The sequence below is a fragment of the Nocardioides sp. NPDC006273 genome (assembly GCF_040613495.1).
GTDB lineage: Bacteria > Actinomycetota > Actinomycetes > Propionibacteriales > Nocardioidaceae > Nocardioides.
The window spans coordinates 1-56,319 of the sequence record NZ_JBEXSD010000038.1; the positions used below are offsets into that span (position 1 = coordinate 1).

Below are 56,319 nucleotides of genomic sequence, written 5' to 3' on the forward strand. Positions count from 1 at the left end.
CCTCGACACCCTGCTCACCCGGGACCCCGCCTACTGGCGCACTGCGGAGAAGAAAGACCGGTTGAAGCGTCTGGAGATCATCCAGGCCAAACAAGCCGCGTTGAAGCTCCGGGTCCTCGCTGTCTCCGGTGACATCGCTGAAGAGACCGGCGCCAAAGACGTCTCGGGATGGATGTGGACCGAACTGTTGGTCGACAAGAAGGTCGGTCGCGCCGAGGTGAAGCTCGCCGCCGGGCTCGCGAGGTACGAGCTCGTCGCCGCCGGGCTGGCTGAGGGTGTGGTGTCCCAGGACAAGGCGAGGGTGATCGTCAAGGCGCTTGAGGCGGTCGAGGCCGACCCTGAGGCCAGCACCGAGAACCTGATCTTGGCGGAGAAGTTGTTGGTCGAGTACGCCACTCAGATGAGCGCGGCCAAGCTCGAGATCATTGGGAAGCGGATCCTGTTCGAGGTCGATCCCGACCGTTTTGAGGCCGCCGAGGCCAAAGCGTTGCAGCGGGAGGAAGAACGCGCCCAACGCCGCACGTTCTTCACCTCCCGTGCCAACGGTGACGGGACCGTGGACATTCACGCCCGGGTCTCGAACGCGGTCGGGATGAGGCTTCGGACCATCTTGGACTCGTTGGCGCAGCCGAGGAAGCTCTCAGCGGAGGACCGGGGCCGTAAGGCCCCCTATGACCGGCTGCTGGGCCAGGCCTTCGCCCGGATCGTTGAGACCTACGACGTGGACCAGCTGCCCCGGCACGGTGGGCACGCCACCACGGTGTTCATCACCATGAACGTCGAGGACCTCCGCAACGACCTCGGTACTGCGGCGTTGGGGTTCGACGGAGAGCAGATCACCGCTGCTGAGGCCCGCCGGATGGCCTGCAACGCCGACCTCATCCCCGTCGTACTGGGCGCAGGCTCGGAGATCCTCGACTTCGGCCGCAGCATCCGCCTAGCCCACCCGGTCCAACACCGTGCACTCCGGTTGCGGGACAAGTGCTGCCAAGCCGAAGACTGCGACGCGCCAGCCGCGTGGACCGAGGCCCATCACCTGAAACCCTGGTCAGCAGGCGGGCTTACGAATCTGGCGAACATGGTCTTGTTGTGCCCCAGCGACCATCGCCGGATCCACGACCCGAACTACGACTATGAACGCCTCCCGGACGGACGGACCCGGTTCACCCGCCGCGTCTGACCGCGCTGCGGCCTGCCCGGCGTACCGGTCCGATCTTGTGAAGGGTTTCACGAGGTCGGACCCTCTGCCATAGCCGACGACCTGGTGGCCTCCGGCAAGGCACAGGCACTCTCCCTCGTGAACGATTCACAAGGTGTCATCGTCTAGTGCAGCGGCTCCCGCAGACCCTCCCCCTGGCAGGACCGGCCAACCCCGGTCCCCAATCCCGCACCCAACCCAAAATCCGCTGCGCCATACCCCGCCGCCGACCCGATAGCCAGCCAAATTTCTCTCCGGGATGCGGCGTGAACACCATCCACTACGGGTCGGCGGCCCCAGCCCATGCGCCACAGCACCCCGCACGTTTTCAGTCCGTCCAGACCCCGAGATCAAGGAAGTCCTAGATCCCCAACTGGTCCTTCCAGGACCCAAGCACCGGCGTCCACTCGAAGACCCGGCGCTCCTTGATCAGCCCGGCCGCAAGGAACGGGTCATCGTCCACGGCCGTCTCGACAGTCGCGATCACGCCCTCGAAGAGGAGCAGGCCGGAGCCGTCGGAGGTGGGGCCGGAGAGCACCAGGTCGGGCCGGCCGGCGAGGAACTCCCGGTGGGCGTCGAGGTGCTCGGCGCGTACGTCCGGGAGGTCGTTGTAGGTGTACAGCACCGCGATCAGGGCCATCAGAGGTCAGCTCCGTCCGCGAGACGTACGTAGCCGCGTTCGGCCGGGATCAGGTTGGCGGCCTGGGTGTCGAAGACGCCGGAGCCGAACTCGGAGTAGACCCGGTCGTGGATCGCGACCGTGCGGGAGGCGCCGACCTCGCGGGCGAAGTCGATCAGCTCGGCGGAGCGGGCCCAGGGGGCGGAGACGGGCAGGAAGAGTACGTCGACGGCCTCACCTGGGCCGTCGAGTGCGTCGCCCGGGTGGAAGATCTTCGTGTCCCCGGCCTGGATCAGGTAGCCCGAGTTGTCGAAGTGCGGCAGGTCGGCGTGGATCACCGCGTGCTTCTCGTTGACCGCAGTGACCGGCAGGCCGACGTCGAACGACTCACCCGGCTTCACCACGGTGGTCCGCTCGTGGACCGCGGGAGCGCTCTTCAGGATCTGCGCCGAGACTGCGCCGATGGTGTAGACCGGTGCGTCGCTGCCCTCCAGGAGATCCGGGTTGTAGTGGTCTGGGTGCTCGTGGGTTATCAGCACCGCCGTCGCGCCGTCCAGCGCCTCGGGCTGGGAGAACACACCGGGGTCGACGACCACCACCGCCCCGTCGTGCTCGATCCGGACACAGGCATGGCCGAACTTCGTGATCCTCATGTCGCCGAATCTATCGCGGGCGGCCCACCCGCCGGGCGCCCTCTCCGGACGGGGCTGCTCAGGAGAGCGCGTCGCGGATGGGGACGAACTTGGCTTGGGTCTCGGCCAGCTCGGTCTCCGGGTCCGAGCTCGCCACGATGCCGCAGCCGGCGAAGAGGCGGGCGGTGCGGTCGTCGATCATCTCGGCCGAACGCAGCGCGATGCCCCACTCGCCGTCTCCGGACGCGTCCATCCAGCCGACGGGCCCGGCGTAGCGGGCGCGTTCCATCGACTCGATCTCGGCGATGAGCGCGACGGCTTCCTTGCGCGGGGTGCCGCCGACCGCGGCCGAGGGGTGCAGCGCGGCGGCCAGATCGAGCGAGCTCACCCCGTCGCTGGCGACGCCGGTGATGTCGGTGGCCAGGTGCATCACGTTCGGAAGCTTGAGCACGAAGGGCGCCTCGGGCACGTTCATCGAGGAGCAGTGCGGTTCCAGTGCGTCGGCGACCGACCTGGCGGCGTACTCGTGCTCCTCGAGGTTCTTCGACGACGCTGCCAGCGACGCGGCGAGAGCGTGGTCGCTGGATTCCACTGAATGGGCATCCTCGCCGGTGGGCCAGATCGTGCCCGCGAGCACGCGGGAGGTGACCAGGCCACGCTCGCGGCGGACGAGCAGCTCGGGGGTCGCACCGAAGAGGTCGTCGACGTGGAACGTCCAGCAGGTCGGGTACGCAGCGGCCAGCCGTCGCAGCACGGCCCGGATGTCGATCGGCGCACTGGCCGCGGCCAACAGGTCGCGGGCGAGGACGACCTTGTCGAGGTCCCCGTCCTGAAGCCGGGAGACGGCGTCGGCGACGATCCGCATCCAGTGCTCGCCGTCGACGTAAGCGTCGGCGAAGACGACGTCGCGCGGGGCCTCCGGCGGCGGCGTCGGAGCCAGCGGAGGGGGCGGCGTGGCGGCCGGGCCGACCGTGGTGACCCAGGCGACGTCACCGCGCTTGCCGACGATGACCGAAGGGATCTTGAGGACGGAGAATCCCGGCAGGTCCGCGAAGGCGAAGGAGCCGAACCCGACGAGCCCGGTGCCGGGCTCGCCGACGGCGTCAGACACCGTGGAGACGGCGGCGAGCTCTTCGAACCACTTGGTGGCGTGCGCGAACCGCTCCGGTCCGGACGTACGGATCTCGGCGGCGGTGCCCCAGCCGACGAGGCCCTCGCCGTGGCGGACCCAGGACAGCACACGCCGGCGCGCAGGAAGCAGCGCGAGCAGGTCTTCGAGCGTCTCCGACCCGGCGTCGAGGGCCACGGTCGTGGCCACCAGGGACTGCTGCTCCGACTCACTCACGCACCCAGGGTATCGGCGTGGTGTCGGCGGCGACGAGTCGAAGTGATGTATGTGGCATGGTCGCCCCATTTGTCATCCATCACCAGATGGGTTGTAGCGTGCGCTGGCGTGAGTACCAACAAAGAGCAGTCGTTCATCGCAGAGAACGGCATCACCCTCGGCATCATCGCCTTGGCCCTCTTCGTCGTGCTGGGCGTTGGCCTGCCACGGTGGGTTGGCGACTCCGAATCCCACTCCGGTGTGAAGATCACGCTCCCGGAGACTCTGTCGGGCGGCTACAAGCCGGCCGACAAGAAGTCCTCCTACGACCTCGACGTGATCAAGAAGCAGGGCGCGTCCGAGGAGCAGCTGGACGTGTTCATCAAGCAGAACGCCGCCAGCTCGAAGACCGAGGACCGCAACGTCTCCGACGCTCTCGGGTTCTCGATGGCCTCGCGCACCTACATCACCGAGGACATGCAGAAGTCCGTGATGATCCGTGCCTTCGCCGGCGACGGCAGCGCCTACTACGGCGGTGGCGAGGTCTCCAAGGTGGGCGACAACGTCTGCTACGCCAGCGCCGACCAGCAGACCGGCCAGACCCAGGCGACCTGCTCGCACGCCTCCAAGAATCTGACCGTCCAGGCGACCGCCGCCTCGAAGAAGGACGCGGCGAAGTACGCCGACGAGATCTTCGAGAAGCTGGCCTGAGTTCGGGTCTGACGGAGACCCGAGACAGAATCAGCCCGTGACCCGAGCAGATCTGGACAAGCAGCCCGGCGAGGTCCGTCGCATGTTCGACGCGGTGGCCAAGCGCTACGACCTCACCAACGACGTACTCTCGCTCGGCCAGGACCGCCGCTGGCGACGCGAGGTCATCAAGGCCGTTGACCCGAAGCCGGGCGAGCTCGTGCTCGATCTCGCCGCCGGCACCGGCACCTCGTCCCAGCCGTTCCTGGACGCCGGTGCCGAGGTGGTCCCGACCGACTTCTCGATCGGCATGCTCAAGGTCGGCAAGGAGGCCAAGCCGCATCTGCCGTTCACGGCCGGCGACGGCACCAAGCTCCCTTACCGCGACGGGACCTTCGACGCGGTGACGATCTCGTTCGGTCTGCGCAACATCGTCGACCCCGAGGCCGGCCTGCGGGAGCTGCGCCGGGTCACCCGGCCTGGCGGTCGGATCGTGGTCTGCGAGTTCTCGCACCCGACCTGGAAGCCGTTCCGGACGGTCTACGTCGAATATCTGATGAAGGCGCTCCCGCCGGTCGCGCGGGCGGTATCGTCCTCCCCGGACGCGTACGTCTATCTCGCTGAGTCGATCCGGGCATGGCCCGACCAGGCAGGTCTCGCCGACATGCTGTCCTCAGCGGGCTGGCAGTCGCCGACGTGGACGAATCTCTCAGCCGGGATCGTCGCTCTGCACCACGCAACCGCTTGATCTCTGCGAAAGTTCGACTATGACCACGACGTTGCCATGGGACGGCATCTTGATGCCTCGCGAGGCCTACGGCCCCGCGGCAGTCAAGGCCAGGGACTCGCTCACCGATGCGGCCGCGCAAGGAGACTGGCGCCGGGCGCTCTCGCAGGTGCGCAACGACTACACCGTCGGTGTGAACACCTGGAAGATCGGCGGCGAGTCGATGTTCACGCCGCTGCACCACGCCGCCTACCTCGGTGCACCGCGGGAGACGGTCCAGGAGCTGCTCTCGCTGGGTGGCGTCAGGTCTTTGCCCACCGCCCACGGCGAGACGCCCTACCAGCTCGCCCAGCGCCGCGGCCACGACCACCTGCTCGACATGCTCGACCCCTACTTCCGCCCCGGCACGCCGCTCGGTGACAAGCTCGAGAACGTCAATCTTCACGTGAACACAACGCTCGCCGAGCTGACCGCCGAGTTCCGAGGCGAGCACCAGCTGCGTACGTTCGACGTCCGGCTCATCTCCGAGGAGGGCGGCCCCGACGAGGCCTGGTTCACCGCTCCGGGGATGTACGGCGGCATCCGGATCGGCATGTTCTGGGGCCGCGCCCACCTGGAGTACAACTCCCGTATGGGCGACTCCTACGCCGTCGTCGCCCCGGAGGGTTCGGCCTACGTGAGCCGCTCCAAGCGCGCCGCCCCCGCTCTCCCCACCCGCTGATCCGGCGTGACATGCGAAGGTCGTCCCATGGACGACCCGACTGCCGACCTGATCATCGACCTGAACCCGCTCCCCGACGAGATCGACGCCCGGCTGCGGGCTCAGCTGGAGTTCATCGCCGAGGCCGACAAGCTGAAGACGATCCTGCGTGCCTCGCCGCTGGCCGCAGCGGACCGGCGTGAGAACGACGCCGAGCACTCCTGGCATCTGGCGCTGATGGTGCTGCTGCTGGCGGAGTACGCCGACGAACCGATCGACGTGGGGCACGCGATCAAGCTGGTGATCATCCACGACATGGTCGAGATCTACGCCGGTGACAGCCCGGTCTTCGACACTGCCGCGGTCGTCGACCAGGTCGAGCGCGAGATCGCCGCCGCCGATCGGCTCTTCACGATGCTGCCGCCGGACCAGGCGGGCGAGATCCGGGCCCTGTGGGACGAGTTCGAGGCCGCTCAGACCCCCGAGGCCCGCTTCTGCAAGGCGATGGACCGCCTCGAGCCGATGCTCCTCAACTGGCTCAACCGCGGTGGCACCTGGGGCATGCCCGGTGCCACCGAGTCCCGGGTCCGTGCCCGCGAGGCCGGCGTCGTCGCCGCCTCGACGACCCTCGGCGCCGCCACCGACGCACTCGTCCGCGCGGGCCTCAACAACGGCTGGATCCGCCCCGATCCCGACTGAGCCCAATCCCGCCGAGTCGGCGCATCCTGACGCGAAATCAGGCCGAGTCGGCTCGTCATGACGAGCCGACTCGGCGAGATTTCGGGTGAGTACGGGCCAGCTCGGCGGGTTGCTGCGCGGCTGGTCTCGGCGGTCCGAGCGGGTCAGTGAAATCAGGGAATCCTTTCCTGCGTATCCAGTACGCTGCGTCCGACCTTGACGACCGAGACGCTGGTGAGGGCCGCTCGTGGACACGGATGTGGTGCCGGGATCGGTGACGCACTGGACCGTCACGATCGACGACCAGCGGCGGCTCAAGTCGGCCATGGTGCGGTTGCGGCTGCGAAGTTGGACCTACTGGGTCCTGGGGCTGGTTCTGCCGGCGTTGATGACCGGCTCCGTCTGGTTCGGGATGAGTGATCTGGGGATTGATCCGGTCGGCGATCTTGTCGCTCTGGTGATGATCTCGACCTTGGGAGTCGCCTGCCTGGCGGGCCTGCTGCCACTGCCGCTGTGGACAGTCTCGCGCCGTGTGGAGCGCGAGTTTCCTGTTGGGGCCACTCTCGTCGCATGGGCGACGGAGAGCGGGTTGGGCATGCGTACGCTCAGGCGACTCGCCTTCTATCCCTGGTCGCGGCTGACCCAGATCGAGGCGGGGCCGGTGCTGGTGCGGTGTCGGCAGGATGGCCCGAAGACGTTGGCCCAACCGGCGTACCTTCCGGCCGGGCCTGATGAGGTGGCGCGGTCGGTCGACTTTCCGGCCCAGCTCATCGGGCTGGCGATCAGGCGCGAACTGGCAGCGAGGGCAGGCCGGGTGCCGGCGGAGCCCCAGATGTTGAGGGAGCCGATCGTCGTCGATCGTGTACTGCGGTGGCGGCTCGTCCGGGCGTGGCTGTGGGCGCAGTTCGGCATCACGGCATGGTTGCTTCCTGCCGCGCTCGTTCTCAACATCCCGCTCCTGCTGGCCGGTGGCTCCTACCGGATGTTGGCTACCTGGTTGATGGTCCTGTTGCTCAACCCCCTCACCTGGCTGCTCGCAGGGGAGGGCCGGATGTCCGGGATGTACGTCGTCGGCGCCCCCGTCGTCGGCTCGATGGGCCAGTGGCTCGAGATCCAGGGACCGTGGGGAAGCGTTGCCTGGCCCCCGGGATGGCTGGAGGTACGCCGGATCACCAAGCACACCGTGACGTACGAGATGGTGCAGGTCGGTCCCGATGGAACGCGGGCCGTACGGGCCAACGCCGTGAAGCGGATCGTGGTGATCCCGCGAGCCTTCCTCGACACGCCGGCGCCGGCGGTCAGCCCCCAAGTCTGAGCCGCCAGAATCCCACCTTGGCGTGGTTCTGCAGGCGTTTGCGCCCGGATGCCGACCCGCCTCCCTGCCATGGCGGGAAAGTGCCGCGCGCCATTTCGGCAACCGACTTGCATTCCGCCACAGGAGTGGCAGGATGTGAGTTGGCCCACATTGTGATTCCATTCACAAAGTCTCAAGAAGGGGTGGGTCGCTCAGGGTAGGAGGCGAGATGGAGCTCTACGTGCCGGTGCTCGCGTTGGCGGGACTGGCGACGCTCTTCGCGGTCGGTTCGTTGATCATGAGCTCGGTCGTCGGACCGAGACGCGTCAACCAGGCCAAGGCGGATCCCTACGAGTGTGGGATCGAGGCCACTCCACAGGCGCTGGGTGGTCGATTCCCGGTGAAGTACTACATCACCGCGATGCTCTTCATCATCTTCGACATCGAGATCATCTTTCTCTACCCGTGGGCCGTCAGGTTCGACGCGATGGGATGGTTCGGCCTCGCGGAGATGGGCCTCTTCCTGCTGACGGTGTTCGTGGCGTACGCCTATGTGTGGCGCCGCGGCGGATTGGACTGGGACTGACCGTGAACGAGCGAAGCGAGCGAACAATTCAGGGCAGCTATCCCCGGGCCCCGCGGCTGCCCGCAGCGAAGCGAGGACAGGCGTGGGTATAGAAGAAAAGCTTCCGAGCGGGGTGCTGCTCACCACCGTCGAGGGAATGGCCGGCTACTTCCGCAAGGCGAGCCTGTGGCCGGCGACGTTCGGCCTGGCCTGCTGCGCCATCGAGATGATGACGAGCGGCGGGCCGAAGTACGACCTGGCCCGATACGGCATGGAGGTCTTCCGCGCCTCGCCGCGGCAGGCCGACCTGATGATCGTGGCCGGCCGGGTGAGCCAGAAGATGGCGCCGGTCCTGCGCCAGATCTACGACCAGATGCCCGAGCCGAAGTGGGTGCTCGCGATGGGCGTCTGCGCGAGCAGCGGCGGGATGTTCAACAACTACGCGATCGTCCAGGGCGTCGACCACATCGTGCCCGTCGACATGTATCTCCCCGGCTGCCCGCCGCGGCCCGAGATGCTGATCGACGCGATCCTCAAGCTCCACGACAAGATCCAGGGCGGCACGCTGGGCGTCAACGCCGAGCGCGAGGAGGTCGCCAACGAGACCGCCGCGCTGCGCCAGCTGCCGCTGATCGACCAGACGGGACTGCTTCGGTGAGCGACGAGAACATCGGCCAGAACAGCGGCATGTTCGGCGTGGAGGACACCGGCGACACCAGCGGCTACGGCGGTCTCACCCGCCAGCACGCGATGCCGAGCCGCACCAGCGATGTCGGGGTCCAGCCCTACGGTGGCTGGTTCAAGGAGCTCGCCGACGCCCTCGCCTTCACCGAGGCGGAGGCGGTCATCCACCGTGGAGAGCTGACCTTCCACGTACGCCGCGAGCGGCTGCTCGAGGCCCTGCAGGTGCTCCGCGACGAGCTGCGCTTCGAGCTCTGCTCCGGGGTCTCCGGGGTGCACTACCCCGCTGACCAGGACAAAGAGCTGCACGCGGTCTACCACCTGCTCTCGATGACCTACAACCGCCGGGTGCGAATCGAGACCTCCGCTCCCGATGCCGACCCGCATGTGCCGAGCGCGGTGGCCATCTACCCGACGCTCGACTGGCACGAGCGGGAGACCTACGACATGTTCGGGATCGTCTTCGACGGCCACCCGGGTCTGACCAGGATCCTGATGCCCGACGACTGGCCCGGCCACCCGCAGCGCAAGGACTACCCGCTCGGTGGGATCCCCGTTGAATACAAGGGCGCGACCATCCCGCCGCCGGACACTCGCAGGAGCTACTCATGACCGCGACAGACGCTGACGACGCGCGCACGTTCACCGTCACCGGCCAGGACTGGGACGACCTGACCGACGCCCTCAAGGACGTCAAGGACGAGCGGATCATCGTCAACATGGGCCCGCAGCACCCCTCGACCCACGGGGTGCTCCGGCTGATCCTCGAGCTCGAGGGCGAGACCGTCACCGAGGCGCGTGCCGGGATCGGCTACCTCCACACGGGCATCGAGAAGAACCTGGAGTTCCGCCCCTGGACCCAGGGCACGACCTTCGTCACCCGGATGGACTATCTCTCGCCGATCTTCAACGAGACGGCGTACGTCCTCGGGGTGGAGAAGCTGCTCGGCATCGGCGCCGAGGTGCCGGAGAAGGCCGACGTCATCCGGGTCCTGCTGATGGAGCTCAACCGGATCTCCTCCCACCTGGTGGCGATCGCGACCGGCGGCATGGAGCTCGGCGCTCTGACCGTGATGACGATCGGCTTCCGCGAGCGTGAGCTGTGCCTGGACCTGTTCGAGTTCATCACCGGGCTGCGGATGAACCACGCCTACATCCGTCCCGGCGGCATCGCCCAGGACTTGCCGGAGGACACGGACGCCCGGGTGACCGAGTTCATCGAGTTGATGAAGAAGCGGCTGACCGAGTACGCCGCGCTCTGCAACGCCAACCCGATCTTCAAGGGTCGCCTGGAGCAGGTCGGCTACCTCGACCTGGAGGGCTGCCTCGCGCTCGGCCTCACCGGACCGGTCCTGCGCTCGACCGGCTACCCGTGGGACCTGCGCAAGACCCAGCCCTACTGCGGCTATGAGGACTACGACTTCGAGGTCATCACCTGGGACACCTGCGACTCCTACGGTCGGTTCCGGATCCGGCTGGCCGAGATGTGGGAGTCGCTGCGGATCATGGAGCAGGCTCTCAAGCGGCTGAAGGACCTCGACGGCGCGCCCGTCATGGTGGCCGACAAGAAGATCGCCTGGCCCTCGCAGCTCTCGGTCGGCGCCGACGGCCAGGGCAACTCCCTCGACCACATCCGCCACATCATGGGCGAGTCGATGGAGGCACTGATCCACCACTTCAAGCTGGTGACCGAGGGCTTCCGGGTGCCGGCAGGCCAGGCGTACGTCGCGATCGAGTCGCCACGCGGCGAGCTCGCCGCCCACGTGGTCAGCGACGGCGGCACCAAGCCTTACCGGGTCCACTTCCGGGACCCGTCGTTCACCAATCTCCAGGCCACGAGCGTCATGTCCGAGGGCGGCATGGTCGCGGACGTCATCGTGGCGATCGCGTCCATCGACCCGGTGATGGGAGGCGTCGACCGATGACGCTTGCTGCAGAGACCTTCGACGAGCTGCGCGAGATCGCGGCCCGCTACCCCCAGGCGCGTTCCGGACTGCTGCCGATGCTCCACCTGGTGCAGTCGGTCGAGGGCCGGGTCACTCCCGAGGGCATCCAGGCCTGCGCCGATGTCCTGGGTCTGACCCCGGCCGAGGTGAGCGGGGTGGCGACCTTCTACACGATGTACAAGCGCCATCCCGTCGGCACCCACCACGTCGGCGTCTGCACCAACACGCTGTGCGCGGTCATGGGCGGCGACGAGATCTTCGCCTGCCTGCGTTCGATGCTCGAGGTGGGCAACGACGAGACCACCGCCGACGGCGCGATCACGCTCGAGCACATCGAGTGCAACGCGGCTTGCGACTACGCGCCGGTGGTGATGGTCAACTGGGAGTTCTTCGACAACCAGACCCCGGAGTCGGCCTCACAGCTGGTCGACGACCTGCGTGAGGGCCGCGAGGTCGTGGCTTCGCGCGGAGCCAGGATCACGAGTTGGCGCGAGGCCGAGCGGGTCCTGGCCGGCTTCGAGGACGGGCTCGTCGACGAGGGGCCCGCTGCTGGGCCGGAGTCGCTGGTCGGCCTCGAGCTCGCCCGTGAGCGCGGCTGGGCCGCCCCCGGTGACGCGCACGGCTCCGCCGACGTGACCGAGGAGATGCCGGAGGCCGTCGAGGAGGCCGACACCCGTCGCGCCGAGTCGGAGACGATCGCCGAGGAGGCGTCCGATGACTGACACTCTCACCCCCGTGCTGACCAGCAACTGGGGCGACGAGCGGGCCTGGACGCTGCCCGCCTACGCCCAGCAGGGCGGTTACGACGCGCTCGACGTCGCCCTCGGGTTGGCTCCCGAGGACGTGCAGACGATGGTCAAGGACTCCGGACTCCGCGGCCGCGGTGGCGCCGGCTTCCCGACCGGGGTGAAGTGGGGCTTCCTGCCGCCGTCCGACCCCGAGAACCCCAAGCCGCGCTACCTGGTGGTCAACGCGGACGAGTCCGAGCCGGGCACGTGCAAGGACATCCCGCTGATGATGGCGAGCCCGCACACCCTGGTGGAGGGCGTGATCATCTCCTCCTACGCCATCCGGGCGGAGCGAGCCTTCATCTACGTACGCGGCGAGGTGCTGCACGTGATCCGGCGGCTGCAGGCCGCGGTCCGTGAGGCCTACGCCGCCGGCCACCTCGGCAAGAACATCCACGGCTCCGGCTACGACCTCGAGCTGGTCGTGCACGCCGGTGCCGGGGCCTACATCTGTGGCGAGGAGACCGCGCTGCTCGACTCGCTCGAGGGGCGCCGCGGGCAGCCCAGGCTCCGCCCCCCGTTCCCGGCCGTCGCCGGTCTCTATGCGAGCCCGACCGTGATCAACAACGCCGAGTCGATCGCCTCGGTGCCCGCGATCGTGAAGAACGGCGCCGACTGGTTCGCCGGCATGGGCACCGAGAAGTCCGCCGGCGTCGGCATCTTCTCGCTCTCGGGCCACGTCAAGCGACCGGGCCAGTACGAGGCTCCGCTCGGCATCACGCTGCGAAAGCTGATCGAGCTGGCCGGCGGCGTACGCCCAGGTCACGAGCTGAAGTTCTGGACCCCGGGCGGCTCCTCGACGCCGCTGTTCACGGCCGAGCACCTCGACGTGCCGCTCGATTTCGAAGGGGTCGCCGCGGCCGGCTCGATGCTCGGCACCCGCGCGCTGCAGATCTTCGACGACTCGGTGTGCGTGGTCCGGGCGGTGCTGCGGTGGACCGAGTTCTACAAGCACGAGTCCTGCGGCAAGTGCACCCCGTGCCGCGAGGGCACCTGGTGGCTGGTGCAGGTGCTGGAGCGGCTGGAGAAGGGCGACGGCAAGCCGGAGGACCTCGACCTGCTGCTCGACCAGTGCGACAACATCCTCGGCCGCTCGTTCTGTGCGCTGGGTGATGGCGCGACGAGCCCGATCACGAGCTCGATCCAATACTTCCGGGACGAATACCTGGCCCACCTGGAACAGGGGGGCTGTCCGTTCGACCCCAAGAAGTCGACCGCATGGGCGGAATCGGTGGTCGAGCCTGACGAGACCACCCGTGAGGAGGCATCGCCCAATGACTGACGTCACCGTGAAGATCGACGGCCAGGACGTGACCGTGCCAGAGGGCACGCTGGTGATCCGGGCGGCCGAGCAGGTCGGGATCGAGATCCCGCGGTTCTGCGACCACCCGCTGCTCGCGCCCGTCGGGGCATGCCGGCAGTGTCTCGTCGACATCCCCGACGCCGGCAACGGCCGCGGCTTCCCGAAGCCGCAGGCCTCGTGCACGATCCCGGTCGCCGAGGGCATGGTGGTGGAGACGCAGAACTCCACGGCCGTGAAGGCGCAGCAGGGGATCATGGAGTTTCTCCTGGTCAACCACCCGCTCGACTGCCCGGTGTGCGACAAGGGCGGGGAATGCCCGCTGCAGAACCAGGCCATGTCCCACGGTCAGGGGGAGACCCGGTTCGACGGGACGAAGCGTACGTTCCCCAAGCCCATCAACCTGAGCCCCAACGTCCTGCTCGACCGGGAGCGATGCATCGTCTGCCAGCGCTGCACCCGCTTCGCCGAGGAGATCCCGGGCGACCCGGGGATCGCGCTGATCCAGCGTGGTGCGCAGCAGCAGATCGGCATCGCCGACGACAAGCCGTTCTCGTCCTACTTCTCCGGCAACGTCATCCAGATCTGCCCGGTCGGCGCGCTGACCTCGGACGACTACCGTTTCCGCGCTCGGCCGTTCGACCTGGTCTCCACCCCGAGCGTCGCCGAGCACGACGCCTGCGGTGCCGCGATCCGCATCGACCACCGCCGGGGCAAGGTCATGCGTCGCCTCGCCGGCAACGACCCGGAGGTCAACGAGGAGTGGATCTCCGACAAGGACCGCTTCGGCTTCCGCTACGCGGTCCGAGAGCGGCTCACCTCGCCGATGGTCCGTGAGGACGGCGAGCTCCGGCCGGCGTCCTGGCTGGAGGCCGTCGCGGTCGCCGCCCAGGGTTTGGCCGGCGCCGGCTCGGTCGGGGTGCTGCCGGGTGGCCGCCTGACGCTGGAGGACGCGAAGGCCTACGCCACCTTCGCCCGCGAGACGCTTCGCACCCCGCACATCGACTTCCGCTCGCGTCCGCTGTCGGAGGAGGAGACCGAGTTCCTGCGCTCGCGCGTGGCCGGCACCTCGCTCACCTACGCCGACCTCGACGCGGCCGACCACGTGGTCCTGGCCGGCCTGGAGCCCGAGGACGAGGCCGGCACCCTCTTCCTGAGGCTGCGCAAGGCCAACCAGCAGGGGCTGCGGATCACCGCCCTGAGCCCGTACGCATCGGAGGGCTCCCGCAAGCTCGGAGCCGCGGTCGTCCTGACCGCTCCCGGTGCTGAGGCGGAGGCGTTGTCGCAGGTCAGCGACGTCACCGAGGCTTCGGTGATCCTGGTCGGCGAGCGACTGGCGACCAGCCCCGGCGCCTACGCCGCGGCCGCCGAGCTCGCTGATCGCACCGGTGCCAGGCTCGCCTGGGTGCCGCGTCGCGCCGGCGATCGGGGTGCAGTCGAGGCCGGCCTGCTTCCCGGCGAAGGCGGTCTCGATGCCGAGGCCATCGTCCGCGGTGGTCTCGACGCGCTGCTGATCGCCGGGGTCGACCCTGACGACACCGCCGACCCCGCCGTCTTCCTGGCCGCTCTCGACCAGGCCGGCTTCGTGGTCAGCCTCGAGCAGCGGGTCACCGCGGTGACCGAGCGCGCCGACGTCGTACTCCCTGTCGCTGCCGCCTCGGAGAAGGCCGGCACCTTCGTCACCTGGGAGGGCCGCCGCCGCCCGTTCGAGAAGGTCTTCGACAAGCCGGCCGCCTACTCCGACGCCGAGGTCCTCGGACACATCGCGACCTCGCTGCTTGAGCCCGCGAGCGCAGCGAGCGGTGCCGAAACCAACACGGCTTCATCGAGCGCGACAGGGGACCGTGTTGGTCTCGACACGCCTCCGCCCAGCGGCTCCGGCGGCTCGACCGACGGGGGCGGTCTTCGGCTGGCGACCTGGCGCTTGATGCTCGACAACGGGACGCTGCAGAGCGGCGACAAGGCGTTGGCCGCGACCGCCCGGCCGGCGTTCGTACGCATTCCGGTCGCGCTCCACGAAGAGGTCGGCGACGTCGTGACGATCACCGGTGACCGGGGCAGCTGGACGCTTCCGGCGCTGCCCGCCGAGATGGCCGACAACACGGTCTGGGTCCCGACGAACAGCTTCGGGCGCGGCGTATGGGCTGATCTGGCCTCGCCTGGCTCGACCGTCACCATCGAGGGAGCACAGCAGTGAACGGGCTGGAGCAGTTCGGTCAGGACCCCTGGTGGATCATCGCGATCAAGGTCCTGCTGGTCTTCGTCGTCTGCGTCGTGCTGACGCTGTTCAACATCTGGTGGGAGCGCAAGGTCGTGGCCCGGATGCAGCACCGCATCGGCCCCAACCGGCACGGACCGTTCGGTCTGCTCCAATCTCTCGCCGACGGCGTGAAGCTCGCGCTGAAGGAGGACCTGACTCCGGAGAAGGCCGACAAGATCGTCTTCATCACCGCGCCGATCCTGGCCACGGTGCCGGCCTTCGTGACGTTCTCGGTGATCCCGTTCGGCCCCGAGGTCAACTTCTTCGGCGTACAGACGCCCCTGCAGCTGACCGACATGCCGGTCGCGGTGCTCTTCGTGATGGCGATCGCCAGCATCGGCATCTACGGGATCGTGCTCGGTGGCTGGGCCTCGGGCTCGACGTACTCCCTGCTCGGTGGCCTGCGAAGCAGCGCCCAGATGATCTCCTACGAGGTCTCGATGGGCCTGGCGCTCGTCACCGTCTTCCTGATGGCCGGGAGCCTGTCCACGAGCCAGATCGTCGAGGCGCAGAAGGACTGGTGGTTCGGCGCCCTGCTGCTGCCGTCATTCCTGATCTACTGCATCTCGATGGTCGGCGAGACCAACCGCGCACCGTTCGACCTGCCTGAGGCCGAGGGTGAGCTGGTCGGTGGTTTCCACACCGAGTACTCCAGCCTGAAGTTCGCGCTCTTCTTCCTGGCCGAGTACATCAACATGGCCACCGTCTGCGCGCTCGCCACAACGCTCTTCCTGGGCGGTTGGCGGGCACCGCTCGGCCTCGGCACCATCTGGGCCGGCGCCAACGAGGGCTACTGGCCGGTGCTCTGGTTCTTCCTGAAGATGTTCTTCTTCATCTGGGTCTTCATCTGGCTGCGCGGCACGCTGCCTCGGCTGCGCTACGACCAGTTCATGTCGCTCGGCTGGAAGGTTCTCCTTCCCGCCAGCCTCGCCTGGATCGTCATCGTCGCGGTGATCAAGATGTCCGCGATCCAGGGCGACTTCAGCCCCAACTGGATCCTCTTCGGCTTCGGCCTGGCCATCACCGTGGTGGTCGTGCTCGGCTTCCTGAACCGGCTTCCGGAGAAGGAGCCCCAGGTCGCCGAGGCGCCCGGCGGCTACCCCATCCCCGCGCTGCCGCAGGGTGGGGCCGTGCGCGGCGCCGCCCAGCCGCTGGTGTTCGGACCGAGCGCCGTGGAGCCGACGAGAAGCGGCGTACGCATTCTTCCCTCTCCTGAGGATGCACTGCCTGAGGAGGCAAAGTGAGCAAGGACGACCGCACGTTCAAGGAGCGGTTCTGGGACCCGGTCAGCGGGTTCGCGGTGACCTTCAAGACACAGTTCAAGAAGCCGGTCACCGAGCAGTACCCGCAGCAGAAGGAGCCGACCGAGGAGCGCTTCCACGGTCGACACCAGCTCAACCGCCACGCCGACGGCTTGGAGAAGTGCGTCGGGTGCGAGCTGTGCGCGTGGGCCTGTCCCGCCGACGCCATCTACGTCGAGGGCGCGGAGAACACCGAGGAGGAGCGCTACTCGCCGGGTGAGCGCTACGGCCGCGTCTACCAGATCAACTACCTGCGCTGCATCCTGTGCGGACTCTGCATCGAGGCCTGCCCGACCCGGGCGCTGACGATGACGAACGAGTACGAGCTCGCCGACACCTCGCGCGAGAGCCTGATCTACGAGAAGCAGGATCTGCTCGCCCCGCTCGAGGCAGGGATGGAGGCGCCTCCGCACCCGATGTTCCTGGGCAACGACGACACGTCTTACTACGCGCCGGAGCCCAAGGAGTCTGATCGATGAGCTTCGTGATCCTCGCCTCGATCATGGTGATCGCGGCGCTGGGGCTCCTGTTCGCGCGCAAGCCCGTGCACGCCGCGCTCTCGTTGGCGGTCGTCATGATCGGGCTCGCGATGATCTACGCGATGCTGGAGGCGCCGTTCCTGTTCGCGGTGCAGATCGTGGTCTACACCGGCGCGATCCTGATGCTGTTCCTGTTCGTGATCATGCTGGTCGGGGTCGACACCTCCGACGCTCTGAAGGAGACGATCGCGGGGCAGAAGGTGCTCTCGGTCGTCCTCGGCGTCGGGCTCGGAGCGATCCTGATCACGGGCGTCGGCCAGGCGAGCATCGGCACGATGCGCGGGCTGTCCAGCGCCAACGAGGGCGGCAACGTACAGCGCCTCGCCGACCTTCTCTTCTCCCGCTACGTGATCGCCTTCGAGGCGACCAGCGCGCTGCTGATCACCGCCGCGATCGGCGCGATGGTGCTGGCCCACCGGGAGCGGATCGACCCGAAGCAGACCCAGACCGACCTGGCCCAGGGCCGCGTCGCCGACTACGCGAAGAGTGGCAAGCACCTCGGCCCGCTGCCCCCACCGGGCACCTTCGCGCGGCACAACAGCAACGACACCCCGGCGCTCCTGCCGGACGGGTCGCAGAGCACGAAGTCGGTCCCGGCGATCCTCGGCGGTGGGGTCTCGAACGGCTCGACCGATGCAGACGAAGGAGACGACGCATGACCGACAGCACCACGGCGTACGTCATCTTGTCCGCCATCCTCTTCACGATCGGCACCATCGGGGTGCTGACCAGGCGCAACGCCATCGTCGTCTTCATGTGCGTCGAGCTGATGCTGAACGCGGCGAACCTGGCCCTGGTGGCGTTCAGCCGGCAGCACGGCAACCTCGACGGGCAGGTGACCGCGTTCTTCGTGATGGTCGTCGCTGCCGCTGAGGTGGTCGTCGGGCTGGCGATCATCATGACCATCTTCCGCACCAGAAACACGGCTTCGGTCGACGAGCCAAGGATGCTCAAGTGGTAACTGCTGCACTCGCCAACCCCATCGAGGCAGACGGGGTCTTCTCGCTGATCTGGCTGGTCATCGCGCTGCCCCTGGCCGGTGCGACCCTGATCCTGATCGGGCGCCCGCTGGCGCCGGCGCTCTTCGACCGGGTCGGGCACTGGCTCGCGGTCGGGCTCGCGGGTGCGTCCTTCGTGCTGTCGCTCGTCCTCTTCATCGCCACCCTCGGTCGCGACGAGGAGAGCAGGCAGGTCGTCCAGCACCTCTACACCTGGTTCGACACCGGCGACCTCAGTGTCGGGATGGACCTCCTCTACGACCAGCTCTCCAGCCTGTTCCTGCTGCTCATCACCGGTGTCGGCACGCTGATCCACATCTACTCGGTCGGCTACATGGCCGACGACGAGCGCCGCACCCGGTTCTTCGGCTACCTCAACCTGTTCCTCGCCGCGATGCTGATGCTGGTGCTGGCGGAGAACTACGTCGGCCTCTTCCTCGGTTGGGAGGGCGTCGGTCTGGCGTCCTACCTGCTGATCGGCTTCTGGCAGCACAAGCCGTCGGCGGCTGCTGCCGCCAAGAAGGCGTTCGTGATGAACCGGGTCGGCGACATGGGGCTCTCGCTGGCGATCGCGCTCTGCTTCGTCACCTTCGGGTCGACGTCGTTCTCCGCGATCGACATCAGCGAGACCAGCACCACCACCCTCAACTGGCTCGGCATCCTGCTGCTCGTCGGGGCCTGCGGAAAGTCCGCCCAGGTGCCGCTGCAGGGCTGGCTGCTGGACGCCATGGAGGGCCCGACGCCGGTCTCCGCGCTGATCCACGCCGCCACGATGGTGACCGCAGGCGTCTACCTCATCGTCAGGTCCTCGGTGGTCTTCGACGCCGCCGAGGCCGCCTCGACCGCCGTCGTGGTCGTCGCCCTGGTCACGATCATCTGGGGTGCGGCGATCAGCTGCGTGAAGGACGACATCAAGAAGGTCCTGGCCGGCTCGACGATGAGCCAGATCGGCTACATGATGCTGGCCGCCGGGCTGGGCGGGCCGGGCTACGCGTTCGCGATCTTCCACCTGCTCACCCACGGCTTCTTCAAGGCCAACATGTTCCTCGGGGCCGGGTCCCTGATGCACGGCATGAACGACGACGTGAACCTCAAGCACTACGGCGCCCTGAGCCGGGCCCTTCCGGTGACGTTCGTGACCTTCGCGATGGGCTATCTGGCGATCATCGGGTTCCCAGGGTTCGCCGGCTTCTGGTCCAAGGACAAGATCCTCGAGGTCGCCTTCGCAGAGAGCTGGCTGGTGGGCATCCTCGCCCTCCTCGCCGCCGGTGTGACCGCGTTCTACATGACCCGTCTGATGATGCTCGCCTTCTTCGGACGCAAGCGCTGGCCCGAGGGCGTACACCCGCACGAGTCGCCGCGGATCATGACCGGCCCGCTGGTGGTCCTGGCCGCGCTGTCGGTCCTGGGAGGAGTCTTCGCCCTGGGTGGCTGGATCGAGCACTGGCTCGAGCCGGTCGTCGCCATCGGCCACGGCGGCCACCACGGCCCGCTCCCGGTCTGGGCGACCTCGGTGCTCGCGGTGCTCGTCGTCGCGATCGGGGTCGCGGCCGCCGGGTTCGTCTTCGGGCGCCGCCCGACCACGACCGAGCCGACCCCCTACCTGCACGTCCCGCACGTCGAGGACGTCGTGGTGCCGCCCGGGATGGCGCTCACCCGCGGTGCCGTCGCGACCGACAAGTACGTGGTCGACGGCCTGATGAGCGGTGGCCCGGTCGCTCTCGTGGCGATCGCCGGTGAGCTCCGCAAGGCACAGACCGGTTACGTACGCTCCTACGCCCTCTCCGTCCTCGGCGGCACTGTGCTGGTGGCCCTCGCGATCCTGGTGGTCAACTGATGCTCACAATCCTCATCCTCATCCCGTTCGTAGGTGCGCTGGTCACCGCGGTGATGCCGGCCCGGCCCAAGATGTGGGCCTTCGGCTTCGCGGTCGCGACCCTGATCGCCGGCATCGTGACGATGTTCACGGCCCCCGACACCGACCGCGTCTGGATGGAGCCGCTCGGCGTCCACTGGGCGCTCGAGATGGACGGCTTCGGCAAGCTGATGGTGATGCTGACCGTCGTCCTGGTGCCGCTGGTGATGGTGGCGGCGGTCAAGGACCACGACAAGCGGTGGTACGCCTGGGCGCTGGCCCTGGAGGCCTTCGCGCTGCTCACCTTCCTCGCCGGTGATCTGTTCCTCTTCTACATCGCCTTCGAGGCCACGCTGATCCCGGCGTACTTCATGATCGGCCAGAACGGCGGTCCCGGTCGGGCCAAGGCCGCGGTCAAGTTCCTGATGTTCCAGCTCGGTGGTGGCCTGGTGCTGCTCGGTGCGCTGATCGGCTTCTACGTCGTCTCCTCGCAGGCCGGCCCGCCGTCCTACCTGATCAGCGACCTCGCCCAGCTCGACATCGGCACCACGGCGGAGCGCTGGATCTTCGTGGCGATGTTCATCGCGTTCGCGGTCAAGGCGCCGCTGTTCCCGGTGCACACCTGGCTGGCGGACACGACCGAGCATGCGACCCCGGCGACGTCGGTGCTCCTGGTGTGCATCCTCGACAAGATCGGCACCTTCGCCATGATCCGGCTCTGCCTGGGCCTGGTCCCGGAGGCGTCCGCCTGGGCGACCCCGGTCGTCGTGGTGCTCGCGCTGATCTCGATCGTCTACGGCGCGGTCCTGGCGATCGGGCAGGACGACCTGCTCCGCCTGATCGGTCTCACCTCGCTGAGCCACTTCGGACTGATCACGCTCGGCATCTTCGCGGCCACCCGCGAGGGCCTGGTCGGGTCGATCCTCTACATGGTCAACCACGGTGTCGCGACCGCGGCGATGTTCCTGATCGCCGGCTTCCTGATCACCCGCAAGGGCACCGCGTCGATCTCGTCGATGCGTGGGCTCGAGAAGGCGACACCGGTGCTCGCCGGCACGTTCCTCATTGCCGGTCTGGCCACCGCCGGTCTACCCGGGCTCTCCCAGTTCGTCTCCGAGATCCTGGTCCTGATCAGCGCCTTCGACTACCACTGGCTGGTCGGCGTCATCGCGGTCTCCGCGATCGTGCTCGCCGCGATCTATGTCCTTTGGGCCTACCAGCGGATCTTCACCGGACCGCCTCAGGTCTCCAAGCAACCGGTCGCCGACCTGAACCGCCGGGAGATCGGTGTGATCACACCGCTGCTGGTCGCACTCCTCTTCTTCGGCTTCGTCCCCGGCCCGCTGATCTCAGCGGCACAACCGGTCGTAGCTCCTCTTGTTGATGTCATCCAGGCAGGTGAGTGACGCGATGTTCGAGTCTCCCGGAATTTCGTACGCCACGCTGTGGCCCGTCCTGCTGGTGCTTGGCGCGGCCTGCGTCGGCGTCGTGGTCGAGGCCTTCGCGCCGCGCGCCGCGCGGTTCAACACCCAGGTCTCCCTGGCGCTGGCCGGGCTCGCCGCCGCGCTCGCCGGGACCGTGATCGTCGGTGCCGGGCCGCACCTGGGCGTCGCGACGGGCGAGGGTGCCCTCATCGTCGACGGACCCGGAGCCTTCTCCCAGGGTCTGGTGCTGCTGGTCTCGCTCGGCGGCGTCGCGCTCTTCGCCGAGCGCCGTCTCGACAACGGCGTGAGCGCCTTCGCGGGTCAGGCAGCTGCGCTGCCGGGCACACCTGCCGAGCGCACGGCCTCCCAGCGCGGGCTGGAGCACACCGAGGTCTATCCGCTGATGATGTTCGCGGTCGGCGGGATGATGCTCTTCTGCGTCTCCGGCGACCTGCTGATGCTCTTCGTGGCCCTCGAGGTGCTCTCGCTCCCGCTCTACCTGCTCACCGGGCTGGCGCGCCGTCGCCGGCTGCTCTCGCAGGAAGCGGCGCTGAAGTACTTCCTGCTCGGCGCGTTCTCCTCCGGCATCTTCCTCTACGGTCTCGCGCTGGTCTACGGCTTCGCCGGATCGATGTCGCTGTCGGAGATCGGTGCGGCGGTGGCCGAGGACGGCTCCAGCCCGCTGTTGCTGCTCGGCATCGGCCTGATGGCCGTCGGGCTGCTCTTCAAGACCGGCGCGGTGCCGTTCCACTCCTGGACGCCCGACGTCTATCAGGGCGCCCCGACGCCGGTCACCGCGTGGATGAGCGCGGCCACCAAGATCGCCGCGTTCGCCGCGATGCTGCGGCTGTTCTACGTCGCCTTCGGCGCCGAGGGTGACATCTGGCGGCCGGCCATCGGTGTCGTCGCGGTGCTGACGATGCTGCTGGGTGCCTCGTTCGCGGTGGTCCAGACCGATGTGAAGCGCATGCTCGGCTACTCCGCGGTGGCCCACACCGGCTTCCTGCTCACCGGGCTCCTCGGCGTGCAGAACGACTCCTTCGGGTCCACCCAAGCGGTGCTCTTCTACCTGACCGCCTACGGGTTCGCGACGCTCGGCGCCTTCGCGATCGTCTCTATGGTGCGAGGACCCAACGGCGAGGCCGGCTCGCTGGACCGTTGGGCCGGCCTGGGGCGTACCAACCCGTGGGTCGCGGGGACCTTCGCCATCTTCCTGCTCTCGATGGCCGGGCTGCCGCTGACTGCCGGTTTCATCGGCAAGTGGGGCGTCTTCGCGGTCGCGCTCGGTGCCGGTCAATGGCCTGTCGTCGCGGTCGCGATCGCCTCGAGCGTCATCGCGGTCTTCTTCTACGTACGCGTGATCATGCTGATGTTCTTCACCGACGCGCACGACGATGCCGCCGTCGTCGTCACCCCGTCCTACGCCACCACCGTGGTGATCGCGCTGAGCGCTGTCGCGACCGTTCTGTTGGGTGTAATTCCGGGCCCTGTTCTCAGCCTGTTGGTGGATGCGGGAGGATTCATCGGGTGAGCACCAGCGCACCCACCGATCGAGCCCCTGAACTCGCTCTCCCGATCACCGATCCCGAGCTCGAGCAGCGGCTGCGCGCTCGGCTGGCGATCGTGGAGGAGCGGCTGGCCGGATACACCCGCAGCAGCTCGCCGTTCGTCACGGAAGCGGCCACCCACCTGCTCGAAGCCGGTGGGAAGCGGTTCCGGCCGTTGCTGGTCCTGCTGGCCGCGGAGTGCGGGCCGGAGACGCTCGCCGACGAGGTCGTCACCGCGGCCTGCGTCGTCGAGCTCACCCATCTCGCCTCGCTCTACCACGACGACGTCATGGACGAGGCGCTCGTCCGCCGTGGTGAGGACTCCGCCAACGCCCGCTTCGACAACCACGTCGCGATCCTGACCGGCGACTTCCTCTTCGCTCGTTCCTCGGAGCTGACCGCCGAGCTGGGCCCGGAGGCCGTCCGCATCCAGGCAGCCACCTTCGCCAAGCTCGTCGAGGGCCAGATCCTCGAGGGCGTCGCGCCACTTGAGGGCGTCGACCCGGTCGACCACCACCTCGAGGTGCTGGCCGGGAAGACCGGTGTACTGATCGCCACCTCGGCTCTCTACGGCGCGCTCTTCGCCGGTGCCGACAAGGAGATCCAGGAAGCCCTGCTCGCCTACGGCGACATCGTCGGCGTCGCCTTCCAGCTCTCCGACGACATCCTCGACATCGCGTCCGACTCCGAGAAGTCGGGCAAGACGCCGGGCACCGATCTCCGTGAGGGCGTCCCCACGCTGCCGGTGCTCTTGGCCCGCCGCTCCACCGAAGCCGGCGACGCCCGGCTTCTGGAGCTGCTCGACAGCGACCTCACCGACGACGCGGCGCTGACCGAATGCGTCGACCTCCTCCGCGCCCATCCGGCGCTGGCCGAGGCTCGCGCCTACGTCCAGGCCCGCGCCGAGGAGGCCAAGGCCGCCCTCGCGCCGCTCCCCGAGGGCCCCGTCCGCAAGGCGCTCGAAGCCTTCGCCGACATCGTCGCCGTCCGCTCCGTCTGAGCCGAGGGCCGCGTACGTCTGTCGAGACGACACCAGACTGTCGTCTCGGCCTCCTCCTCGGCGCACCGATCGTTCAAGGGTGCCTACGGGGGCGGGTGAGAATGCTCACATCGAACTATGTTCATTTGTGACTGGTTACACTAAATTCCAAGCATGAACGCGCAAACCCTCATGCGGGTCCTCCGTCGTACCAGCGCAGTGCTCGCCATCGCCCTTGCCATCAGCTCGCTCGCCGCCCCCGGGATGGCCCTCGTCGGGGACGACCCTCCCGCCGTGAACCCGAAGCCGAGGGTCGTGCCGGCGTTGCAGACCTGGAGCGGCGGCAGCGGCCTCCTGTCCCTCGTCCCCGCGACGCGCATCGTCGTGGCGGACCCGCAGCTGGCCGGAGTGGCGGCCCAGCTCAAGGCCGACCTCGTCGAGGTGTCGGGCCTGAAGACGGAAGTGGTGACGGATGAGCCGTCCCGGGCGCGAGACATCGTGCTCGACATCGATGCCGACGCTGCCGTCGGGCCTTCCGGGAACGCCGTCGCGGAGCGAGAGGGCTACCACCTGACTGTCGCGGACCGCGTCCGTGTGACGGCACGCACCCAGACGGCGGTCTTCTGGGGGACTCGCACACTGCTGCAGATGCTGGTCGAGCGCTTCCCGGAGCGAGGCGTGCTGCCCGTGGGGTCGACGACAGACTGGCCCAACGTCGCCCTCCGCGGCTACATGCTCGACGTCGGCCGTCGCTGGTTCGGTGAGACCTACGTACGGGACATGGTTCGCGCCATGAGCTGGTACAAGCTCAACACCTTCCAGGTGCACCTCAATGACAATGCGATCACGGCACCTGGCGGGGACTGGTCCAAAGCACAGTCGGCATTCCGCCTCGCCTCTGAGGACCCGGCGTTCGACGGCCTCGCTGCCGCCGACGGGTCGTTCACGCGAGCCGAGTGGGACGAGCTCGAGGACGTTGCGGCTGCGCACCACGTGACGGTCGTTCCCGAGATCGACAGCCCCGCCCACTCCCGGGCGTTCATCGCCTTCCGGCCCGAGATCGGCCTCGACGGCGGCAACTCCGATCACCTCGACCTGTCCAAGCCGGTGACGACGGCATTCATGAAGGACGTCTTCTCGGAGTTCACGCCGTGGTTCCGCTCGCCGGTCGTCCATATCGGCCTCGACGAGTACCCGAGAGACCTCGAGGACCAGTACCGGGCCTATACGAACACGCTTGCGGCGCATGTGCGTTCGCTCGGCAAGAACGTGCGCGCCTGGGGCAGCCTCACCGTCATGGCGGGCGATGCGACCGGCTACGACAAGGACATGGAGATGGTCTCCTGGAACAACGGGTGGTACTCCGGCAAGCGCGCCATCGCCGACGGCTATCCCGTGATCAACGCCAACGACGGCCTGCTCTACATCGTCCCGTTCGCGGACTACTACCACGGCAAGGGCCTCGACGGCCGCTGGCTCTACGACAACTGGGAGCCGCACGTGTTCGGCGGCAGCAACAACGTCGACAAGGGCAACCCGCTCCTGCTGGGCGCGATGTCCGCAGTCTGGAACGACCTGGTGGACGCCACATATGACGGCGACGACGTCTATCGGCTCGTCGAACCGACCTTCGGTCTGCTCGCCCACAAGATGTGGCGCGGCCCGGTCACGGGGCTCGCCTACGACCGTTTCATGCACGACGTCGGCCGCCTCGGCGTCGGACCTGGCAGCGAGGCGCTGCGTACGTCGCTCTTCGATGCCGGCGACGAGGCACTGCCCGTCACGCTCAGTGCCCCGAAGGTCGTGGGCGAGGGCGAGACCATGACGGTCACGGCGAGCATCCGCAACAGCGGCGCCTCGCCAGTGGCGCTTCGTGCCGTCTCCTTGGCCGTCGATGGCGCGACCCCACTGGACTCGGGTGCGGAGCCGGCCGACCTGGCGCCGGGCGCCGAGGTCGAGCGCAGCTGGACCGTCTCGGCAACCGGGTCTCCGACGCGCTTCACCGTCACTGCCCATGGGCAGCGGGATCGCTGGCAGACGAGGTCCGCTGCGCGCGGCTCTGTGGCGGTCGTCGCCCCGGCGCCTCCCGGCACCCAGCACCTGTCCTTCGACGCGGTGCCCAGCGCCTCGTCCGTGGAGGCGAACCTCGACCGGCTCGCGGCACGCCACGCCGTCGACGGGGACCTCGCGACCCGCTGGGCCTCGGCCTACTCGGACGACCAGTGGCTCCAGCTCGAGCTCGAGCGTCCGTCGACGGTGACCTCGGTCCGACTGTCCTGGGAGGCTGCCTGCGCCAAGCGGTACGCGGTGCAGACCTCCACCGACGGGGTGACCTGGACCGACGCGGCCGTCGTCGATCAGTCGACGTGCAAGACCGACACGGTCACCCTCACGACGTCCGGGCCCGTCACGCACGTGCGTATGCAAGGCCTCCAACGGGCCACGACCTACGGCTACTCGCTCTATGAGTTCTGGGTCTTCGGCAATCCCGCCTGACCAGACGGCCGCGTTGGCCGGCTCGGTGCCCGCCGGCACCGAGCCGGCAGCGAGAGGCGCCGTCAGGCGGGGCTCGGCGGGCGAGTTCCGCGGCGCGATATTCGGTAAAGGGATTTCCGGCCCTGGCAGTACCGTTGCGACGTGAACGAGCAGCGGCGTGGAGTGATGTTCGGTGCCGCGGCATACATCATGTGGGGTGCGTTCCCGCTCTACTTCCCGCTCCTGGAGCCCGCCGGCGCGTGGGAGATCCTGGGGCACCGGATCCTGTGGTCGCTCGTCGTGGCCGGAGCGCTGGTTCTGATCGTGGGGCGCCGCGAGCAGGTGGCGGCGATCCTGCGCGACCGGCGCAAGCTGGTGCTGCTGGCGGGTGCGGCCGCGGTGATCTCGATCAACTGGGTGACGTACATCTGGGGTGTGAACAACGGGCGGATCGTGGAGACGAGCCTGGGCTACTTCACCAATCCGCTGGTCACGATGTTGATGGGCGTGATCATCCTGCGGGAGCGGATGCGGAAGCTGCAGTGGGTGGCGCTGGCGATCGCCTTCACCGCGGTCCTCGTCCTCACCCTCGACTACGGGCGGCTGCCTTGGGTGGCGCTGGTGCTGGCGTTCTCCTTCGGCGCCTACGGGCTGCTGAAGAAGAGCGCAGGGGTCGGTCCGTTCGAGTCGCTGGCCGTCGAGACCGCCGTGACGGCGCCGTTCGCGCTCGCTCTCGTCGTCGCTCTCCAGGCCACCGGGAACGGCACGCTCTCCGGGAACGGCCCGCTCCACGTCTTCCTCCTGATCAGCCTAGGAGTCGCCACCGTGGTGCCACTGGCCTGCTTCGGCGCGGCCGCGATCCGGGTGCCGATGGTCACGATCGGGCTGCTCCAGTACCTCGCGCCCATCCTGCAGTTCGCCGTCGGCGTCTTCATCGCCCATGAGGCGATGCCTCCCGGGCGCTGGGCTGGCTTCGCGATCGTCTGGCTCGCGTTGGTCATCTTCAGCGTCGAGGCTGTCCACCACCGCCGCAAGGTCCTGCGCGCGGAGGTCGCTCCGCTGAGCACCACCGGTGCGTAGCCGGGCGGCGCGGGCTGTTCCTTCGGCTGCATACCTTGCTGGAGGAACGGCCCTGATCAGTGAGGCAGCCAGGCCTCGTCGCGGGCGGTGCGGGTGGTGACCTCGTCGGGCAGCTCGCGGGTGGCGAGCTCGGCGATGGAGACCTTCTCGAAGACCTCGCGCAGCGAGTCACGCGCGGCGATCCAGACGTGCTGGAGGACGTCGGCGCGCTCGTTGTAGGTGACCGCCTCGGGGCGGAGCCCGTAGACCGAGACCAGCGGGCCGTCGACCGCGCGGATCACGTCGGCGACGGAGACGTCCGAGGCCTTGCGAGCCAGCCGCCAGCCGCCTGACTGGCCTCGCTGAGAGATGACGACGCCGGCCTTGCGGAGGTCGGCGAGGATCGCCTGCAGGAAGCCGTGGGGGATGTCCTGGGCGCGGCCGAGCTCCTCGGCGCTGACAGCTTTTCCGTCCTCGCGCGCGGCCATCTCGATGAGGGCGCGGAGAGCGTAATCGGACTTGGCAGATACTCGCACGGCCACATTCTTGCAGATGAATGCAGAATTTCGCTCAATCTAGTGGTCAAGTCCACTTTCACTCGCGAGGGCCTCGGCGCGCCTCTTGAGGGCGGCCGCGTGCCGCCGGAACCCGTCCGCGACGCGCTCCGGACCAGCCAGTCCGACCAGCGGACCGGAGAGCTCCTCGACGGTCTCATAACGCGTCGGACCGCCGGGTCGCTGGGTCAGCCGTTGGTGTCGTACGCCGCGGACCAGGCCGAGCCGTGCCGGCCAGCCCTCGTAGACATAGGCCAGGTACGCCTCCGCGACCCCGTCTTCGCCGACGACCGGTGCCGCGAGCGCCGAGATCCGCTCCGGTGAGCGCGCGCGGGCGCCGTTGGCCCAAGCCACGTACAGGACGATCGGGTTGCCCATCGCCGCCGGCTGAGCGGTCTCAGCCCGGACGACGAAGGGGTTCCATGCGGCGTACGCCTCGGTGTCGACCATCACCCGCCAGACCGCCTCGATCGGGGCATCGATCTCGGCGGTGGCCTTCGGGTGCTCGTAGGCCACGAGCTCAGCGGTAGTTGATGAACTGCACCGCGAAGTCGTAGTCCTGCCCCTTGACCAGTGAGATCACGGTCTGCAGGTCGTCGCGCTTCTTGGAGGAGACGCGGAGCTCGTCGCCCTGGATCTGCGCCTTGACGCCCTTGGGCCCCTCGTCGCGGATCAGCTTGGAGATCTTCTTCGCGTCCTCGGAGGAGATGCCCTCCTTGAGGGTGATCGAGATCTTCGACAGCTGCCCCGACTGGCGCGGCTCGCTCGCGTCGAGGATCTTCAGGGACTGCTGGCGCTTGATCAGCTTGTCCTGGAAGACCGAGAGCACCGCGCTGGCGCGGTCGTCGGCCGACGCGGAGATCTCGATCGCCTGATCACCGCTCCACTCGATGGTCGCGTTGGTCCCCTTGAAGTCGAACCGCGTCGAGACCTCGCGCGCGGTCTGGCTCAGCGCGTTGTCGACCTCCTGACGGTCGATCTTGCTCACGATGTCGAACGATGAGTCAGCCATGACTCTTCTCCTCTAGCTTCTGACCAGGTCTGTGGTGCCTTCACCCTAGAACCTCGTGCCGTTTTCGTACGCTGCCAGCCCCTGCGCTATCGTTTATTGCTGTCGCGATCCCCTTAGCGGGGGCACGCGTACAACCCAGGCAGATTGCCCGAGCGGCCAATGGGAGCGGACTGTAAATCCGTCGGCTTTTGCCTTCGAAGGTTCGAATCCTTCATCTGCCACACTGGGAGAACACCCCGGTGACCAGCGGAAACGCTGGCCACCGGGGTGTTTCGCTTGTCCGCCCGTGTCCAGTCGTCGCCCGCTGTCAGCAGGTGTTCACGTCCCCGGCGCGCCCCGGCGGGTCACCCGTTGCTCGCATGGCCAGTGACCAAGATCAACAGTCGCCCCGCTGGGAATGGTCCTGGGCCGTGCCCTAGGCTTGTCCTCGAAGGGGAGTAGTCCTCAACAGTTGCGTCGACACACTGGCCCCAGGGCCCGGCGCAACAGGCCACGACGCGAGCGTCGCTCGCAGACCGGCGGACGAGACCTTCGATCAGACACCCGTATCAACGTGACGTGCCTGGTCGAAGGGAAGTCCAGGTCTATACGGGCTCCTCCGGCCAGTGTGCCGGAGAGGAACCCCTGTGTACGCCTTCCTGCTTTCTACAGCAGTGATCTTCGTCGCCGAGCTCGGTGACAAGAGCCAACTCATGGCGATGACGTTCGCCACCCGCTACCGAGCCCGCGACGTGATCCTCGGGATCACCGCCGCAACTGCGATCGTCCACCTGGCATCGGTCGGCATCGGCGCCCTCATCGGTGATGCCTTTGCCGATTATCAGCAGTACATCACCATCGTCGCGGGGGTTGCGTTCCTGCTTTTCGCTGCCTGGACCCTGCGTGGAGACGAACTCACCGAGGTCGAGGCCAGCAAAGCCCGCAACAGCCGTGGTTTGGCCCTCCTGGCCGTCGGGGTTGCGTTCTTCCTCGCCGAGCTCGGCGACAAGACGATGCTCGCGACGATCACCTTGGCAACCCAGGAAGGTTGGCTGGGCACCTGGATCGGGTCGACCCTCGGCATGGTCGCCGCCGATGCTCTCGCGATCGGCGTCGGCGCGCTCCTGGGGCGTCAGCTTCCAGAGAAGGTCATCAAGTACGGCGCAGCCGCATTGTTCGCGATCTTCGGCCTCATCCTCATCGTCGACGGTATCGCGCACATGTGACGATCGAGGAGGTGTAACAGCGACCAACCCACGCCTTGTCCAGCTGCCGCTCCCTTGCAAGCTCGCCGATCGTCGGCAGCGGGGCGCAATAGGTGGAAACGGCGACGAGCGCTAACAGATGCTCGCGATCTCCCTCGCGGCTTTCGCCTGCAAGTCAACGGATGACCTCCTAGGTTCAGCCGTCTGCGGGTGTCTGCGTTTGCGCTGCCTGCCTGACACACAGTTCGTCCAGGGGGAAGCGATTCACCGCGTATGACCTTTGTCGAGGGGCGCAACTGCGTGCGTCGGTGCACACAGTTGGGCGGGCCTATAGCATATTTCAGGGGTAGCTGAGCCTGGCTGGACGCCAACTGTGTGCACGCGTTGAACGGTCTGACGACCCTGATCAATGCAGCCATGCCGTTCATCCCCAACACCGCCGAGTTTGTCCGGGAGCAGTGTGCCTCGTGCTTGGAGTTCGTCGCGCCCAACCAGTTCCTGACCGACCTGGCGGCTGGCGGCTACACGGTTCCAGGTGTCACCTACACCTCGATCATTTCGAAGTACGACACGGTCGTCACGCCCTACACCAACGGCCGGATCGACGAGGCGGGAGTGTCCAACATCGTGCTGCAGGACAAATGCGGGTTCGACTCCTCGGGTCACCTCGCGATGGCCGCCGATCCCAATGTCAACCTGCTGATCAGGCGAGCCCTGGACCCGGAGAACCCGCCGGCGATGCACTGCTCGATCGCGCTCCCGGCACCCTTCTGAGCCCTGCATCCGTTCTGTTTCGCACAGAGTGGGATCTGTCCTCATTGTCAGCGCACACGCCCAGCGTGTTATCACTGGCGTTGCTCTGCTTGGGTACGTGATGTTCGAGCGGGGTGGACAGCTACTCGGCCCTGCGGCCCACGAAGGAGCACCATGACTGTCGACGCATCTCAGCCCGTGCCGGACAACGACGAGTTCTGGCGGGAGCGTCGGGTCTGCTTCCTGACGACGAGCCGGCCGGACGGCAGCCCCCATCTGGTCCCGGTCGGGGTCACGTTCGATCCGGTGGCCGGCATCGCGCGCGTCATCAGCAGCGCGGGAAGCAAGAAGGTCCGGAACGTACGAGGGGCCCGGCCCGGTGCGCAGGTCGCGGTCAGCCAGGTCGACGGGCGGCGGTGGTGCACCCTCGAGGGCACGGCCGTGGTGAAGGACGACGCCGAGTCCGTGGCCGAGGCCGAACGGCGCTACGCCGAGCGCTACAAGCAGCCTCGGCCCAACCCGGAGCGGGTGGTCATCGAGATCACGGTGACCCGGGTGCTGGGCAACGTACGTCCGTCGGGTTGGTGATGCGCTTCCGCTCGTTCCCAGCGGCGAGCGCTGACCGGGGTGAGGACAAGCTTCGGCCGAGACCCGAAACGGCGTAGTCAGGGGTCAGATCTGACTATCCGCCCTCGCGGCAGGCATGCGGTAGCGTCGAGATACGAGCTGGTCCGCAGCGGCACTCGTTCGAAGGCCGACAACTGCTGCAGACCGGAAGGGAACCGGTGGACGTGAATGCGGACAGCCTGGCCCGAGCTCGGGAAGCCCATGCGGCGTGGGCCTGGGCTGACGCTGCCGCCGGCTTCGACGCGGTGCCGGCCGAGCAGCTCACCTCCGACGACCTCGGGGCCTATGCCGATGCGTTGGCGTGGCTCGGTCGGGTCGAGGACTATCTGCGCCTGACCGCTGCGGCGTGCGAGGCATTCGAGTCAGACGCCCGGCCGGCCGAGGCCTCGTGGGCGGCGATGATGATCGGGCTCTACCGCCTGGGGCGCGGCGACGAGCCGCAGGCCATGGGCTGGTTCGGCCGTGCCGGACGGCTTCTGGAAGGCGCCCCGGAATGCGCCGCGCGCGGACTGCTGTTGTTGGTCACCGGGGTGGAGGCGAATCTGCACGCGGGCAAGCCGACCGCAGCGGTGGAGGCCGCCCGCCAGGTGCAGGCCATCGGCGGACGGGTCGATGAGCCGGGACTCGTGCTCATGGGCCTCAACAGCGAGGGCCGCGCTCTGATCATCGCCGGCCAGACGGCAGACGGGATGGCGCTGCTCGACGAGGCGATGGTCACCGCCATCGACAGCGATCTTCCCCCCTTCATGGCGGGCAGCCTCTACTGCCACACCATCGCCGCCTGTCACGAGATCGCCGACTTCCACCGGGTGTCCCGCTGGACCGACCTGACCGAGGACTGGCTGGCGACACTTCCCGCGGTGGGAGTCTTCGGTGGCCTGTGTGCGGTGCACCGCGCACAGCTCCACCTCCTCCACGGCGCGTGGGACGAGGCTGAATGCGCGGCACTGCAGGTCGTGGCAGATCTCGACGCGATGCGCGTCGACTACGCCGCGGAGGCCTGGTACGTGGTTGGTGACGCGCGCAGGTTGCGCGGTGCCCCGGATGCCGCGGCGGCGTACGACGAGGCGCACGCCCGCGGACGGGACCCGCAGCCGGGTCGGGCCCTGTTGCGGTTCGGTGCCGGGGACGCTGCCGGGGCCGCGACGGCGCTGCGCACGGCCCTCACAGCCGCCGGGGACGATTCACTTCGCCGGGCACCGCTGTGCGTCGCCGCGGTCGAGATCGCCATTGGTGCGGGACGACTGGAGGATGCCAGAGCTGCCGCAGGCGAGGTCGCCGAGACCGCGGCGAGGTACGCCACCTCGGGTCTCGAGGCGATGGCGGCCGGTGCCCGCGGCGCCGTTCTGCTGGCCGAGGGCCGTGCCGAGGAAGCGCTTCCCGTGCTGCGTGATGCCTGCCGACGCTGGCATGAGCTGGGAGCGGTGTACGACGCCGCCGGCGCCTGCGTCAGGCTTGCAGGGGCCTATCGGGCGCTCGGCGACGAGGTCTCCGCGGAAGCAGAGGCGTCGAGAGCGGAGGCGGCATACGAGCGGCTGGGCGCAACTCGTCCGGCGCCGGAGCTGCCCGCCGGGCTGACCCGGCGCGAGTGCCAAGTCCTGGCCCTGGTGGCCGACGGTCGCTCCAACCGGGAGATCGGCGAGAGGCTGTTCATCAGCGACCGCACGGTCGGCCGCCACCTGACGAACATCTTCGCCAAGATCGGGGTCACCTCGCGGACCCAGGCGGTGCGCTACGCGATCGACCACGCGCTGACCCGCGCTCGGTGAGCCCGCTACGCAATACCGCGTAGTGCGGCCCCTCAGGTCGGCCGATCACACCGATGCCGACCACCCGCCACGCGGCCGATGATCCGAGGAGACGCACCGAACAGCGGTGCCGCGAACGGGAGTGACGATCATGACTGACACAAGAATCCACCGAGCGGTCTCTGCCGACGGCACCGAGATCGCCGGACGAGTGCGCGGAGCGGGCCCTGCACTGGTCCTGGTCCACGGTGGCATCGGCGACGGCGAGTTCGCCTGGGACGCGTTGCTGCCCCACCTGACCGCCCGGTTCACCTGCTACCTGCCGAGCACCCGTGGCCGCGGGCTGTCGAGCGACAACCCGGACCACTCGCCGCCGCGCCTGGAGGACGACGTCACCGCCTTCGTCGAGAGCATCGGCGAACCGGTCGACCTGGTCGGCTGGTCGGGCAGTGGTGCCTGGGTGCTTGGCGCGGCCGCCCGCAGCGCCTCGGTGTCCGCGGCGGCCCTGTTCGAGCCGGCGGTGATGTCGGTGATGGGACCCGACGACCGCACCCGGACCATGGCCATGGCACAGCAGATGGGTGCGGCGGCCGCGGACGGTCGGCTCGTCGATGCGTTGCGGGCGTTCGTCCCGTGGATCTGCAACGACGAGGAGGCGGCCGCCCTGGAGGGTACGGACTTCTACCAGCGGTGGTCGGAGGGAGTCCCGGCGATGCTGCGGTTCATCCAGGACGACGCGCCCTACCAGGGGCCCAGATCCACCGATCCCGAGGCGCTCGCGCGAGTCGCCGCACCGGTCCTGCTCCTGCGGGGCCAGCGGACCCGCCTCGCGACCTGGTTCACCGATGCCGTGGAGTACATCTCCCGTCACGTCCCCGTCGCGCAGATCTGCGAGCTGCCAGGGCTCGGACACTTCGCCCCGGTGCTGGCCGGCGCGTCCATCGCCGACGAGCTCGTGACCTACTTCGAGTCGGTCCGGACCGAGGCTCGCGCCTGAAGACGCGGGGCCGGCGCAGGTCTTCGACCCGTCATCTGGTTCCGACGACCTGGTCTGATCCTCCGAGGGTCAGGCCAGGTCGGCGGCCAGCTGCTTGCCGGCCTCGGTGAGCAGCGGGACGGCGCGCTCGATGAGCTCGTCGCTCATCCGGCCGGTGGGTCCGCTGATCGAGATCGCCAGGCGCGGGGCGTAGTCGGCGACGGCGACGGCGACGCAGCGTACGCCTGCCTCCTGCTCGCCCTCGTCGATGGCGTAGCGGCGCTCGCGGACCTGTTCCAGCTGGTCGAGATAGTCGTCGCGCGAGGTGATCGTGGTGGAGGTGTAGGGGACCATCTCGGTGCGCCGGAGGATGTCGCGGACGTGGTCGGGCGCCATGTCGGCGAGGATGGCCTTGCCGACGGCGGTGCAGTGCGGAGAGACGCGGCGGCCGACCTCGGTGAACATGCGCATCGACTGGCGCGACTCGGTGTGGGCGACGTAGACGATCTGGTCGCCGTCGAGCATCGCCAGGTTGGCCGACTCGCCGACCTCGTCGACGAGTCGCGCGAGGTGGGGCCGGGCCCAGGTGCTGAGCATGCGGGAGGAGCTCTCGCCCAGCCGGATCAGCTTGGGGCCCAGGACGTACTGCCGGTTGGCCTCCTGGCGAAGGTAGCCCAGGTCGACCAGGGTGCGCACCAGCCGGTGGATGGTCGGCAGCGGCAGTCCGGAGGTGGCGGCGAGCTGGGAGAGGCCCATGGTCCCGCCGGCATCGGCCATCGTCTCCAGCAGGCCGAAGGCCCGCTCGATCGACTGCACGGCACCGGCGCGCGCCTTCGGCGCCTTCTCGTTCTCGCTCACAGGCTCCCCTATCTTCCGGCCACGATCTGATGGGTGCTGACTTCCGGATGACGGAAGTCTAGCGTCGGTCAGAGGAAAACCTGTCGGTTGCGTCCCTTGTTGGAGGAGATTAATATCCGCAATGCGGAAAGAAGAATCCATTCAAAGGAAAACTGTGGCCCTGAGAGGGTGGAGCTCGTGAACATTCAGATCACCGGTGGCGACGTCGAGCGAGGAGCCGAGATCCTCACCCCTGAAGCCCTCGAGTTCGTCGCCGAGCTGCAGCGCCGCTTCGGGCCACGCCGCGACGAGCTGCTGGCCGCCCGCCGGGTGCGGCGTGAGGAGGTCGCGCGCACCGGCCGACTCGACTTCCCGCCGGAGACCGCGGAGGTACGCGCCGCCGACTGGACCGTGGCGCCGGCGCCCGAGGATCTCCAGGACCGTCGGGTCGAGATCACCGGCCCGACCGACCGGAAGATGACGATCAACGCACTCAACTCCGGCGCGCGGGTCTGGTTGGCCGACATGGAGGACGCCAGCACACCCCACTGGAGCAACGTCGTCGACGGCCAGGTGAACCTGTACGACGCCGTGCGTCGGCAGATCTCGGCGATGTCGCCGCAGGGCAAGCTCTACGAGCTCAAGTCGGACCATCGGCTGGCCACGATCGTGATGCGCCCGCGCGGGTGGCACTTCGACGACCGGCACGTGCTGCTCGACGGCGAGCCGGTCGTCGGCGCCCTGGTCGACTTCGGGCTCTACTTCTTCCACAACGCCCGCGAGCTGGTGGAGCGGGGGAGCGGGCCGTACTTCTACCTCCCCAAGATGGAGAGCCACCTCGAGGCGCGGCTGTGGAACGACGTGTTCGCCTTCGCTCAAGCAGAGCTCGGGATCCCGCACGGCACCGTGCGCGCGACCGTGCTCATCGAGACCATCCCGGCTGCGTTCGAGATGGACGAGATCCTCTACGAGCTGCGCGACCACGCCTCGGGGCTCAACGCCGGCCGCTGGGACTACCTGTTCAGCCTGATCAAGTACTTCCGCGACGCCGGACCCTCGTTCGTGCTTCCCGACCGTGCGACCGTCGGGATGGCCTCGCCGTTCATGCGTGCCTATGCCCAGCTGCTGGTCAAGACCTGTCATCGGCGCAACGCCCATGCCATCGGCGGCATGGCTGCCTTCATCCCGAGTCGCCGGGACCAGGACGTCAACGCCACTGCCTTCGCCAAGGTCCGTGAGGACAAGGAGCGAGAGGCGGGCGACGGCTTCGACGGCTCCTGGGTGGCCCACCCCGACCTGATCCCGATCTGCCAGGGGACCTTCGACAGCGTCCTGGGCGACCGGCCGAACCAGGTCGACCGGCAGCGTGACGATGTCGAGGTGCGCGCCGAGGATCTGCTCGACGTCGCCTCGGCGGGCGGCGCGATCACCCTCGCGGGGCTGCGCGACAACGTCGAGGTCTCCCTCGTCTACCTCGACGCCTGGCTGCGCGGCTCTGGTGCTGTCGCCATCCACAACCTGATGGAGGACGCCGCCACGGTCGAGATCTCTCGCTCGCAGATCTGGCAGTGGGTGCACAACGAGTCGAAGCTCGACGACGGCACCCCGGTGACCGAAGAGCTCGTACGCCGCATCCTTGACGAGGAGATGGCGAAGCTGCTCACGGCCGCCGACGGGATCGAGCACCGCCTGCAGGAGGCCCGCACCATCTTCGAGGAGGTCGCGCTCGCCGACGACTACCTCGACTTCCTGACCCTGCCGGCCTACGACCTGGTGGTCGGCGCATGAGCGAGCGTGAGCGAGTGAATCATCGAAACCGCATGAGCGACCTCGAGGACCTCGTCGGCAGGCTCGACCGCGCGCTCGCCGGCGCCGACGCGGCGCTGGCCGCGGGCTATCCGGGGGACCGCGGCGTACGTCAGCCGGTGCACACGGTCTATGTCCCGGGCGACCGTTACGACGAGAAGACGGTCGCTCAGTGGGCCGCCGAGTCGGGCCGGGCGCTGGCCGAGCATGCGGACTCGGCTGCTGAGGTCGCCGAGGCGTTCGACCTGCGCCCGGAGCTGGCCGATGGCGTCTACGACCGGGTGCGGGCCAAGCTGGCCGCCGAGGCGGTCGAGGACCTCCGGATCGACTTCGAGGACGGCTACGGAGCCCGCCCCGACGCGGACGAGGACGCCGCCGTGACGGCCGCCGCCCGGGCGCTCGCCGCCACCGTGCGCGACGGCTCCGCGCCGCCGTTCCACGGCATCCGGATCAAGTCCTTCGAGGCCCCGACGCGACATCGTGGCCTGCGTACGCTGGACCTCTTCCTGGAGGAGCTCGCCGGCGAGGGCGGGCTGACCGACGGCTTCGTCGTCACGCTGCCCAAGGTGACCTCCGTGGAGCAGGTCGCCGCGATGGTCACCGCGCTGGACGCGCTCGAGGCCGCCCACGGGATCGCCGCGGGGAGCCTGCGGTTCGAGATCCAGGTCGAGACGCCGCAGGCGATCCTCGGCTCCGACGGCACGGCGCTGGTCGCCCGGATGATCGCGGCCGGGGACGGACGTGTCACCGGCCTGCACTATGGGACCTACGACTACTCCGCATCGCTCGGGGTCGCCGCCGCCTATCAGAGCATGGAGCACCCGGTCGCCGACCACGCGAAGGACGTGATGCAGGTGGCCGCGGCCGGCACCGGCGTCTTCGTCTCGGACGGCTCGACGAACGTGCTCCCGGTCGGTGACCGCGAGGCCGTACGCTCGGCCTGGCGGCTCCATTCCCGCCTGGTGAGCCGGTCGCTGGCTCGCGGGATCTATCAGGGCTGGGACCTGCACCCAGCCCAGTTGCCGAGTCGCTACATCGCGACGTACGCCTTCTTCCGTGACGGCCTCGAGGTCGCCTCGGCCCGCCTGCGGGCATACGTCCACGGCGGGGAGTCCAGCTATCTCGACGAGCCCGCCACCGCGGCCGCGCTCGCCGCGTTCGTCCTGCGCGGAGTGGAGTGCGGGGCGGTCGCGGCCGACGAGATCGAGCGCTCGGCCGGGATCGACCGGGCCGAGCTGGCCGGGCTCGCGCGCCGACGGATCGGCTGACGCACACCGCGTGGCGGCAGGCTGGGTAGCCTGCCGTCATGCGTGTCGAAGCCGAGTTCACCACCGAACCGTTCCGGGGCGAGGGCGACCCGCCCGAGCACGCGACCGCGGCGCTCGAGGCGGCCCGCGAGGCCGGCCTGGAGTGTGACTTCGGGCCGCTGGGCACGTCGGTGCGCGGCGAACGGGACACGGTGCTGGCGACGCTGGCCGCCGTGGTGGCCGCCGGTCTGGACCACGGCGCCGACCAGATCACCTTCCAGGTGCGGGTCGAGGGCCACAGCGCGCCGCGGCGTACGGCCTCCGGGTTGGAGGCGCTGCTCGCCGACGTCGCCGACGAGCTCGGCGGCGACCTGCGGACGTTGGACCGGCAGGGGAAACAGCGTGCTGTCCGGCTGCTGGAGGAGCGAGGTGCCTTCGACTTCCGCAAGAGCGCCGAGATCGTGGCCGCGGCGCTCGGCGTCACCCGGTTCACCGTCTACAACTATCTGAACCGCGAACGGGACTAGCCCGAAACCTCCCTGTCACCTGCGCTCTCACTGTTTAACCCAAGGTTTTCAACAAACTGTTGACGGTGACGTACGACACATGTCACCGTGGTCACGCGGAAATGCTTTTCCGCATCGTGAGAGAGCAAGGACTATGGATCTCCAAACTTTCAACACCGCTTCCCCGGACGAGCTACGTCCCGTCCTGCAGGCCTGCTGCGCCGCACCGGCCTGGGTCACCGCCGTCATGGACGGCCGCCCATACGCCGACGCGGACGACGTCGCCCGCGTCGCCGACGAGGCTGCCCGGCGGTTCACCGCGGGCGACGTCGACCAGGCGCTCGCCGCCCATCCCCGGATCGGGGAGCGCGCCGAGGGTGAGCACGCCGAGGCCGCCTGGTCGAGGCGCGAGCAGGCGGCAGTCGGCACCGAGCAGGCCACGGCGCAGGCTCTCGCCGAGGGCAACCGGGCGTACGAGGAGCGCTTCGGCCGGGTCTTCCTGATCTGCGCCTCGGGCCTCTCGGCAGACGATGTCCTCGCCTCGCTGCGCAACCGGCTCGGCAACGCGCCGGACGCCGAGGCGGCCGTGGTCGCCGACGAGCTCCGCAAGATCGCGCTGCTGCGTCTCGAGCGGCTCCTGACCGAGGAGGTCTCCGCATGACCAGTCAGAACAGCACCAGCGCCATCACCACCCACGTGCTCGACACCGCGCTCGGCCGCCCTGCCGCCGGCGTCCCGGTCCGGCTCAGCCGGATCGACCCTCAAGACCCCGACAACATCGTCGTTCTCGCCGATGCCGTCACCGACGATGACGGCCGCGCGACCGGCCTGGGACCGGATCAGGTCCCGGCCGGCACCTATCAGCTCCGATTCGGCACCGCCGCCTACTACGCGGCGACCGGTCAAGAGTGCTTCTTCCCGCAGGTCACCGTCACCTTCGCGGTCACCGACCGGCGGCACCACCACGTGCCACTCCTGCTGAGCCCGTTCGCCTACTCCACCTACCGAGGGAGCTGACATGCCCATCCACCTTGGATCGAACCAGTACGGCAAGGCCGAGAACCGCGTCGTACGCATCTACCGCGACACCCCTCGCCACCAGGTCCGCGACCTCAACGTCTCCACCGCGCTGCGCGGCAGCTTCGCCGAGGCTCACACCAGCGGTGACCAGCAGGACGTGCTGCCGACGGACACCCAGAAGAACACCGTCTTCGCCTACGCGAAGAAGGTCGGCGTCGCCTCGATCGAGGAGTTCGCGCTGGCTCTCGCCGACCGCTACCTCGAGGCCTGCCCTGCCGCTGGAGGAGCGCGGGTCGAGGTCGACGAGTACGCCTGGGACCGCATCCAGGTCGACGGCGAGGGGCATGACCACTCCTTCGTCCGCTCGGGTGGCGGCGTACGCACGACGGTGGTGAACGTCGACGGCCGCGGCGGCGGTCGGGTCGCCCATGTGGTCTCCGGCATCAAGGACCTGGTCGTGCTCAAGTCGACCGACTCGGAGTTCCATGGCTTCCTCAAGGACGAGTACACGACCCTGCAGGAGACCACCGACCGGATCCTGGCGACCTCGCTCGTCGCCCGCTGGCGCTACGTCGGCACGGACGTCGACTGGGACAAGTCGTACGACTCGATCCGGGCCCTGCTGCTGCAGCGGTTTGCGGAGATCCACAGTCTCGCCCTGCAGCAGACCCTGAACGGGATGGGCACCTCCGTGCTCGAGCAGCACGGTGACGTCGCCGAGATCAAGTTCTCCGCGCCCAACAAGCACCACTTCCTCTCCGACCTCTCTCCCTTCGGTCTGGAGAACCCCGGCGAGGTCTTCCACGCCGCCGACCGGCCCTACGGCCTGATCGAAGCCTCGGTCGTACGGGACGAGGCCCCTGATGCCGGCAACGCCTGGCACGCCATCCCCGGATTCTGCTGAGGACCGGCCATGTCAGGTCGCAGGAGGCAGACCCCCGCGCCGGCCACGACCCGACCAGAGGACGAACGGCATCCGCCTGGCCAGCTCCTCGCCTACGGCACCCAGCACATCCTGACGATGTACGGCGGCGTGATCGCGCCGCCGCTCATCGTCGGGGGTGCTGCGGGCCTGTCGGCCACGGACCTGGCGTTGCTGGTGACCGCCGGACTCTTCGTGTCGGGCCTCGCGACGCTGCTGCAGACTCTCGGCATCGGCCCCTTCGGCAGTCGGCTGCCGATCGTGCAGGGCATCTCGTTCGCCAGCGTGTCGACGATGGTCACGATCGCCAGCGAGGACGGACTGCGCCCGGTCTTCGGCGCGATCATCGTCGCCGGGGTGATCGGACTGGTCCTGTCGTCGTTCTTCGCCCAGCTGGTCCGGCTGTTCCCGGCCGTCGTCACCGGCACGATCATCACGGTCATCGGGTTGTCGCTGATGCCGGTGGCGTTCCGGTGGGCGATGGGCAACGACGCCACCGCTCCGGACTACGGCTCGATGACGAACATCGCATACGCAGGCCTCACGCTGCTCATCATCCTGGTGATCAGCCGCGTCTTTCAGGGCGCGATCTCGCGTCTGTCCATCCTCATCGGGATCGTCGTCGGGACCGTGGTCGCGACGATCGCCGGCCGGGCCGACTTCTCCTCGGTCGGGGAGTCCGACCTGGTCGCGCTCCCGCCGATCCTGCACTTCGGCGGTCCGACGTTCGAGGTCGGTGCGATCGTCTCGATGACGATCGTGGTGCTGGTGATCATGACCGAGACGACGGCGGACATCCTCGCCATCGGCGAGATCGTGGAGACCGACGTGGACGCCAAGCGTGTCGCCAACGGTCTCCGCGCCGACATGGCGGCCACCACGGTCGCTCCGCTGTTCGGCACGTTCCCGTGCAGCGCGTTCGCACAGAACGTCGGGCTGGTGGCGCTGACCGGCGTCCGGAGCCGGTACGTCGTCGCGACGGGTGGTCTCGTGCTGTTGCTCCTCGGGCTGCTGCCGATCGTCGGCGCCGTCGTGGCGGCGATCCCTTATCCCGTGCTCGGTGGTGCCGGCGTCGTGCTGTTCGGCTCGGTCGCGGCCAGCGGCATTCGCACTCTGTCGCGCGTGGACTACGAGGACAACCTCAACATGGTCATCGTCTCCGTCGCGATCGCCGTCGGCATCCTGCCCATCGCGGCGCCGACCTTCTGGGATGCCTTCCCCGAGTGGCTTGGCGTGATCATGCATTCCGGCATCAGCGCCACCGCCCTGGTCGCCGTCGTGCTCAACCTGCTGTTCAACGAGATCACCATCGGAAACCGCCCGGGTGCGTCGGTCTTCGCCGCCTCCGAGGATCGCCGCGACAACCTCGGTGACCGCCTCGACGACGACATCGAGCGGCCATGACCGCCTGAATGTCGTACGGAGGCCGAGTCGGCCCGTCCTAACCAGAAACCCGCCGAGTCGGCTCGTCATGACGAGCCGACTCGGCATGATTTCGCGTCAGGATGCGCCGACTCGACCGGCTCGACGACGACCTCTCCTGTGGCCTTGCCGAGACGTCACTTCCGTCGGCCGAGTAGGCACGACGCTGCCCACTCGACCGACGTCCGTGACGTCTCGGCCGACCTACCTGACGCCTCGGCGGGGGTCAGCCGACGAGGTGGGGGTCGGGGGCGTCGACGAGCTCGCCCTCGATCCACACGCTGCGTACGTCGGCGGGGGTGCCGAGGGCGAACATCTTCGCCAGAGCGTCGGCGGGGTCGCTGGCGTGGGTGAGGCCGACGTCGAGGGGCGTGTCGGCGGCGGGCTTGATCCACTGGGCGTCGAAGCGGCGGCCGACGCAGAAGTCGCCGACCGCGGCTCCTAGCCCGAGGGCCTCGGCGCCGGCTCGGGTCGCCAGGTGAAGGAGGTGGGACGGCGTCAGTGGGTGGCCGGCCTCGCCGAGCTGCTGCTGGGCGACGTACGCCGCCAAGCCCTCCTTGAGCAGCGAGAACCCGGTGCCGGCGCCGACGTCGGAGCCCATCGAGACGCGCACCCCGTGGGCGCGGTGGCGAGCCAGCGGGAAGAGGCCGCTGCCGAGGGCGGCGTTGCTGGAGGCGCAGTGCGCGACCGAGGCGCCGCGAGCGGCGAGCAGGGTGAGCTCGGAGTCGGTGGGGTGCACGTTGTGAGCCAGGACGGTTCCGGGGCCGACCAGGCCATGGCGGTCGTAGGAGGTCACGTAGTCGCAGCCGAAGAGCTCCTCGACGACCTCGATCTCGCGGGTGTTCTCGTTGACGTGGGAGGTGAACATGGCGCCTGGCACCGCGCCGAGCACGTCGGCGCAGGCCGCGAGCAGGTCGTCGGTGCAGGACAGTGAGAACCGCGGCGTCACGGCGTAGCGGGCCCGGCCGACCCCGTGCCAGCGGGCGGCGAGCGCGAGCGACTCCTCGCGGGCCCGGTCGGGGTCGGTGAACAGGTCCTCGCGGATGAGCCGGTCGCTGACCACGAGGCCGCTGGTGATCCGTAGCCCGACCCGGGCGGCCTCGGCGAAGACCGTGTCGACCGCGGGGGCGAAGTGGCTGCCGAAGACCAGCGCCGTGGTGGTGCCGGCGCCGACCAGGCCGCGGACGAAGTCGGTGGCGACCCCTGCGGCGTAGGCCGGGTCGGCGAGGCGCGCCTCCTCGGGGAGGGCGCACTGATCGAGCCAGTCGAGCAGGGGCAGGCCCAGACCGCCGATGACGCGGACCTGCGGGAAGTGCACGTGGGTGTCGACGAACCCGGGTAGCACGAAGCCGCCGGAGAGGTCGACGACGTTCTCCTGGGGGTGCTGACGGTGCAGGCCGGCGTAGCTGCCGCGGGCGCGGATCACGCCGTCGCGTACCAGCAGTGCGCCGTCCTGCTCCGTGCGGAGCCGACCGCCGGTGAAGGGGTCGTCAGGGGTGTCGAGGAAGGTTCCTCGATAGAGCGTCATGGCGTCTGTTCCTTGGTGGTCGTGCGGTCCCCGGTGGTCGTGCGGTCCCCGGTGGTCGTGCGGTCCCCGGTGGTCGTGCGGTCCCCGGTGGTCGAGCTTGTCGAGACCCCCGAGAAGAGCTGCAGCAGCCGAGCAGCGACGCTCACTGCGATCGTAGCCGGGGCCTTGCCACCGAGATCGGGGAGACCGATGGGCGTGGCGATGCGGGCGATCGCCTCGGGGGCGTGGCCTTCCTCGGCGAGCTTGGCCCGGAACCGGCTCCACTTGGCGCTCGAGCCGATCAGCCCGATCGACCCCAGCTGGGAGGCGCGGAGAGCAGCGTCGCACAGCGCGGCATCCTCGGCGTGGTCGTGGGTCATCACGAGGACGTGGGTGCCCTCGGGAAGCTCGCCGATGACGAGCTCGGGCAGCACCGGTACCTGGTGGACGTGGATGCCGGCGACGGCGTCGTCCAGGCCCCGGAGCCGCTCGGGCTCGAGCTGGGCGGGGCGGGAGTCGACCAGGTGCAGCTCGAGGTCGTGGCGGGCGAGGATGCGCGCCAGCTCGAGCCCGACGTGGCCCATCCCGAAGATGGCCACGGACGGCACGGTGGGAAGGGGCTCGAGCAGGAGTTCGACCTCGCCACCACAGCACTGGACGCCGTGCTGGTAGGGCGCCTTGTCGGAGAGCGACACCTTCATGGTCTCCGGCACGGCGATGCCCTCGGTCAGTATCGCCCGCGCACGCTCGATCGCGACAGCTTCGAGGTTGCCGCCACCGACGGTGGCCCACGTGCGGTCGGCAGAGACGACCATCTTGGCCCCTGCCTCGCGCGGCGAATGACCGCGCACGGACGTCAGGGTCACCAGTACGCCGGGGGCCCGCTGCTCGCGTAGCCGCTGGACGGCTCTCATCCACTCCATGTCATCCCTTCCGTCCGGCCATGGCCGGCTCGGCGCCGGCGTCGCTGGGTGCGGCCTCGGGGGCCTGCGGCGTACGGGCCCGGTCGAGCGCCCAGTAGACGGCCTCCGGGGTGGCGGGGCAGCCGAGGTCGACGCTGGCGCCGCCGGGGCCGAACGCGGCGGCCGCCTCGCGCAGCGCCTCGCGTACGGAGAAGGCGAGCATCAACGGGGGTTCGCCGACCGCCTTGGAGCCGTAGACGGCACCCTCCTCGTGGGCCTTCTCGAGCAGCTTCACCCGGAAGTCCTCGGGCATCTCGGAGAAGCTCGGCAGCTTGTAGGTGCTCGCCGCCTGCGTCGCCAGCCGGCCACGGTTGGGCCCGTCGGAGGTGTCCCAGCGCAGGTCCTCCAGGGTCAGCCAGCCGGCGCCCTGCACGAAGCCGCCCTCGATCTGGCCGATGTCGATCAGCGGACTCAGGCTGTCGCCGACGTCGTGGACGATGTCGACGCGCCGCAGCGTGTAGGCGCCGGTGAAGCCGTCGACCTCGACCTCGGAGGCTGCGACCCCGTTGGCGAAATACTTGAACGGCTCGCCCCGCATGACGGCGGGGTCCCAGTGCAGGCCCTCGGTGCGGTAGAAGCCGGCTGCCCAGAGCTGCACCCGCTGGTGGTAGGCGGTGTTGACCAGCTCGTTCCAGCCGATCTCGCCTGAAGCGGGAGAGAGGCCGCGGACGACGCCGTCGTCGAAACGTACGTCGCTGGGACTGATCCCGAGGCGGCCTCCGGCGACCTGGGCGAGCCGCTCGCGGATCTGCTCGCAGGCGTTCTTGATGGCCGCCCCGTTGAGGTCGGCACCCGAGCTGGCCGCGGTCGCCGAGGTGTTGGGCACCTTGTCGGTGCGGGTGGGGGCGAGGCGTACGCGGGACAGCGGCAGGCCGAGCGCGGTGGCGGCGACCTGCAGCATCTTGGTGTGCAGGCCCTGGCCCATCTCGGTGCCGCCGTGGTTGATCAGCACCGAGCCGTCCTTGTAGACGTGCACGAGGGCGCCGGCCTGGTTGAAGGCGGTGAGGTTGAACGAGATGCCGAACTTCACCGGCGTCATCGCCAGACCGCGCTTGGTATGCGGATGCCGGCTGTTGAAATCGGCGATCTCCGCGCGCCTCCGTGCCACCTCGCCAGAGGAGGTGACCTGGTCCCAGCAGGCCGCCAGCCGGTCCGCCTGCCGCACCGGTTGACCGTACGGCGTGGTCTGGTCCTGCTGATAGAGGTTGCGGCGGCGCAGCTCGAGCGGGTCGATGCCGAGCAGCGGGGCGCACCGGCCGAGCAGGTCCTCCATGACCAGCATCCCCTGGGGGCCGCCGAAGCCGCGGAAGGCGGTCTGCGAGGTCTTGTTGGTGCGCGCGACCCGGCCGTCGACGCGGATGTCGGGCACCCAGTAGGCGTTGTCGATGTGGCACAGCGCGCGGGCCAGCACCGGCTCGGAGAGGTCGAGGCTCCAGCCGCCGTCGGCGGTGAGGGTGGCCTCGAGACCGAGGATGTGGCCCTCGTCATCGAACCCGACCCGCCAGGTGCTGTGGAAGCCGTGGCGCTTGCCGGACATCGTCATGTCCTGGGTGCGGTTGAGCCGCAGCCGCACCGGACGTCCGGTGAGGGTGGCCCCCAGGGCGGCGATCGCGGCATAGCCGTGCGGCTGCATCTCCTTGCCGCCGAACGCGCCGCCCATCCGCAGGCACTGGACGGTCACCTCGTGGCTCGGGACGCCGAGGACATGGGCGACGATCTCCTGCGTCTCGGAGGGGTGCTGGGTGCTGCTGTGCACCAGCACCTGGCCGCCCTCGTCGACCAGGGCGAGCGAGACGTGGGTCTCCAGGTAGAAGTGCTCCTGGCCGGCGAACTCGAACTCGCCCTCGAAGACGTGCGCGGCGCCCGTCAGCGCGGCCCCGGCGTCACCGCGCTCCAGGTGGCGCGGCGTGCCCTGGAAGCTCTCCGCAGCGATGGCCTCCGGCACGGTGACCAGCGAGGGCAGCGGCTCGTAGTCGACCTCGACCGCGGCCGCGCCCAGCCGGGCGGCCTCCTGGGTCTCGCCGAGCACCCAGCACACCGCATGGCCGTGGAACATCACCTCGGTGGGGAAGAGCGGCTCGTCGTGCTTGACGCCGGCGTCGTTGACGCCGGGCACGTCGTCGGCGGTCAGCACGCGGACGACGCCCGGGACCGCGTACGCCGGTTCGGCGCGCAGCGCGGTGACCAGCGCATGGGTGTGCGGGGCCTGGACCGGCCAGGCGTGCAGCGTGCCGGCGATCCGCCCGACCAGGTCGTCGGTGTAGAGCGCCTCGCCGGTGACGTGCAGCGCGGCGCTCTCGTGCGGCAGCGGAATCCCGACGATCGGGTTCTCAGGGCGTTCGGACAGGGCGCTCATGCCGGGGCCTCCTCGGATGTCGACCGAGGTACCTCGGTGTGGATGCAGTTCCTTCGTGGAGTTCCGTGAAGGAGGTGACCGCTCACCGAGCTACCTCGGTGAGCATTCCGCGGGTCGCTCATGCCGACACCTCCTGGCGATGGGTCTCCGGGTGGGTGTGGAACAGGCGCAGCAACGACTGGCCCAGCATCGCCGAGCGGTAGGACGCGCTGGCGCGGTGGTCGTCCATCGGGGTGCCCTCCTCGGCGAGGACGGCCGCGGCGCGGCGTACGGTCTCCTCGGTCCACGGCCGCCCGGCCAGGGCATCCTCGGTGGCGACGGCGCGCAGCGGCGTGGCGGCGACGCCACCCAGGCCGATCCGGGCCCGGACGACGGCGCCGTCGGCGATCTCGAGCGCGTAGCCGACGGCCACGCTGGAGATGTCGTCGAAGCGGCGCTTGGCGATCTTGTGGAAGCCGACGAGAGGGGCCAGCGGCAGCGGGAGGCGTACGCCGCGGATCAGCTCGTCCGCGGCCCGGACCGTCTCGCGGTAGCCGGTGAAGTAGTCGGCCAGCGCGACGACCCGATCGCCGCGCGGCGAAGCCAGGACGACGTCGGCGTCGAGCGCGAGCAGCGCCGGTGGGGCGTCGCCGATCGGGGAGGCGGTGCCGATGTTGCCGCCGATCGTCGCGCTGTTGCGGATCAGACGCGAGGCGAACTGCGGGAAGAGCTCGGCCAGGAGCGGGACCCGGCCGTTGAGCTTGCGCTCGATCTCGGTCAGCGTGAGGGCCGCCCCGATCTCGACGTAGCCGGTCCGGAAGGCGAGCTCGCGCAGCTCGGGCAGCCGGTCCACCGCTACGACCAGCGGCGCCCGGCGGCCGCGGAGGTTGACCTCGACGCCCCAGTCGGTCGACCCGGCCACGACCTGTGCCTCCGGCCGCTCGGTGAGGAGGGCAAGCGTCTCGGTCAGCGTCTCCGGGCGGACGAACTCGGCGCCGTCGACGGTGATCCGGGTCGGCGCAGGCTCGGGCGGCGGCTGCTGCTGCCGCGCGGCGAGGGCGTCGCCGTCCTCCGGCGAGCCCAGGGCGAAGGCCGCGTCCCGGATCGGGCGGTAGCCGGTGCAGCGGCACAGGTTGCCGCTCAGCGCATGCAGGTCGACGCCGTTCGGGCCGTGCTCGTGGTCGCACGCTGCGTCGGTCGCAACCCGTCCCGGACGGTAGAACTCCGCGGCAAGGCTGCAGACGAACCCAGGGGTGCAGTAGCCGCACTGCGACCCACCGCGCACGGCGAGCTCCTGCTGGACCGGATGGAGGTCGCTGCTGCTGCCGAGGCCCTCGCTGGTGACGACCTCCTGGCCGTCGAGCGCGGCGACCGGCACCAGGCAGGCGTTGACCGAGGTCCACTCGGTCGGCGAGGTGGTGCCGGGCCGAGCGACCATCACGGAGCAGGCGCCGCACTCGCCCTCGGCGCAGCCCTCCTTGGCGCCGGTCAGGCCGCGGCCGCGCAACCAGTCGAGGGCGGTGGTGTGGGCGGCGACCCCGGTCAGGGGCAGCCGGTCCCCGTTGACGGTGACACCGGGGGTGATGGGTGTGCTCATCGCTGGCTCCGGATCGGGTTGCGGGTGCGGGCGCTGTGGATGGGGTTGGCATCGCGCAGGAAGTCGTCGAAGCGGTGGCCGGCGATCTTGGCGATCTCGATCAGCGCGGCGGCGTGCTCCTGCCGTTCGCAGTTGCCGAGGCGGTCCCGCCCCTCGGCGAGGATCCGGTCGAGCGAGGTGGTGTCGCGTACGGAGATGACCAGCGGGAAGCCGAACCGCTCGTGGTAGGCGTCGGTGAGCGACGTCAGCGCCTCCTGGTCCGGTTCGGCCAGGTGGGTCAGGCCGCGCGAGGACTGGTCGCGCAGCGACTCCTCGCCGACGACCCCGTCCGAGACCAGGCGCGAACCCAGCTCGGGGTAGGCCTCGATCAGCTCACGCTGCTCCTCGACGGTGCCGCTGAAGAGGGCGTCCTGGAAGGCCCGGCGCAGGGCGTGGGTGTCGGTGAACGGCCGCTGCTCCCAGGCCCGCTCGACCATCCAGCGCGGCCCCTGGAAGAGGCCGTCGAACGTCTCCACGAACTCCGTACGTCCCATCTGGTTGACCTGGTCGAGCCGGACGCCCTCGCCGGGCTGGCCGGCGACGGTCGGACCGAAGTCGGGGCCGACGTGGTGGAACAGGACGTTGAGCAGGATCGCCGAGAGGCTGCCGAGGGTGATGCCGCTGCCGAAGATGATCTCGGCCCACCCCGGGACGGCCTGGGAGACCTCGGGCTGCGCGGTGACGTACATGGCCAGGCCGACGCTGGTCGCGACGATCACGACGTTGCGGTGGTCGTGGAAGTCGACCTTGCTGAGGGTCTGGAAGCCGACGACGGCGACGGTCGCGAACATCGCCAGGGCCGCGCCGCCGAGGACTGGGTGCGGGATGCCGGCGACGATCGCGCCGACCTTGGGGAGCAGCCCGATCAGCACCATGATCGCACCGGCGGCGGCGACGACCCACCGGCTCTTGACCCGGGTCAGCCGGACGAGACCGACGTTCTCGGCGAAGCAGGTGTAGGGGAAGGAGTTGAAGACGCCGCCGATGGTGGTGGCCAGACCGTCGGCACGCAGGGCCCGGGCGATGTCGGTGCGACCGACCCGCTTCTCCACGATCTCGCCGGTGGCGAAGACGTCACCGGTGGTCTCGACGGCGGTGATCAGCATGACCACGATCATCGACACGATCGCGGCGGCGGAGAACTGTGGCCAGCCGAAGTGGAACGGCGTGGTGACGCCGACCCAGTCGGAGCCGGCGACCGCATCGAAGTGGGCGTCGCCGAGGATCCAGGCGACCAGGGTGCCGACGACCAGCCCGACGAGCACGGCGACGGTGGCCATGAAGCCCTTGAACACCCGCTGGATGACCACGATCAGCGCCAAGGTTCCCAGGGCGTACGCCAGGTTGCGGCCGCTCGTGGGGTCCGAGGTCGGGCCGGCACCACCGGTCGCGTCCGCGGCGGCGACGGGCAGCAGCGCGATGCCGATGATGGTGATCACCGAGCCGGTCACGACCGGTGGGAAGAACCGGATCAGCCGGCTGAAGTAGGGAGCGATGAAGAAGGTAGCCAGACCGGCGACGATCACCGCGCCGTAGATGACGAGCAGCCCGTCGGTGCCGCCGCCCGCGGCCATCCCGATCGCGATCATCGGTGAGACGGCGGTGAAGGTGACGCCCTGCAGCAGCGGCAGCCGGACACCGACCTTCCAGAAGCCCACCGACTGGATGATCGAGGCGATGCCGCAGGTGAACAGGTCGGCGTTGATCAGGTGGATCAGCTCCTCCTGGCTCAACCCGATCGCGTTGGCGAGCAGGATCGGCACGATCACCGCACCGGCATAGAACGCGAGCACGTGCTGGAGGCCGTAGACGGCGAGCTTGCCCGCCGGGAGCACCTCGTCGACGGGGTGGGTGGTGCCGGAACCACTCTTCCGCTGCGGCCGCAACGACCTCAGGACTGCTCTGGCATTCATCGCCTCACACCTTTCTCGGGGGCTATCGCGGTTGGTGAGCGTGACGTACACCACAGCCTGGTCTTTTCCGGCCCCGAGTGGCACCCGCCGATCATCCGAAGATGGGGTCTACGCGGATGCGGCCTTTGTGTGATGCTCCAGAATGACGTGCTTCCTGTATCGGGGCGGTTTCGGCGGCGTGAAACACCGCCTGGATCGCGTGTAACACGCTGTTCGTAGGTCTATCCGGTCGTTATAAAAGGCGAGTAGTCCTACGAACGACGTGTTACAGCCGACCTCGGCCGACTCGACCAAGGCCGGCTCACAGAGATCTGAGGGCGAGGAAGACGTCGACCCGGTCCTCCATCGTGGTCAGGTCGCGACCGGTCAGCTCCTCGATCCGGGAGATCCGGTAGCGCACGCTGTTGACGTGGAGATGGAGCGAGTCGGCGGTACGCGTCCAGGACCCGGCGTACGTCAGGAACCGGTCGAGGGTGAGCACGAGATCGCCGCCGGAGCGTTGGTCGTGCTCGAGGACCGGGCCGAGGACGCGTTGCGCGTAGGTGCGGCGGATGTCGTCGGGGACCGTGGCGAGCAGCAGCACGTGGGAGGTCACCTCCTCGGAGCTGGACAACGCCACCGAGCCCCCGCCGGAGCGGGCGACCCGGTGTGCGAACCGCGCCTCCTCGAGCGCGCCTGCCAGCGCGTCGATGGCGCTTTCGCCGCTCAGCCCCACCGACAGTGAGCCGCGGACCAGGGCCGGCGCCAGCCGGGTCAGCGAGCGGCGCAGTTGGTCGGTGAGGTCGGGGCGGGACGGGAGGAAGGCGACCGCGCAGCCGTCCCGCGCGCTCGCGACGACGGACGGCCCCAGGCCGAGAGCCACATCCTCGAGCACCGCGGCCACTGCGTCCGGCGGACCACCTGGCCCGAGCTCGGCCACGGCGAGCACGAGCGGCCGCTCGGGATCGATCCCGGACTGGCGTAGCCCGGTCGCGATCTCGGCGGGGGAGGCGCCGGCCTCCAGGTGGGCGAGGGTCGCCGCCGCGAGCGGTCGCCGGACCCGAAGGCCCTCGTCGCGCCGCGAGCGGTCCAGTGCGGTGATGGCGCCGAACTCGTGGACCATGTCGAGGTCCTCCCGCGGCCAGGTGGTGTGGTCGCCCTCGACGGCGACCGTCCATCCGGTGAGCCGGTCGGCCAGGCCCGATCCGATGGGGAACAGCGAGTAGCGACGGTCGCCCACCTCGGCCGCGGCGGGCAGCAGGTCGGCGGTCAGGAAGCGGCGGGTCAGCGCATCGACCGTCTCGGGATCGAGCTCGCCGGGGCCGGGTACGACATGACGCCCGCTCGCGGTGAGCACCCGGCAGGCGTGGCCGATCTCCGAGGCCACCCGGGCGGCCAGCTCGTCCAGGCTGCGACCCGAGGCGATGGCGGAGAGCAGCTGGCGCTGGCGGGCCAGGCTGGCCGACATCCGGGCGCTCGCGCCGGCGGCGCCGGCGGCCGCGACGTATTCGGTCACGTCGGCGAACGCGACGTCTCCGGGGACCTCGACCAGGGCGACCCGGTGGCGACGGCAGGCCTCGACGAGGTCGTCGGGGACCGCGCCGAGGAGGGCCGCGCCAGCCAGAAGACAGGTCGCCCCACCCTCCGCGATCGAGGACACGAAGGTCTCGCTGTCCTCGGGCCCGCGACGCCAGACGAGACCGGTGAGCACGAGCTCGCCGCCGCTCAGGTATCGACCGGGTTCGAGCAGGTCGATCGTGACCGTGCGGCCGACGGGTCGGTCGAGCGCGCGCTCAGGGGCGTGCAGGAGTCGCAGGCCCAGGCTGGGCGTCTCCAACAGCTCTGCAAGTAGCACGGTGCCTCCACCGGTCGACCGGTCCCATTCGGCCGCTTCTTGGAGGAACGTACAACGCCCGCACATGTACGCGGGAGGCCCGTTGTCGTTTCTTCACCACTTTGCGGCCAAGTCCTGCTCAGGGTTGACGTGACTCCGCTCACATCCTTATATTTCGAATGTCAGAAATCAAATTCCGTATTACGGAAGGAATGGTGAGATGTCCCACCAGCTCCGGTACGAGGTGAACTGCTCGATCCTGTTCACCGAGATCCCGCTGCTCGAGCGCCCCGCAGCGGTGAAGGCCGCCGGCTTCGACGCGGTGGAGTTCTGGTGGCCGTTCGCCGAGGCGGTGCCGTCCGACAAGGACGTCGACGCCTTCGTCGCCGCAGTCGAGGACGCCGGGGTGCGCCTGGTCGGCCTCAACTTCTTCGCCGGTGACATGCCGGCCGGCGACCGCGGTCTGGTCTCGTGGCCAGCCCGGTCGGCGGAGTTCCGCGACAACATCGACGTCACTATCGGCATCGGTGAGCGGCTCGGCTGCACCGCGTTCAACGCGCTCTACGGCAATCGCTTCGACGACACCGCGGCTGAGGCACAGGACGACCTCGCCGCCGAGAACCTCGCGCTGGCTGCCCGCGCGGCAGCCCGCATCGGCGGGACCGTGCTGGTCGAGCCGGTCAGCGGCGCCGACCGCTATCCGCTGCTCACCGCCGCCGACGCGATCGCGGCGATCGACCGTGCCGGTGAGGCCAACATCGGCCTGCTCGCCGACCTCTACCACCTCGCCGTGAACGGCGACGACGTCGACGAGGTGATCGCTGCGTACGCAACTCGCATCGCTCACGTCCAGATCGCCGACGCCCCTGGCCGCAACGAGCCCGGCACCGGCGACCTCCCGCTCGAGCGACAGCTCGCCGCGCTCGAGGAAGCCGGATACGCCGGCTGGGTCGGGCTGGAGTACAAGCCCGCCACCACGTCGCCCGAGAGTTTCGACTGGCTACCGCGCGAGCGTCGCCCCAGTTGCCGAGTCGGCTCGTTCTGACCGAAATCAGCGTCGAGTCGGCCCGTCATAACGAGCCGACTCGACGCGGATCTTGGTCAGTTTGCGCCGACTCGACAGGCCAGGAGCACCGCAGCGCCGCGTACGCAACGCGCTAACCACCCCACGGAGGAGAGAACATCATGACCACCATCGCTTTCATCGGCCTCGGCATCATGGGCAGTCCGATGGCCGCCCACCTCGTCGCCGCAGGCCACACCGTCGCCGGCTTCGACCACAACCCGGAGCGCGCCCAAGCCCTGGCCGCGGCGGGCGGCCACACCGCCGCCTCGACCGCCGACGCCTGCCGCGACGCCGACGTCGTCTGCGTGATGGTTCCGGACTCGCCCCACGTCGAGGAGGTCCTCGCAGCCGAGGGCGGTGTCTTCGAGTCCGCCCCCGCCGGCGCGCTGATCATCGACTTCTCCAGCATCCGACCCGACGTGAGCGCCACGCTCGCCGAGCAGGCCACGGCCCGTGGCTTCCGCATCCTCGACGCCCCCGTCTCCGGTGGCGAGGCGGGTGCGAAGAACGCGGCTCTCTCGATCATGGTCGGCGGCGCGGCCGACGACTTCGCCACCGCGAAGCCGATCTTCGATGCCGTCGGCAAGACCATCGTCCACGTCGGCCCGAGCGGTGCCGGCCAGACGGTCAAGGCGGCCAACCAGCTCATCGTGGCGGCCAACATCCAGGCGCTCTCGGAGGCGGTCGCCTTCCTCGAGGCGTACGGCGTGGACACCAAGGCAGCTCTCGAGGTGCTCGGTGGCGGGCTCGCGGGTTCGAGCGTTCTCGACCAGAAGAAGGAGAACATGCTGACCCGCTCCTTCCGTCCCGGCTTCCGGATCGACCTGCACCACAAGGACATGGGCATCGTCACCGCCGCCGCCCGAGAGGCCGGTGTCGTCGTTCCGCTCGGCTCGCTGGTCGCCCAGCTGATGGCGAGCGCGCGGGCCAACGGTGACGGCGGCCTGGACCACTCCGCCCTGCTGCGAGGCGTCGAGCGCCTGAGCGGGGTCTCGACAGGCTCGACCACCGAAATCGAGGAAAGCTGACATGGCACGCATGCGCGCGGTCGACGCCGCCGTCCTGATCCTGGAGAAGGAGGGCGCGACCCAGCTGTTCGGTCTCCCTGGTGCCGCGATCAACCCGTTCTACAGCGCGATGCGCAAGCACGGCGGCGTCCAGCACGTGCTCGCCCGTCACGTCGAGGCGGCCTCCCACATGGCCGAGGGCTACACCCGGGCGAAGGCCGGCAACATCGGCGTCTGCATCGGCACCTCCGGCCCGGCCGGCACCGACATGATCACCGGTCTCTACTCGGCCTCCGCCGACTCGATCCCGATCCTGTGCATCACCGGCCAGGCACCGGTCGCCAAGCTCCACAAGGAGGACTTCCAGGCGGTCGACATCGCCGCCGTCGCCGGCTCGCTCACCAAGATGGCGGTCACCGTGATGGAGCCGGCTCAGGTGCCCGGCACCTTCCAGAAGGCCTTCCGGCTGATGCGCGAGGGGCGCCCCGGTCCGGTCCTCATCGACCTTCCGCTCGACGTCCAGCAGGCCGAGATCGACTTCGACATCGAGACGTACGAGCCCTTGCCGATCGCCAGGCCGGCGGCCAGTCGTGCCCAGGCGGAGAAGGCGCTGGCGATGATGCTCGATGCCGAGCGCCCCCTGATCGTCGCGGGCGGTGGCGTGGTCAACGCCGACGCCACCGAGCTGCTGGTCGAGCTCGCCGAGGTCACCGGAGTTCCCGTCGTCCCCACGCTGATGGGCTGGGGCACGATCCCGGACGACCACCGGCTCAACGCGGGCATGGTGGGGCTGCAGACCTCTCACCGCTACGGCAACGCGACCATGCTGGCCGGCGACTTCGTCCTCGGCATCGGCAACCGGTGGGCCAACCGCCACACCGGCTCGGTGGAGACCTACACCCGGGGTCGTACGTTCGTGCACATCGACATCGAGCCGACCCAGATCGGCCGGGTCTTCGCGCCGGACTACTCGATCGTCTCCGACGCCCGGGCCGCGCTGGAGGTGCTGGTCGAGGTCGCGAAGGAGTGGGCGGCGAACGGCCGCGTCGCCGACCGTACGCGCTGGGTCGAGGAGTGCGCCGAGCGCAAGCGGACCCTGCAGCGCAAGACGCACTTCGACGATGTCCCGATCAAGCCACAGCGGGTCTACGAGGAGATGAACCGGGCCTTCGGGCCGGGCACGCGCTACGTCACCACGATCGGCCTGTCCCAGATCCAGGCCGCGCAGCTGTTGCACGTCTACAAGCCGCGCCACTGGATCAACGCTGGCCAGGCAGGCCCGCTGGGCTGGACCCTGCCGGCCGCACTGGGGGTCGCGACCGCCGTCCCCGACGACCAGGTGGTCGCGCTGTCGGGCGACTACGACTTCCAGTTCCTGATCGAGGAGCTCGCGGTCGGCGCCCAGTTCAACATCCCCTACATCCACGTCGTCGTGAACAACTCCTACCTCGGGCTGATCCGCCAGGCCCAGCGCGGGTTCGAGATGGACTACTGCGTGCAGCTCGCCTTCGACAACATCAACAGCCCCGAGCTCGACGGCTACGGCGTCGACCACCTCAAGGTCGCCGAGGGGCTGGGCTGCAGGGCCGTACGCGTCACCGACCCCGCCGATCTCGGCGCTGCCTTCGAGAAGGCCAAGGCGCTGATGGCCGAATACCGGGTGCCCGTCCTCGTCGAGGTGATCCTCGAGCGCGTCACCAACGTGTCGATGGGTGTCGAGATCGACGGCGTCGTGGAGTTCGAGGAGCTTGCCGAGCGCGGCGAGCACGCCCCGACCGCGCTCGTCCCGCTGGACTGAGGCAGGCCATGTCTCCCACGTCCATCCCCGCCGAGTCGGCGCATCCTGACGCATGCCCGTCGAGTCGGCGCGTCATGACGAGCCGACTC

The 56,319-nt window shown here is 69.1% G+C and carries 51 protein-coding genes and 1 tRNA gene; 39 read left to right on the top strand and 13 right to left on the bottom strand.

The annotated features are described in order from the left end of the window. Positions 1 to 1,180 (top strand): DUF222 domain-containing protein (locus ABZZ22_RS16830; RefSeq protein ID WP_354933337.1); only part of this gene is annotated, 1,180 nt, incomplete at its 5' end. 379 nt (positions 1,181 to 1,559) lie between these two features. Here the strand turns inward: ABZZ22_RS16830 and ABZZ22_RS16835 are convergent. The 3 genes from ABZZ22_RS16835 to ABZZ22_RS16845 are packed head-to-tail and all read right to left on the bottom strand — an operon-like array spanning position 1,560 to position 3,794. Next, positions 1,560 to 1,838: a YciI family protein gene (locus ABZZ22_RS16835; protein ID WP_354933339.1), complete on the bottom strand. Its 279-nt coding sequence runs from the start codon at positions 1,836 to 1,838 to the stop codon at positions 1,560 to 1,562. Beyond that, positions 1,838 to 2,470 carry an MBL fold metallo-hydrolase gene (locus tag ABZZ22_RS16840; RefSeq protein WP_354933341.1) on the bottom strand — a complete coding sequence of 211 codons (633 nt, stop codon included), beginning with the start codon at positions 2,468 to 2,470 and terminating at the stop codon, positions 1,838 to 1,840. The genes ABZZ22_RS16835 and ABZZ22_RS16840 overlap by 1 nt, the downstream gene beginning before the upstream one ends. Positions 2,471 to 2,528: 58 nt before the next feature. Beyond that, positions 2,529 to 3,794, bottom strand: coding sequence for an isochorismate synthase (locus ABZZ22_RS16845; RefSeq protein WP_354933342.1), 1,266 nt, complete (start codon positions 3,792 to 3,794; stop codon positions 2,529 to 2,531). Positions 3,795 to 3,902: 108 nt separating this feature from the next. Between ABZZ22_RS16845 and ABZZ22_RS16850 the strand changes: the two genes are divergently transcribed. The 22 genes from ABZZ22_RS16850 (at position 3,903) to rarD (ending at position 27,600) form a co-directional block, all read left to right on the top strand. Continuing rightward, complete coding sequence (locus ABZZ22_RS16850; protein ID WP_354933343.1) at positions 3,903 to 4,484, top strand: hypothetical protein; 582 nt, start codon at positions 3,903 to 3,905, stop codon at positions 4,482 to 4,484. Positions 4,485 to 4,521: 37 nt separating this feature from the next. Then, positions 4,522 to 5,211 carry a demethylmenaquinone methyltransferase gene (locus ABZZ22_RS16855; protein WP_354933344.1) on the top strand — a complete coding sequence of 230 codons (690 nt, stop codon included), beginning with the start codon at positions 4,522 to 4,524 and terminating at the stop codon, positions 5,209 to 5,211. A 19-nt stretch (positions 5,212 to 5,230) separates the two neighbouring features. Then, entirely contained in the window at positions 5,231 to 5,911 is a 681-nt protein-coding gene (locus ABZZ22_RS16860; protein WP_354933346.1) for an ankyrin repeat domain-containing protein, read from the top strand. 27 nt (positions 5,912 to 5,938) lie between these two features. Next, a complete protein-coding gene (locus ABZZ22_RS16865) occupies positions 5,939 to 6,589 on the top strand; it encodes an HD domain-containing protein (protein ID WP_354933348.1) in 651 nt (216 codons plus the stop codon). Positions 6,590 to 6,815: 226 nt separating this feature from the next. Next, on the top strand, positions 6,816 to 7,883 hold the full coding sequence (locus ABZZ22_RS16870; RefSeq protein ID WP_354933350.1) for a hypothetical protein: 1,068 nt from the start codon (positions 6,816 to 6,818) through the stop codon (positions 7,881 to 7,883). 208 nt (positions 7,884 to 8,091) lie between these two features. Further along, complete coding sequence (locus ABZZ22_RS16875; protein ID WP_292644601.1) at positions 8,092 to 8,448, top strand: NADH-quinone oxidoreductase subunit A; 357 nt, start codon at positions 8,092 to 8,094, stop codon at positions 8,446 to 8,448. 82 nt (positions 8,449 to 8,530) lie between these two features. Continuing rightward, positions 8,531 to 9,085: an NADH-quinone oxidoreductase subunit B family protein gene (locus ABZZ22_RS16880; RefSeq protein ID WP_354933352.1), complete on the top strand. Its 555-nt coding sequence runs from the start codon at positions 8,531 to 8,533 to the stop codon at positions 9,083 to 9,085. Continuing rightward, positions 9,082 to 9,720, top strand: a complete 639-nt coding sequence (locus ABZZ22_RS16885; RefSeq protein ID WP_354933354.1) for an NADH-quinone oxidoreductase subunit C — start codon at positions 9,082 to 9,084, stop codon at positions 9,718 to 9,720. The genes ABZZ22_RS16880 and ABZZ22_RS16885 overlap by 4 nt, the downstream gene beginning before the upstream one ends. Then, positions 9,717 to 11,033: an NADH-quinone oxidoreductase subunit D gene (locus tag ABZZ22_RS16890; protein ID WP_354933356.1), complete on the top strand. Its 1,317-nt coding sequence runs from the start codon at positions 9,717 to 9,719 to the stop codon at positions 11,031 to 11,033. Before ABZZ22_RS16885 ends, ABZZ22_RS16890 begins: the two co-directional genes overlap by 4 nt. After that, positions 11,030 to 11,776, top strand: coding sequence for an NADH-quinone oxidoreductase subunit NuoE (gene nuoE / locus ABZZ22_RS16895; protein WP_354933358.1), 747 nt, complete (start codon positions 11,030 to 11,032; stop codon positions 11,774 to 11,776). Before ABZZ22_RS16890 ends, nuoE begins: the two co-directional genes overlap by 4 nt. Beyond that, the gene (gene nuoF / locus ABZZ22_RS16900; protein WP_354933360.1) at positions 11,769 to 13,124 is read left to right on the top strand and encodes an NADH-quinone oxidoreductase subunit NuoF; all 1,356 of its coding nucleotides are present in this window, start codon (positions 11,769 to 11,771) and stop codon (positions 13,122 to 13,124) included. Before nuoE ends, nuoF begins: the two co-directional genes overlap by 8 nt. Beyond that, positions 13,117 to 15,339 carry an NADH-quinone oxidoreductase subunit G gene (locus tag ABZZ22_RS16905; RefSeq protein WP_354933362.1) on the top strand — a complete coding sequence of 741 codons (2,223 nt, stop codon included), beginning with the start codon at positions 13,117 to 13,119 and terminating at the stop codon, positions 15,337 to 15,339. Before nuoF ends, ABZZ22_RS16905 begins: the two co-directional genes overlap by 8 nt. Continuing rightward, positions 15,336 to 16,646 carry an NADH-quinone oxidoreductase subunit NuoH gene (gene nuoH, locus ABZZ22_RS16910; protein WP_354933364.1) on the top strand — a complete coding sequence of 437 codons (1,311 nt, stop codon included), beginning with the start codon at positions 15,336 to 15,338 and terminating at the stop codon, positions 16,644 to 16,646. The genes ABZZ22_RS16905 and nuoH overlap by 4 nt, the downstream gene beginning before the upstream one ends. Next, positions 16,643 to 17,182, top strand: a complete 540-nt coding sequence (nuoI, locus tag ABZZ22_RS16915; RefSeq protein WP_354933366.1) for an NADH-quinone oxidoreductase subunit NuoI — start codon at positions 16,643 to 16,645, stop codon at positions 17,180 to 17,182. Before nuoH ends, nuoI begins: the two co-directional genes overlap by 4 nt. Continuing rightward, entirely contained in the window at positions 17,179 to 17,901 is a 723-nt protein-coding gene (locus tag ABZZ22_RS16920) for an NADH-quinone oxidoreductase subunit J (RefSeq protein WP_354933368.1), read from the top strand. The genes nuoI and ABZZ22_RS16920 overlap by 4 nt, the downstream gene beginning before the upstream one ends. Further along, complete coding sequence (gene nuoK, locus ABZZ22_RS16925) at positions 17,898 to 18,203, top strand: NADH-quinone oxidoreductase subunit NuoK (RefSeq protein WP_354933370.1); 306 nt, start codon at positions 17,898 to 17,900, stop codon at positions 18,201 to 18,203. Before ABZZ22_RS16920 ends, nuoK begins: the two co-directional genes overlap by 4 nt. After that, positions 18,197 to 20,077 carry an NADH-quinone oxidoreductase subunit L gene (nuoL, locus tag ABZZ22_RS16930; RefSeq protein ID WP_354933372.1) on the top strand — a complete coding sequence of 627 codons (1,881 nt, stop codon included), beginning with the start codon at positions 18,197 to 18,199 and terminating at the stop codon, positions 20,075 to 20,077. The genes nuoK and nuoL overlap by 7 nt, the downstream gene beginning before the upstream one ends. Continuing rightward, on the top strand, positions 20,077 to 21,501 hold the full coding sequence (locus ABZZ22_RS16935; protein WP_354933374.1) for an NADH-quinone oxidoreductase subunit M: 1,425 nt from the start codon (positions 20,077 to 20,079) through the stop codon (positions 21,499 to 21,501). The genes nuoL and ABZZ22_RS16935 overlap by 1 nt, the downstream gene beginning before the upstream one ends. A 4-nt stretch (positions 21,502 to 21,505) precedes the next feature. Further along, positions 21,506 to 23,050, top strand: a complete 1,545-nt coding sequence (nuoN, locus tag ABZZ22_RS16940; RefSeq protein ID WP_354933376.1) for an NADH-quinone oxidoreductase subunit NuoN — start codon at positions 21,506 to 21,508, stop codon at positions 23,048 to 23,050. After that, positions 23,047 to 24,066, top strand: coding sequence for a polyprenyl synthetase family protein (locus ABZZ22_RS16945; RefSeq protein WP_354933378.1), 1,020 nt, complete (start codon positions 23,047 to 23,049; stop codon positions 24,064 to 24,066). The genes nuoN and ABZZ22_RS16945 overlap by 4 nt, the downstream gene beginning before the upstream one ends. Positions 24,067 to 24,219: 153 nt before the next feature. Continuing rightward, positions 24,220 to 26,541, top strand: a complete 2,322-nt coding sequence (locus tag ABZZ22_RS16950; RefSeq protein WP_354933380.1) for a family 20 glycosylhydrolase — start codon at positions 24,220 to 24,222, stop codon at positions 26,539 to 26,541. Positions 26,542 to 26,682: 141 nt separating this feature from the next. After that, positions 26,683 to 27,600 (top strand): EamA family transporter RarD, encoded by a 918-nt coding sequence (gene rarD / locus ABZZ22_RS16955; protein ID WP_354933382.1) that lies wholly within the window; start codon positions 26,683 to 26,685, stop codon positions 27,598 to 27,600. A 56-nt stretch (positions 27,601 to 27,656) separates the two neighbouring features. Here rarD and ABZZ22_RS16960 read toward each other — a convergent pair whose 3' ends face one another. From ABZZ22_RS16960 to ABZZ22_RS16970, 3 genes are read right to left on the bottom strand one after another with little or no spacing between them, the layout of a single operon-like run. Then, a complete protein-coding gene (locus ABZZ22_RS16960) occupies positions 27,657 to 28,115 on the bottom strand; it encodes an Rrf2 family transcriptional regulator (protein ID WP_354933384.1) in 459 nt (152 codons plus the stop codon). Positions 28,116 to 28,154: 39 nt separating this feature from the next. Next, a complete protein-coding gene (locus ABZZ22_RS16965; protein WP_354933386.1) occupies positions 28,155 to 28,649 on the bottom strand; it encodes an SRPBCC domain-containing protein in 495 nt (164 codons plus the stop codon). Positions 28,650 to 28,653: 4 nt separating this feature from the next. After that, entirely contained in the window at positions 28,654 to 29,145 is a 492-nt protein-coding gene (locus ABZZ22_RS16970) for a YajQ family cyclic di-GMP-binding protein (protein WP_354933388.1), read from the bottom strand. 138 nt (positions 29,146 to 29,283) lie between these two features. On the opposite strand from ABZZ22_RS16970, the gene ABZZ22_RS16975 reads away from it, so the two are divergent. The 6 genes from ABZZ22_RS16975 to ABZZ22_RS17000 all read left to right on the top strand — a co-directional run bounded on the left by ABZZ22_RS16975 (position 29,284) and on the right by ABZZ22_RS17000 (position 34,454). Further along, positions 29,284 to 29,366, top strand: a tRNA-Tyr gene (locus ABZZ22_RS16975). Between the two features lie 432 nt (positions 29,367 to 29,798). After that, positions 29,799 to 30,350 (top strand): TMEM165/GDT1 family protein, encoded by a 552-nt coding sequence (locus ABZZ22_RS16980; protein ID WP_354933431.1) that lies wholly within the window; start codon positions 29,799 to 29,801, stop codon positions 30,348 to 30,350. A 354-nt stretch (positions 30,351 to 30,704) separates the two neighbouring features. After that, the gene (locus tag ABZZ22_RS16985) at positions 30,705 to 31,103 is read left to right on the top strand and encodes a hypothetical protein (protein ID WP_354933390.1); all 399 of its coding nucleotides are present in this window, start codon (positions 30,705 to 30,707) and stop codon (positions 31,101 to 31,103) included. A gap of 153 nt (positions 31,104 to 31,256) precedes the next feature. Next, positions 31,257 to 31,670: a PPOX class F420-dependent oxidoreductase gene (locus ABZZ22_RS16990; RefSeq protein WP_354933392.1), complete on the top strand. Its 414-nt coding sequence runs from the start codon at positions 31,257 to 31,259 to the stop codon at positions 31,668 to 31,670. 203 nt (positions 31,671 to 31,873) lie between these two features. Continuing rightward, complete coding sequence (locus ABZZ22_RS16995) at positions 31,874 to 33,478, top strand: helix-turn-helix transcriptional regulator (protein ID WP_354933394.1); 1,605 nt, start codon at positions 31,874 to 31,876, stop codon at positions 33,476 to 33,478. Between the two features lie 130 nt (positions 33,479 to 33,608). Next, the gene (locus ABZZ22_RS17000) at positions 33,609 to 34,454 is read left to right on the top strand and encodes an alpha/beta hydrolase (protein ID WP_354933396.1); all 846 of its coding nucleotides are present in this window, start codon (positions 33,609 to 33,611) and stop codon (positions 34,452 to 34,454) included. A 69-nt stretch (positions 34,455 to 34,523) separates the two neighbouring features. Here the strand turns inward: ABZZ22_RS17000 and ABZZ22_RS17005 are convergent, their stop codons facing one another. Beyond that, on the bottom strand, positions 34,524 to 35,291 hold the full coding sequence (locus ABZZ22_RS17005) for an IclR family transcriptional regulator (RefSeq protein ID WP_179660899.1): 768 nt from the start codon (positions 35,289 to 35,291) through the stop codon (positions 34,524 to 34,526). A gap of 177 nt (positions 35,292 to 35,468) precedes the next feature. On the opposite strand from ABZZ22_RS17005, the gene aceB reads away from it, so the two are divergent. The 7 genes from aceB to ABZZ22_RS17040 all read left to right on the top strand — a co-directional run bounded on the left by aceB (position 35,469) and on the right by ABZZ22_RS17040 (position 42,175). Next, entirely contained in the window at positions 35,469 to 37,058 is a 1,590-nt protein-coding gene (aceB, locus tag ABZZ22_RS17010) for a malate synthase A (protein ID WP_354933399.1), read from the top strand. A 32-nt stretch (positions 37,059 to 37,090) separates the two neighbouring features. Beyond that, complete coding sequence (locus tag ABZZ22_RS17015) at positions 37,091 to 38,344, top strand: aldolase/citrate lyase family protein (protein WP_354933401.1); 1,254 nt, start codon at positions 37,091 to 37,093, stop codon at positions 38,342 to 38,344. A 38-nt stretch (positions 38,345 to 38,382) separates the two neighbouring features. Then, a complete protein-coding gene (locus ABZZ22_RS17020) occupies positions 38,383 to 38,850 on the top strand; it encodes a helix-turn-helix domain-containing protein (protein ID WP_354933403.1) in 468 nt (155 codons plus the stop codon). Positions 38,851 to 38,983: 133 nt separating this feature from the next. Next, the gene (uraD, locus tag ABZZ22_RS17025) at positions 38,984 to 39,490 is read left to right on the top strand and encodes a 2-oxo-4-hydroxy-4-carboxy-5-ureidoimidazoline decarboxylase (RefSeq protein ID WP_354933405.1); all 507 of its coding nucleotides are present in this window, start codon (positions 38,984 to 38,986) and stop codon (positions 39,488 to 39,490) included. Next, positions 39,487 to 39,846 carry a hydroxyisourate hydrolase gene (gene uraH / locus ABZZ22_RS17030; RefSeq protein ID WP_354933407.1) on the top strand — a complete coding sequence of 120 codons (360 nt, stop codon included), beginning with the start codon at positions 39,487 to 39,489 and terminating at the stop codon, positions 39,844 to 39,846. The genes uraD (ABZZ22_RS17025) and uraH overlap by 4 nt, the downstream gene beginning before the upstream one ends. Before the next feature lies 1 nt (position 39,847). Then, positions 39,848 to 40,753 (top strand): factor-independent urate hydroxylase, encoded by a 906-nt coding sequence (gene pucL, locus ABZZ22_RS17035; protein WP_354933409.1) that lies wholly within the window; start codon positions 39,848 to 39,850, stop codon positions 40,751 to 40,753. Between the two features lie 9 nt (positions 40,754 to 40,762). After that, positions 40,763 to 42,175, top strand: coding sequence for a nucleobase:cation symporter-2 family protein (locus ABZZ22_RS17040; RefSeq protein ID WP_354933411.1), 1,413 nt, complete (start codon positions 40,763 to 40,765; stop codon positions 42,173 to 42,175). 244 nt (positions 42,176 to 42,419) lie between these two features. Here ABZZ22_RS17040 and ABZZ22_RS17045 read toward each other — a convergent pair whose 3' ends face one another. The 6 genes from ABZZ22_RS17045 to ABZZ22_RS17070 form a co-directional block, all read right to left on the bottom strand. Next, positions 42,420 to 43,721 carry a guanine deaminase gene (locus ABZZ22_RS17045; protein WP_354933413.1) on the bottom strand — a complete coding sequence of 434 codons (1,302 nt, stop codon included), beginning with the start codon at positions 43,719 to 43,721 and terminating at the stop codon, positions 42,420 to 42,422. Continuing rightward, positions 43,718 to 44,623 carry a xanthine dehydrogenase accessory protein XdhC gene (xdhC, locus tag ABZZ22_RS17050; protein ID WP_354933415.1) on the bottom strand — a complete coding sequence of 302 codons (906 nt, stop codon included), beginning with the start codon at positions 44,621 to 44,623 and terminating at the stop codon, positions 43,718 to 43,720. The genes ABZZ22_RS17045 and xdhC overlap by 4 nt, the downstream gene beginning before the upstream one ends. 1 nt (position 44,624) lies before the next feature. Continuing rightward, positions 44,625 to 47,018, bottom strand: a complete 2,394-nt coding sequence (gene xdhB, locus ABZZ22_RS17055) for a xanthine dehydrogenase molybdopterin binding subunit (RefSeq protein WP_354933417.1) — start codon at positions 47,016 to 47,018, stop codon at positions 44,625 to 44,627. 118 nt (positions 47,019 to 47,136) lie between these two features. After that, complete coding sequence (locus tag ABZZ22_RS17060; protein WP_354933419.1) at positions 47,137 to 48,594, bottom strand: FAD binding domain-containing protein; 1,458 nt, start codon at positions 48,592 to 48,594, stop codon at positions 47,137 to 47,139. Beyond that, a complete protein-coding gene (gene uraD, locus ABZZ22_RS17065) occupies positions 48,591 to 50,546 on the bottom strand; it encodes a 2-oxo-4-hydroxy-4-carboxy-5-ureidoimidazoline decarboxylase (RefSeq protein ID WP_354933421.1) in 1,956 nt (651 codons plus the stop codon). Before uraD (ABZZ22_RS17065) ends, ABZZ22_RS17060 begins: the two co-directional genes overlap by 4 nt. A gap of 301 nt (positions 50,547 to 50,847) precedes the next feature. After that, positions 50,848 to 52,380, bottom strand: a complete 1,533-nt coding sequence (locus ABZZ22_RS17070; protein WP_354933423.1) for a PucR family transcriptional regulator ligand-binding domain-containing protein — start codon at positions 52,378 to 52,380, stop codon at positions 50,848 to 50,850. A gap of 199 nt (positions 52,381 to 52,579) precedes the next feature. On the opposite strand from ABZZ22_RS17070, the gene ABZZ22_RS17075 reads away from it, so the two are divergent. The 3 genes from ABZZ22_RS17075 to gcl all read left to right on the top strand — a co-directional run bounded on the left by ABZZ22_RS17075 (position 52,580) and on the right by gcl (position 56,230). Further along, entirely contained in the window at positions 52,580 to 53,404 is an 825-nt protein-coding gene (locus ABZZ22_RS17075; protein WP_354933425.1) for a TIM barrel protein, read from the top strand. Positions 53,405 to 53,544: 140 nt separating this feature from the next. Then, positions 53,545 to 54,453, top strand: coding sequence for a 2-hydroxy-3-oxopropionate reductase (locus ABZZ22_RS17080; RefSeq protein WP_354933427.1), 909 nt, complete (start codon positions 53,545 to 53,547; stop codon positions 54,451 to 54,453). Position 54,454: 1 nt separating this feature from the next. After that, positions 54,455 to 56,230: a glyoxylate carboligase gene (gcl, locus tag ABZZ22_RS17085; RefSeq protein ID WP_354933429.1), complete on the top strand. Its 1,776-nt coding sequence runs from the start codon at positions 54,455 to 54,457 to the stop codon at positions 56,228 to 56,230. The last annotated feature ends 89 nt before the right edge of the window (positions 56,231 to 56,319 follow it).

Coding starts and splice junctions, on each gene's coding strand:
- uraD (WP_354933405.1), top strand. CDS start 38,984: ATGGATCTCCAAACTTTCAACACCGCTTCCCCGGACGAGCTACGTCCC.
- ABZZ22_RS17040 (WP_354933411.1), top strand. CDS start 40,763: ATGTCAGGTCGCAGGAGGCAGACCCCCGCGCCGGCCACGACCCGACCA.
- xdhB (WP_354933417.1), bottom strand. CDS start 47,018: ATGAGCGCCCTGTCCGAACGCCCTGAGAACCCGATCGTCGGGATTCCG.
- ABZZ22_RS17000 (WP_354933396.1), top strand. CDS start 33,609: ATGACTGACACAAGAATCCACCGAGCGGTCTCTGCCGACGGCACCGAG.
- gcl (WP_354933429.1), top strand. CDS start 54,455: ATGGCACGCATGCGCGCGGTCGACGCCGCCGTCCTGATCCTGGAGAAG.
- ABZZ22_RS17045 (WP_354933413.1), bottom strand. CDS start 43,721: ATGACGCTCTATCGAGGAACCTTCCTCGACACCCCTGACGACCCCTTC.
- nuoE (WP_354933358.1), top strand. CDS start 11,030: ATGACGCTTGCTGCAGAGACCTTCGACGAGCTGCGCGAGATCGCGGCC.
- ABZZ22_RS16905 (WP_354933362.1), top strand. CDS start 13,117: ATGACTGACGTCACCGTGAAGATCGACGGCCAGGACGTGACCGTGCCA.
- ABZZ22_RS16950 (WP_354933380.1), top strand. CDS start 24,220: ATGAACGCGCAAACCCTCATGCGGGTCCTCCGTCGTACCAGCGCAGTG.
- ABZZ22_RS16935 (WP_354933374.1), top strand. CDS start 20,077: ATGCTCACAATCCTCATCCTCATCCCGTTCGTAGGTGCGCTGGTCACC.
- ABZZ22_RS16835 (WP_354933339.1), bottom strand. CDS start 1,838: ATGGCCCTGATCGCGGTGCTGTACACCTACAACGACCTCCCGGACGTA.
- uraD (WP_354933421.1), bottom strand. CDS start 50,546: ATGAATGCCAGAGCAGTCCTGAGGTCGTTGCGGCCGCAGCGGAAGAGT.
- xdhC (WP_354933415.1), bottom strand. CDS start 44,623: ATGGAGTGGATGAGAGCCGTCCAGCGGCTACGCGAGCAGCGGGCCCCC.
- ABZZ22_RS17080 (WP_354933427.1), top strand. CDS start 53,545: ATGACCACCATCGCTTTCATCGGCCTCGGCATCATGGGCAGTCCGATG.
- ABZZ22_RS16840 (WP_354933341.1), bottom strand. CDS start 2,470: ATGAGGATCACGAAGTTCGGCCATGCCTGTGTCCGGATCGAGCACGAC.
- ABZZ22_RS16920 (WP_354933368.1), top strand. CDS start 17,179: ATGAGCTTCGTGATCCTCGCCTCGATCATGGTGATCGCGGCGCTGGGG.
- nuoN (WP_354933376.1), top strand. CDS start 21,506: ATGTTCGAGTCTCCCGGAATTTCGTACGCCACGCTGTGGCCCGTCCTG.
- ABZZ22_RS16875 (WP_292644601.1), top strand. CDS start 8,092: ATGGAGCTCTACGTGCCGGTGCTCGCGTTGGCGGGACTGGCGACGCTC.
- uraH (WP_354933407.1), top strand. CDS start 39,487: ATGACCAGTCAGAACAGCACCAGCGCCATCACCACCCACGTGCTCGAC.
- ABZZ22_RS16970 (WP_354933388.1), bottom strand. CDS start 29,145: ATGGCTGACTCATCGTTCGACATCGTGAGCAAGATCGACCGTCAGGAG.
- ABZZ22_RS16865 (WP_354933348.1), top strand. CDS start 5,939: ATGGACGACCCGACTGCCGACCTGATCATCGACCTGAACCCGCTCCCC.
- nuoF (WP_354933360.1), top strand. CDS start 11,769: ATGACTGACACTCTCACCCCCGTGCTGACCAGCAACTGGGGCGACGAG.
- nuoK (WP_354933370.1), top strand. CDS start 17,898: ATGACCGACAGCACCACGGCGTACGTCATCTTGTCCGCCATCCTCTTC.
- pucL (WP_354933409.1), top strand. CDS start 39,848: ATGCCCATCCACCTTGGATCGAACCAGTACGGCAAGGCCGAGAACCGC.
- ABZZ22_RS16890 (WP_354933356.1), top strand. CDS start 9,717: ATGACCGCGACAGACGCTGACGACGCGCGCACGTTCACCGTCACCGGC.
- ABZZ22_RS17020 (WP_354933403.1), top strand. CDS start 38,383: ATGCGTGTCGAAGCCGAGTTCACCACCGAACCGTTCCGGGGCGAGGGC.
- ABZZ22_RS17060 (WP_354933419.1), bottom strand. CDS start 48,594: ATGAGCACACCCATCACCCCCGGTGTCACCGTCAACGGGGACCGGCTG.
- ABZZ22_RS17075 (WP_354933425.1), top strand. CDS start 52,580: ATGTCCCACCAGCTCCGGTACGAGGTGAACTGCTCGATCCTGTTCACC.
- ABZZ22_RS16860 (WP_354933346.1), top strand. CDS start 5,231: ATGACCACGACGTTGCCATGGGACGGCATCTTGATGCCTCGCGAGGCC.
- ABZZ22_RS17015 (WP_354933401.1), top strand. CDS start 37,091: ATGAGCGACCTCGAGGACCTCGTCGGCAGGCTCGACCGCGCGCTCGCC.
- ABZZ22_RS16990 (WP_354933392.1), top strand. CDS start 31,257: ATGACTGTCGACGCATCTCAGCCCGTGCCGGACAACGACGAGTTCTGG.